Source organism: uncultured Lamprocystis sp. (genome assembly GCF_903933125.1).
Taxonomy (GTDB): Bacteria; Pseudomonadota; Gammaproteobacteria; order Chromatiales; family Chromatiaceae; genus Thiodictyon.
In genome coordinates this window covers 1-41,911 of the sequence record NZ_CAIZIZ010000383.1, presented here as the reverse complement: position 1 = coordinate 41,911, position 41,911 = coordinate 1, and the positions used below count along the sequence as shown (strand labels likewise).

The 41,911-nt window shown below is 63.7% G+C and carries 41 protein-coding genes; 24 read left to right on the top strand and 17 right to left on the bottom strand.

Features of this window, described 5'->3' with window-relative positions; genetic code table 11:
* The first annotated feature begins 123 nt into the window (after nt 1-123).
* The 7 genes from QZY03_RS20375 to QZY03_RS20345 all read left to right on the top strand — a co-directional run bounded on the left by QZY03_RS20375 (nt 124) and on the right by QZY03_RS20345 (nt 6,008).
* Nucleotides 124-1,581, top strand: coding sequence for a right-handed parallel beta-helix repeat-containing protein (locus QZY03_RS20375; protein ID WP_295584033.1), 1,458 nt, complete (start codon nt 124-126; stop codon nt 1,579-1,581).
* A gap of 240 nt (nt 1,582-1,821) precedes the next feature.
* Complete coding sequence (locus QZY03_RS20370) at nt 1,822-2,397, top strand: hypothetical protein (RefSeq protein WP_295584031.1); 576 nt, start codon at nt 1,822-1,824, stop codon at nt 2,395-2,397.
* Nucleotides 2,394-2,999: a cob(I)yrinic acid a,c-diamide adenosyltransferase gene (gene cobO, locus QZY03_RS20365; RefSeq protein ID WP_295584029.1), complete on the top strand. Its 606-nt coding sequence runs from the start codon at nt 2,394-2,396 to the stop codon at nt 2,997-2,999. Before QZY03_RS20370 ends, cobO begins: the two co-directional genes overlap by 4 nt.
* Entirely contained in the window at nt 2,996-3,541 is a 546-nt protein-coding gene (gene cobU / locus QZY03_RS20360) for a bifunctional adenosylcobinamide kinase/adenosylcobinamide-phosphate guanylyltransferase (protein WP_295584027.1), read from the top strand. The genes cobO and cobU overlap by 4 nt, the downstream gene beginning before the upstream one ends.
* A 42-nt stretch (nt 3,542-3,583) precedes the next feature.
* On the top strand, nt 3,584-4,636 hold the full coding sequence (gene cobT, locus QZY03_RS20355; RefSeq protein WP_295584025.1) for a nicotinate-nucleotide--dimethylbenzimidazole phosphoribosyltransferase: 1,053 nt from the start codon (nt 3,584-3,586) through the stop codon (nt 4,634-4,636).
* Nucleotides 4,633-5,229, top strand: a complete 597-nt coding sequence (locus QZY03_RS20350; RefSeq protein WP_295584023.1) for a histidine phosphatase family protein — start codon at nt 4,633-4,635, stop codon at nt 5,227-5,229. The genes cobT and QZY03_RS20350 overlap by 4 nt, the downstream gene beginning before the upstream one ends.
* Entirely contained in the window at nt 5,226-6,008 is a 783-nt protein-coding gene (locus QZY03_RS20345) for an adenosylcobinamide-GDP ribazoletransferase (RefSeq protein WP_295584021.1), read from the top strand. The genes QZY03_RS20350 and QZY03_RS20345 overlap by 4 nt, the downstream gene beginning before the upstream one ends.
* A gap of 350 nt (nt 6,009-6,358) precedes the next feature.
* Here QZY03_RS20345 and QZY03_RS20340 read toward each other — a convergent pair whose 3' ends face one another.
* Nucleotides 6,359-8,707, bottom strand: coding sequence for an EAL domain-containing protein (locus QZY03_RS20340; protein WP_295584020.1), 2,349 nt, complete (start codon nt 8,705-8,707; stop codon nt 6,359-6,361).
* Nucleotides 8,708-8,892: 185 nt separating this feature from the next.
* Complete coding sequence (locus tag QZY03_RS20335) at nt 8,893-10,206, bottom strand: TRZ/ATZ family hydrolase (protein WP_295584018.1); 1,314 nt, start codon at nt 10,204-10,206, stop codon at nt 8,893-8,895.
* A gap of 71 nt (nt 10,207-10,277) precedes the next feature.
* Here QZY03_RS20335 and mtnA point away from each other — a divergent pair, with 71 nt between their 5' ends.
* Nucleotides 10,278-11,333: an S-methyl-5-thioribose-1-phosphate isomerase gene (mtnA, locus tag QZY03_RS20330; protein WP_295584017.1), complete on the top strand. Its 1,056-nt coding sequence runs from the start codon at nt 10,278-10,280 to the stop codon at nt 11,331-11,333.
* 3 nt (nt 11,334-11,336) lie between these two features.
* On the opposite strand, the gene QZY03_RS20325 is transcribed toward mtnA, so the two are convergent.
* The 6 genes from QZY03_RS20325 to QZY03_RS20300 form a co-directional block, all read right to left on the bottom strand.
* Nucleotides 11,337-11,744 carry a septal ring lytic transglycosylase RlpA family protein gene (locus QZY03_RS20325; protein WP_295584015.1) on the bottom strand — a complete coding sequence of 136 codons (408 nt, stop codon included), beginning with the start codon at nt 11,742-11,744 and terminating at the stop codon, nt 11,337-11,339.
* Between the two features lie 316 nt (nt 11,745-12,060).
* Nucleotides 12,061-13,305: a glycosyltransferase gene (locus QZY03_RS20320; RefSeq protein WP_295584013.1), complete on the bottom strand. Its 1,245-nt coding sequence runs from the start codon at nt 13,303-13,305 to the stop codon at nt 12,061-12,063.
* On the bottom strand, nt 13,287-14,138 hold the full coding sequence (locus QZY03_RS20315) for a hydrolase 1, exosortase A system-associated (RefSeq protein WP_295584011.1): 852 nt from the start codon (nt 14,136-14,138) through the stop codon (nt 13,287-13,289). Before QZY03_RS20315 ends, QZY03_RS20320 begins: the two co-directional genes overlap by 19 nt.
* Nucleotides 14,125-14,952, bottom strand: coding sequence for a hydrolase 2, exosortase A system-associated (locus QZY03_RS20310; RefSeq protein WP_295584009.1), 828 nt, complete (start codon nt 14,950-14,952; stop codon nt 14,125-14,127). The genes QZY03_RS20315 and QZY03_RS20310 overlap by 14 nt, the downstream gene beginning before the upstream one ends.
* A gap of 9 nt (nt 14,953-14,961) precedes the next feature.
* The gene (locus tag QZY03_RS20305) at nt 14,962-15,213 is read right to left on the bottom strand and encodes an acyl carrier protein (protein ID WP_295584007.1); all 252 of its coding nucleotides are present in this window, start codon (nt 15,211-15,213) and stop codon (nt 14,962-14,964) included.
* Nucleotides 15,214-15,287: 74 nt separating this feature from the next.
* Nucleotides 15,288-16,379 carry a GNAT family N-acetyltransferase gene (locus QZY03_RS20300; protein ID WP_295584005.1) on the bottom strand — a complete coding sequence of 364 codons (1,092 nt, stop codon included), beginning with the start codon at nt 16,377-16,379 and terminating at the stop codon, nt 15,288-15,290.
* 420 nt (nt 16,380-16,799) lie between these two features.
* On the opposite strand from QZY03_RS20300, the gene QZY03_RS20295 reads away from it, so the two are divergent.
* Entirely contained in the window at nt 16,800-18,701 is a 1,902-nt protein-coding gene (locus QZY03_RS20295; protein WP_295584037.1) for a SufS family cysteine desulfurase, read from the top strand.
* A 102-nt stretch (nt 18,702-18,803) separates the two neighbouring features.
* Here the strand turns inward: QZY03_RS20295 and QZY03_RS20290 are convergent, their stop codons facing one another.
* From QZY03_RS20290 to QZY03_RS20255, 8 genes are all read right to left on the bottom strand, one after another.
* Entirely contained in the window at nt 18,804-19,760 is a 957-nt protein-coding gene (locus QZY03_RS20290; protein ID WP_295584003.1) for a glycosyltransferase, read from the bottom strand.
* Between the two features lie 9 nt (nt 19,761-19,769).
* Complete coding sequence (locus QZY03_RS20285; RefSeq protein ID WP_295584035.1) at nt 19,770-21,017, bottom strand: pyridoxal-dependent decarboxylase, exosortase A system-associated; 1,248 nt, start codon at nt 21,015-21,017, stop codon at nt 19,770-19,772.
* A 59-nt stretch (nt 21,018-21,076) separates the two neighbouring features.
* Nucleotides 21,077-22,681 carry an acyl-CoA ligase (AMP-forming), exosortase A system-associated gene (locus QZY03_RS20280; protein WP_295584001.1) on the bottom strand — a complete coding sequence of 535 codons (1,605 nt, stop codon included), beginning with the start codon at nt 22,679-22,681 and terminating at the stop codon, nt 21,077-21,079.
* A 100-nt stretch (nt 22,682-22,781) separates the two neighbouring features.
* A complete protein-coding gene (locus QZY03_RS20275) occupies nt 22,782-23,795 on the bottom strand; it encodes a polysaccharide deacetylase family protein (RefSeq protein ID WP_295583999.1) in 1,014 nt (337 codons plus the stop codon).
* Between the two features lie 82 nt (nt 23,796-23,877).
* Nucleotides 23,878-24,216 (bottom strand): TusE/DsrC/DsvC family sulfur relay protein, encoded by a 339-nt coding sequence (locus QZY03_RS20270; RefSeq protein ID WP_295583977.1) that lies wholly within the window; start codon nt 24,214-24,216, stop codon nt 23,878-23,880.
* Between the two features lie 143 nt (nt 24,217-24,359).
* Nucleotides 24,360-25,046, bottom strand: coding sequence for a type I-MYXAN CRISPR-associated protein Cas6/Cmx6 (gene cas6 / locus QZY03_RS20265; protein WP_295583976.1), 687 nt, complete (start codon nt 25,044-25,046; stop codon nt 24,360-24,362).
* An 86-nt stretch (nt 25,047-25,132) separates the two neighbouring features.
* Nucleotides 25,133-25,852: a hypothetical protein gene (locus tag QZY03_RS20260; RefSeq protein ID WP_295583975.1), complete on the bottom strand. Its 720-nt coding sequence runs from the start codon at nt 25,850-25,852 to the stop codon at nt 25,133-25,135.
* A 19-nt stretch (nt 25,853-25,871) separates the two neighbouring features.
* The gene (locus QZY03_RS20255; RefSeq protein ID WP_295583974.1) at nt 25,872-26,063 is read right to left on the bottom strand and encodes a sulfur relay protein DsrC; all 192 of its coding nucleotides are present in this window, start codon (nt 26,061-26,063) and stop codon (nt 25,872-25,874) included.
* 592 nt (nt 26,064-26,655) lie between these two features.
* Here QZY03_RS20255 and dsrA point away from each other — a divergent pair.
* The 15 genes from dsrA (at nt 26,656) to QZY03_RS20180 (ending at nt 40,993) form a co-directional block, all read left to right on the top strand.
* Nucleotides 26,656-27,909: a dissimilatory-type sulfite reductase subunit alpha gene (gene dsrA / locus QZY03_RS20250; RefSeq protein ID WP_295583973.1), complete on the top strand. Its 1,254-nt coding sequence runs from the start codon at nt 26,656-26,658 to the stop codon at nt 27,907-27,909.
* Between the two features lie 94 nt (nt 27,910-28,003).
* Nucleotides 28,004-29,074, top strand: coding sequence for a dissimilatory-type sulfite reductase subunit beta (gene dsrB / locus QZY03_RS20245; RefSeq protein ID WP_295583972.1), 1,071 nt, complete (start codon nt 28,004-28,006; stop codon nt 29,072-29,074).
* Between the two features lie 130 nt (nt 29,075-29,204).
* The gene (gene tusD / locus QZY03_RS20240) at nt 29,205-29,597 is read left to right on the top strand and encodes a sulfurtransferase complex subunit TusD (protein WP_020504934.1); all 393 of its coding nucleotides are present in this window, start codon (nt 29,205-29,207) and stop codon (nt 29,595-29,597) included.
* Between the two features lie 13 nt (nt 29,598-29,610).
* A complete protein-coding gene (gene tusC, locus QZY03_RS20235) occupies nt 29,611-30,021 on the top strand; it encodes a sulfurtransferase complex subunit TusC (protein WP_295583971.1) in 411 nt (136 codons plus the stop codon).
* 11 nt (nt 30,022-30,032) lie between these two features.
* Nucleotides 30,033-30,341 carry a sulfurtransferase complex subunit TusB gene (gene tusB, locus QZY03_RS20230; RefSeq protein WP_020504932.1) on the top strand — a complete coding sequence of 103 codons (309 nt, stop codon included), beginning with the start codon at nt 30,033-30,035 and terminating at the stop codon, nt 30,339-30,341.
* Between the two features lie 37 nt (nt 30,342-30,378).
* Nucleotides 30,379-30,717: a TusE/DsrC/DsvC family sulfur relay protein gene (locus QZY03_RS20225; RefSeq protein WP_295583970.1), complete on the top strand. Its 339-nt coding sequence runs from the start codon at nt 30,379-30,381 to the stop codon at nt 30,715-30,717.
* A 228-nt stretch (nt 30,718-30,945) separates the two neighbouring features.
* The gene (locus QZY03_RS20220; protein WP_295583969.1) at nt 30,946-31,677 is read left to right on the top strand and encodes a respiratory nitrate reductase subunit gamma; all 732 of its coding nucleotides are present in this window, start codon (nt 30,946-30,948) and stop codon (nt 31,675-31,677) included.
* An 83-nt stretch (nt 31,678-31,760) separates the two neighbouring features.
* Entirely contained in the window at nt 31,761-33,335 is a 1,575-nt protein-coding gene (gene dsrK / locus QZY03_RS20215; protein ID WP_295583968.1) for a sulfate reduction electron transfer complex DsrMKJOP subunit DsrK, read from the top strand.
* Nucleotides 33,336-33,434: 99 nt separating this feature from the next.
* Nucleotides 33,435-35,399, top strand: coding sequence for an NAD(P)-binding protein (locus QZY03_RS20210; protein WP_295583967.1), 1,965 nt, complete (start codon nt 33,435-33,437; stop codon nt 35,397-35,399).
* Nucleotides 35,400-35,431: 32 nt separating this feature from the next.
* The gene (locus QZY03_RS20205) at nt 35,432-35,938 is read left to right on the top strand and encodes a sulfur reduction protein DsrJ (protein WP_295583966.1); all 507 of its coding nucleotides are present in this window, start codon (nt 35,432-35,434) and stop codon (nt 35,936-35,938) included.
* Nucleotides 35,935-36,765: a sulfate reduction electron transfer complex DsrMKJOP subunit DsrO gene (dsrO, locus tag QZY03_RS20200; RefSeq protein WP_295583965.1), complete on the top strand. Its 831-nt coding sequence runs from the start codon at nt 35,935-35,937 to the stop codon at nt 36,763-36,765. The genes QZY03_RS20205 and dsrO overlap by 4 nt, the downstream gene beginning before the upstream one ends.
* A gap of 21 nt (nt 36,766-36,786) precedes the next feature.
* On the top strand, nt 36,787-38,034 hold the full coding sequence (nrfD, locus tag QZY03_RS20195; RefSeq protein WP_295583964.1) for an NrfD/PsrC family molybdoenzyme membrane anchor subunit: 1,248 nt from the start codon (nt 36,787-36,789) through the stop codon (nt 38,032-38,034).
* 55 nt (nt 38,035-38,089) lie between these two features.
* A complete protein-coding gene (locus tag QZY03_RS20190; protein ID WP_295583963.1) occupies nt 38,090-39,475 on the top strand; it encodes a cobyrinate a,c-diamide synthase in 1,386 nt (461 codons plus the stop codon).
* 69 nt (nt 39,476-39,544) lie between these two features.
* Nucleotides 39,545-39,859: an iron-sulfur cluster assembly accessory protein gene (locus tag QZY03_RS20185; RefSeq protein WP_295583962.1), complete on the top strand. Its 315-nt coding sequence runs from the start codon at nt 39,545-39,547 to the stop codon at nt 39,857-39,859.
* Nucleotides 39,860-39,865: 6 nt separating this feature from the next.
* Nucleotides 39,866-40,993 (top strand): sulfur reduction protein DsrS, encoded by a 1,128-nt coding sequence (locus QZY03_RS20180; RefSeq protein WP_295583961.1) that lies wholly within the window; start codon nt 39,866-39,868, stop codon nt 40,991-40,993.
* Nucleotides 40,994-41,130: 137 nt separating this feature from the next.
* On the opposite strand, the gene QZY03_RS20175 is transcribed toward QZY03_RS20180, so the two are convergent.
* Nucleotides 41,131-41,373, bottom strand: coding sequence for a hypothetical protein (locus QZY03_RS20175; protein WP_295583960.1), 243 nt, complete (start codon nt 41,371-41,373; stop codon nt 41,131-41,133).
* Nucleotides 41,374-41,911: the final 538 nt, after the last annotated feature.

Sequence of the window (41,911 nt, the reverse complement as noted above, 5' to 3'; positions counted from 1 at the left end):
TGGTGCGCCGCACCAGTTGGGCGGCGGCGAATTTCGTCAACTCAACCGCAGACCCGGACGCCCTCGTTATTTCCCGCCAGGATTGGCAACGCGTGCTGAATCAACTGGCCTCGACTCCCTGAAATGGCCAAAGTCGAGCTAACGATCGCCAATGTCTCGCGCGCGGGCTGGCCGGTCGCGATCGACAGCAGTGTGATCGCTCGCAACGCCTGGGGTGGCGTAAGCTGTGAGGGTTACCGGGGAGCCTCCGTGCTGGCGACTCAGATCATTGATAACGGGGGTGTTGGCTTAGGATGTAATGGCTCCGTCGCCAGGTCAACCCTGTCCGGGAACATGGACGGAGGCATCGCGTCCTATTCAGTTGCACTTGTAAACAGCACCGTATCCGGTAACAAGGCCGCTCATGGAGGCGGCATCCGCATTGGCAACTCCCACTATGGTAATGGCGGACATCTTGCCGTTGTCAACAGTACGATTTCCGGAAACGCGGCGGATAGCAGCGGTGGTGGAATCTACCAGTACACGGGGACTACAGTTATAGAAAGCAGCACCATCAGCGGTAACACGGCAGTTGACGGCGGTGGATTCTATAAGCGCTTCTACGATGAATGGGGCTGGAATTACGATGCGTTGATCGAGGAAACGCGAATCCATAACACCATTGTTGCGGGAAACACGGCGACGAGTCATCCGGATCTGCGCAGCGGTTCGCCGTCCGCTTGGGAACTCATCTTGCCGGTGGAACTGAGCTATTCGCTGATCGGGGAATCAGGGGACGCCTACATCACCGACGCGGTTCCCGGTTCCAACCGCTTCGGTGAAGACCCGCAACTCGGACTCCTGCAGAATAACGGCGGTCCGACCAAGACTCAGGCCCTGGGGCGCGCCAGTCCGGCGCTCGATACCGGCGATCCCGATTCGCTGCTTCCTCCGCGCTACGACTGCTCGTGGTTAGTGTCACCCGACTCATGTGGCTTGATACCTCCTGACTGGGACCAGCGTGGGGCAGGCTTCGACCGGGTGCGCAATGGCCGCATCGACATGGGTGCCTACGAGTTGCGGAACGGCGAGGTGCTCAAGGGGGGCGCCTGGTTGCGGTCCCTGGGCGACATCAACGGCGACGGTACGCCGGAAATCGCCGTCGTCAATCGCGACGCCGATGGTCGCGATCTGGTCAGCGTGAGAGACGCCGCCTCCGGGTTCTTGGTCAGTACGTTCGACGGCACCTCTTTCGGTCGTCTGGTGGACGTTGCGGTGATGCCCGACCAGGGCGACGGATCGAGCCTGGTGCTGCTGGGTTCCTTTGCCGACGCCAACCTCGACACGGTGTCCTATTCCGTCAACGCGACTTCGCAGGCTGTGCGCTCCGGCGACGGGATTGGGTGGTTCGCGCTCAGTCCCAGCGCTCGCCCGGTCGGCATGAAGGAGTGTACGCCGCTCGACCTGGTGAGCATCGGCGATGTCAACGGCAATGGCGCAGCGGAACTGGTGATGCTGGGTCGGTGCGGCGCCGAGGCGCAACTGCGTGCGTTCGTCGTGGATGCCAAAACCGGTGCGTCCCTGCGGCGGCTGGATTTCTAAGGCGAAACCGCATCGAGGGCACCGGAGCCCTGCTTTTCCGGTGCCTTCCGTGTGGTTCCGTGGCTGAAAGCCCCGGGACTCGAACGTGGTCGCCAGGATGCGGATCGGCGCCCACACGGATCGCTGGGGGTGGACCGGAACCGGCTAGTGACTTTGCGCGCGACGCCCTACAATGGGAGGTGATCCGGGTGAGACCCCGGAAATTGTCCCGCCCGCGTATCCTTTCGGAGTCCGCCCTGAATGACCGACACCACTGAGTCCCGTTCCCGCATTCTGATCCTGCTGGCCCTTGCCGGGCTGATGGCCGCCACCCGCGGTCAGCAATTCGCCCCGCTGGGGCATCATCTGCCTGATGCCTCGCTCGCTGTCTTTTTCCTCGCCGGGTTTTACCTGCGCGCCCGGTGGGTGCCGGTTGCGCTGTTCGCCCTGGCGACCGTCATCGATCTGACGGCGATTGGTTGGGGCGGGGTCAGCGGCTACTGCTTCAGTCCGGCCTACGGCATGCTGGTTCCGGCCTACGGCAGCCTGTGGGCGCTGGGGCGTTGGTACCAGACCCGTCATCGTCCGGAGCCGACGACCCTGCCGCTCTTGGGCGCGGTCTTGTTGGCCGGCGGTGTCGCGGCTGAAGCCTTTGCCAGCGGCGGCTTCTATCTGCTGTCCGGTCGCTTCGAGCCCAGTCTGGTCGGCCTGGGTCATAGCCTGGTCAGCTACCTGCCGGGCACCCTGACCGCACTCGTCGGCTATGTCGGCCTGGCGGCGGTCGCGCACCTGGCGATGAGCCCGCGTCCGGCGTCCGGTCGCGTCGGTTCCCGATGACCGACGACATCGCGCGCGAGCGTCATCGCCGACGCATGCAGCGTCATAAGGAAATTGTCGACGCGCGCGTGGCCGGCGCCACCATCGACCGTGGGGTCCTGGTGGTGAATACGGGTAACGGGAAGGGGAAGAGTTCCTCGGCGTTCGGTGTGGTGGCGCGCGCCCTGGGTCACGGCATGAAGGTTGCCGTGGTGCAGTTCATCAAGGGGAGTTTCGCGACCGGGGAGGAGGCTTTTTTCCGGCGTTTCCCCGAGGTTGAATACCATGTGATGGGCGAGGGATTCACTTGGGAGACCCAGGACCCGGATCTGGATCGCCGCGCCGCCCTGGCGGCCTGGGAACTGGCAGCCGGCTTTCTGGCCGACCCGAGCATTCAGGTGGTGGTGTTGGATGAACTCAACATCGCGCTCAAGCTCGCTCTGATTCCCCTGGATCGGGTCATCGATGCACTGGACGCGCGTCCCGACCATCAGCACGTCGTGGTGACCGGTCGCGGTGCGCCGCCGGGGTTGATCGAAATCGCCGATACCGTGACCGAGATGCGGCCCATCAAGCACGCCTTCGACGCCGGGGTGATGGCGCAGAAAGGCATCGAGCTGTGACTGAGGCTCCGCCGCGGTGCACCCTGATCCTGGGCGGCGTGCGCTCCGGCAAAAGCCGACTGGCCGAGGGTTTGGCCCATGGCAGCGGACTGCCGGTGACCTATCTCGCCACCGCGCGGGCGGGCGACGGGGAGATGGCGCGGCGCATCGAGGCGCATCGCCGCCGCCGCCCGGCCCAGTGGCGCCTGATTGAAGAACCGCTCGAGCTGGCCGAACGCATCAGCGTCGAGGCGGCCGCACAGCGCTGTGTTCTGGTGGAATGTCTGACGCTGTGGGTGACCAATTTGCTCATGGAGGCTGACGGCCCACGGATCGAGCACGCGCTGGAGCGTCTGCCCGAGGTGATCGCCGCGGCGCCCGGCCGCCTGATCCTGGTCGGGAACGAGACCAACATGGGCGTGATCCCCTTGGGGGAATTGTCCCGCCGCTACTGCGATCTGGCCGGGCGCCTGCACCAAGACCTGGCCGCCCGCTGCGATCAGGTTTTGTTCATGGTCGCCGGCCTGCCGCTGGTCGTGAAAGGGCCGGCACTGAGTCGGTAAAGAGTCTGAAATCACTAACCACTAACCACTAACCACTGCCCCATGACCGACCCCTTCGCCTGGCTCACCGAACCTTGCTCGTCCCCTGATGCAACCGCTGCCGCCGCCGCGCGTGAGCGCCAGGATCAACTCACCAAACCCCGCGGCGCCTTGGGTCGGTTGGAGTCCGTGGCGATCCAACTGGCGGCACTGCAGAGCAGCGTGACCCCGCGTGTCGATCCGGTCCAGATTTGTCTGTTCGCCGCCGATCACGGTGTGACGGCGGAAGGGATCTCCGCTTTTCCCCAGTCGGTGACGGTCGAGATGGTGCGCAACATCGCCCGCGGCGGAGCGGCCATCTCGGTTCTGGCCCGCAGCCTGGGGGCCGGGCTGGAGATCATCGATTGCGGCAGCCGTGAAGACCCTGGGGCGATCACCGGGGTTCGCGGCGAGCGCGTGGGTGCTGGTACCGGGAACATCGCGCTGGAACCGGCGATGACGCGAGATCAACTGGCGCAGGCGCTGCTGATCGGGCGCGACGCCGCGCGGCGCGCCGTCGCGGGCGGGGTCCGGCTGGTGATCGGCGGTGAAATGGGCATCGGTAACACGACGACCGCCGCAGCCTTGGGTTGTGCTCTTCTGAGGTTGCCGGCCGCGGATCTGGTCGGTCCGGGGACCGGGCTTGATGGCGCCGGGATACGTCGTAAGGTGCAGGTGGTCGATCGTGCGTTGGCCAGGCACGCGGTTGTTGGGCAGGATCCGCTGGTGGTGCTGGAGCGGCTCGGCGGCTTCGAAATCGCCGCGCTGGCCGGCTGCTACCTGGGCGCCGCCCAAGGGGGCGTGGCCGTGCTGGTGGACGGTTATATCACGACCGCGGCGGCACTCGCGGCCTGTCGAATCAACCCGAGTGTGGGTGCCTGGCTGTTGTTCTCGCACGGGTCTGCCGAGCCTGGCCACCGGCGCTTGCTCGCCGCCCTGGATGCGACGCCCTTGTTGGATCTGGGGATGCGGTTGGGGGAGGGCAGCGGGGCGGCCATGGCGGTGCCGGTCCTGCGCCTGGCGTGCGAGCTGCACGCCGGGATGGCGACCTTTGCGCAGGCCGGGGTCTCGGGTTGAGCATCCCCGCGGATCGCTTCATCGTCCTGTTGCGCCACGGAGAGGTCTTGGGCGGAGCGCGCTTTCGCGGCGGTCATGATGATGCGTTGAGCGATGCGGGTTGGGTGCAATTACGTGCCGCGGTGCGTGGTGAGGTCGACCTCGGGCACATTGTCAGTTCACCGTCACGCCGCTGTGCGGACTTCGCCGCCGCGTTGGCGGTGGAACGGGGGGTATCGATGGAGATCGCCCCGGCCGTTGCCGAGCGTCACTTCGGTGACTGGGAAGGGCTGGCCGCACACCAGATTCCGGCCGTGGAGCTGACGCGGTTCTGGGACGATCCGGTCGGCTATACCCCGCCCGGGGCTGAGCCCTTTGCGGATTTCCGAACCCGCGTGTTGGCTGGTTGGCGCGCGCTCACCGCGGGCGGCCCGACCCATACCCTGGTCCTGACCCATGGCGGCGCGGTGCGGATCATTCTCGCCGAGGTGTTGGGGATGGGTGATTGCTCGGGGATGCTGATCGAGGTTCCGCTGGCGAGCCTGAGCCGCTTGCGCATCCCGGTTTCCCCCGGTCGGCCGAGCGTCATGGCCCATGGGGTGATCGACCGATGAACCGGTTTCCCGGTGTGCGCCCACTCTGGATCGCCGGGCGCTTCCTGACCCGCTTTCCTTTGCCGGACCCGGGGGCAATCGAACCGGCCGAACTGGGTCAAGCGGTTCCCTGGTATCCATGGATTGGGTTGCTGCTGGGCCTGGTCATCAGCGGGGCCGCCCTGGCGTTGGGGCCGGCGGTGCTGAATGGACCGTCTGGGGTCGCCGCGGCCCTGGTCCTGGCGCTGTGGGTGTGGTCGACCGGGGGGCTGCATTTGGATGGCCTGGCGGATACCGCTGATGCCTGGGTCGGCGGTCTCGGCAGCCGTGAGCGCACGCTGGCGATCATGAAGGACCCCACCAGCGGACCGGCGGGGGTCAGTGCCCTGGCACTGGTCCTGATCGCGAAATTCGCGGCTATTGAGGCGCTGATCGGGGCCGGAGATGCGTGGCTGCTGCTGTGGGTACCGCTCATCGCGCGGGCGCAGTTGCCGCTGCTGCTGCTGTCCACGCCTTACGCCCGCCCGCAGGGGATGGCCGCGGACCCGGCGCGTACTGCGCCCCCCGGGGCCTCGCGCCTGGCGATCGTCCTTGCGGCCGGTGTCGTATGGTTCGTACTGGGATGGACGGGGCTCTTGCTGTTGAGCGCGGCTGGCGGGTTGTACTGGCTGGTCCGGCGCTCCCTCATGGCGCGTCTGGGTGGCTTCACCGGGGATACGGCTGGCGCCTTGGTGGAGTTGACCGAGGCTCTGGTGCTGCTTCTGCTGGCGCTTGGATGCGGGGCTGGCTTCAGCCGCTGAAGGGTCGGCCTGCGGTCACGTCGCCCCGGTCACCGGAGGTTGAGCCGACGTGGTACGACGTTTTTCGGGAATCACCTTAGGGGATTTCCAGGGTGTTTTTGGGGCCTCGCTTCCGTCGAACTGCCCCGATTTGCTCCTAGCGTCCTGCTCCGTGCTCCGCGGCGTCCTGCCGCGCCCGGTTTCCTGATGATACGGTTCCCTATCCCTATCCCTATCCCTATCCCTATCCTTAATCCTTTTCCTTGTCCCTTTAATCGTTAGGATATGCGCCTGACGGGTTCCAGCCTACGGCGATCCTTCCCGTCGTTCCCGAAGAAAAATCCCTAATCGTTGTAGGAATATGCCTACACTCACGATTTCTTCTCATTGATGTCGGCGCCGAGGATTCCGGAGACAACCCGCGACCAACCGCCGGATAGGGTGCGGATCAATCCCGGCGTCCGGCGTTCTGAGACTGCTCGATCGGTGTGTCGGGCGTCGGGTTCACACTGGGATGCCTGTTCAATCAACTCGATGTATGCATCGGGCGGGATGGGTGGGCTGAACAGTGCGCCTTGGGCCTCGTCGCAACGATGGGTACGCAGCAATTTCAGTTGCGTCGGCGTGACCACCCCCCCGGCGACGACCTTGATGCGGAATGAATGGGCGAGGGCGATCATCGCCCCCACGAAGCTGGTGACCTCAGGATCCGTTTCCAGGTCGCGAACCAGGGCGGGATCAAGCCGCACACGACTGATCGGTAAAGACTTGATCTGGCGCAGCGGGGTAGGGCCGGCGCCGAAGCGGTCCAGAGCGATCCTGATCCCCAGACCATGGATACGGTTCAGCGCGGCGATGGTCCGGTCGTTACAGTCGCTGATCGCCGCGGTATCGACCAGCACTTCGAACGGATTTCCGCCCGCGCTGACGCTTGCGGCGAGGTGCTGCAGCAGTCGTTCCACATGCACCGGCTGCAGATGAATCGATGACAGGTGGATTGATATCCGCGGTGGTGGCCGGTTCGGAAGTGTCCATAACCGCGTCTGAGTCGCCACCGATTGCAGTGCCCAGTGCTCCAAGGGGACGATCAGGCCGGACTTTTCCGCCGCGGGGATGAACGCTTCCGGAGCGACCTTGTCCAGGTAGTCGCGCTCCCAATAGAGCACGGCCTCGCAACTGCGGATGTGGAAGTTGCGCACGCTCACGCGCGGCTGGTAGTGCAGACCGAGTTCTTGACGTTCCAAGGCGCGGCGCAGTTGGGATTCCATCGGGTTCCCGTTCCAGGTCCAGCCGTCGGTGGATTTACCACAAAAACGATAGGCGATGCCGCCGGCATTCTTGGCCGTATACATCGCCTGATCGGCGCAGCACAGAAGCTCTTCGGCGTTGGTGGCGTCCTTGGGAAATACGGCAATGCCGATGCTGGCCCCGACGTAGAGTTCCCTGCCGTTGTCGTGGAACGGGGTCTGCGACAGTTGGCGTAGCACCTTCTCCGCGATCTGTCCGGCCAAGTGCTCGCTCTTGAGCGCGGGGATCAGGATGGCGAACTCGTCACCGGACAGGCGGGCAACCAGATCGGTCGCGCGGACCGCACTCTTGAGTTGCTCGGCCACGAATCGGAGCAGTCGATCCCCGACCTGGTGACCGAAGGAGTCATTCACGTTCTTGAACCCATCCAGGTCCAGAAAGAGGACTCCCACGAGATACTTCTCATGCTTCCCCTCGACCAGCGCACGGTTCAGTTGGGCAAGCAGGTTTGGGCGATTGGGCAGGTCGTTGAGGTCGTCGTAGTGGGCCAGCCGGATGAGTTCGCGCTTGGCGTTTTCCTGGCTGGTCATGTCCGAGCCGATGCAGACGTAGCGGATCGGCGAGCCCTCATCGTCGCGGATCTCGTTGACACTCACCCATTCGAGGTAAGCATCACCCCCTTTGCGTCGGTTCCAGACCTCACCTTGCCAATGCCCCTGATCGCGTAGCGTCCGGATGACCTGTCTGGCCAAGTGGGCGTTTGCCGTGTCGGTACGGAAGACGGTCGGCACGGTACCCAACACCTCGCTTGCCGCATACCCGGAAATGGTGGTGAAGGCCGGATTCACGGCGATGGTCCGGTGGTCGGCGTCGGTGACGATCACGCCTTGGGAGGTGTGCTCGACGACACTGGCCGCCAGCGCGAGACCGGACTCCAGTTCCCGCAACCCGGACACGTCGAACAACGCAGATCGTAACGGACCCTCCGGGGTGTCGCCCAGGTTCAGGGTCACGAGGCACATCGGCAGTTGGATGTCTGCACCGAGCGCCAGGTCGATCTCGCACGAATCGAAGGCACCTTCGGCCGCGAGTCGCTCAAGGTGCCCCTGGAGCGTGGGCCGACTCGAGGGGACGCAACGATCGAACAGACTCGTGCCCGCGAGTTCAGTCGGGGCTTCGTTCAGCAGTGCGGTGGCAGTGGCGTTGGCGCGCTGGATGACGGCTGCCTGGTCCATGACCAGGAGGCAGGTGGGTGAGCGTTCGAAGAGATCGCGGTAGCGCGAACCCTCCCGGAGATCGTCTGGGTCCTCGTGCGGCCCAGGCGCTGACCAACGTGCCAGCGCGCGTTGTCCGGCGACCGCCATGGCGACGCTGCCGCCGAGTCGGGTTGCGGGACTCAGCGTTTGTGTACTTCCGCTCGATGACCAGGCCCGTGGGCGCAGGTATACGACATTGGAACTGATGATCGGCATGCTTGTCCCTCGATCCGTGATAACAGCAGGATAACGCGTCCGGCTATGTGCGGCCGATCCGTTCGATAACGGATACAATTCTGATTTTCATGCGTAGTTTAAATCTCCTGCGCTTCCGTTTCTGTGATGTGCTTCTCGTTTTCTGATTTCTGTGGCGTGCATCACAAGTCACGCATCCGGCACCTTCAGGAAGGACGAAGTCGTTCGCACCACGCTTGCGCAGCGGAGATCACCTCTTGCGGGTCCAGTGTGGTCGGAGTTCCATCGCGGACAACTTGGCGACCCTGGACCCATACCTGACGGACCTGATGACGCCCGGCCGTATAGACCAACTGCGAGACCGCATTGTAAACAGGCTGCGTATAGGAGTCACGCAGGTCGACTGCCACCAAATCCGCGGACTTGCCGGGCTCGATCGACCCGATCTCGCGTTCCAGACCCAGCGCGCTTGCGCCGTTGATCGTTGCCATGCGCAGCGCGACAGCGGCTGGGACGACCGCGGCCGATCCGGCGACCCCTTTGGCAAGGAGGGCGGCGGTGCGCATTTCGCCAAGCAGGTTAAGATCATTGTTGCTGGCTGCCCCGTCCGTACCCAGCGCGACATTCACGCCGGCGGCCAGCAGTCGCGCCACCGGACAGAACCCGCTGGCGAGCTTCAGGTTGGATTCCGGACAGTGCACGACGTGGGCGCCGGCAGCTGCCAGGCGTGCGATCTCGGCATCCTCCAGTTGTGTCATGTGGACCGCGACCAGTCCGGGTCCGAGCAGGCCCAGTTCGTCCAGGCGGGCGAGTGGACGTTCTCCATGGTCGCGCAGGGATTGAACGACCTCGTCCCGGGTTTCGTGCAGATGCAGGTGAATCGGCACTTCCAGTTCATCGGCCAGAATCCGTACCCGGCCCAAGGCGGCATCGGAAACGGCGTAGGGCGAGTGCGGTGCGAAGGCGACCCGGATCAGCGGGTGGTCACGATAGTAGGCGTGCAGCGCCAGACCCTTGGTGATATAGGCGTCGGCGCTGTCGGCGTAGCTGGTGGGCAAATCCACCACGACCATGCCGATGACCGCGCGTATCCCGGCGTCCGCTGCCGCCTGCGCGGTCACTTCCGGGTAGAAATACATATCGTTAAAGCAGGTGACGCCGCCGCGCAGCATCTCCAGGATCGCCAGTCGGCTGCCGTCACTGACGAAACCCGGATCGACCCAGCGTTTCTCGATCGGCCAGATATGCGCGTGCAGCCAGGCCATGAGCGGCAGATCATCGGCCAGTCCACGCATCAGGGTCATGGCCGCATGGGTATGGGCATTGACCAGACCCGGAATCAGCGCGTGGCCCGGCAGTTCCAGCACCCGGTCGGCCGTGACGGACGCGCGGGCCTGCGCCGACGGCAGCACCGCGAGGATGCGTCCATCAGCGACCGCGACCGCATGCTCCTGGAGTTCCCGGTCCTGCGGGTCCACTGGGATCAGCCATTGGGGGTGGATCAGGAGGTCGGCGTGCATGGATCTGGTCCTATTGCGACAGGGTGCGAATCGGCGACAATGCTGAGCAACATCCTACCCGAGAGTTCCCCATGGTCACCAATTTGCCCGCTGCCCCCACGCCTGATGATGCCGCCCTCTGGCACGCTGGTCGACTTTATTTGACCGATCAGCGTCTATTGCCCGAGCGCGCCGAGTTTTTGGTCTTGGATGACGCCGGGTCAGTCGCCATCGCCATCCGCGACATGGTGGTGCGCGGGGCGCCGGCCATCGGTGTCGCCGCGGCCTATGGCGTGGTGTTGGCGGGCCGGGACGCCTACCAGTCGGCCGGTGCGGGCTGGAAGGAGGCGATCAGGCCCGACCTCGACCGGTTGCGGGAGGCGCGTCCGACCGCCGTGAATCTGGCCTGGGCCGTGCGCCGCATGGCGCGCCTGATCGCCGGTCTGGATGGTGCAGACCCGGCCCCGGCACTGCTGGCGGAAGCCCTGGCGATCCATGAGGAAGACCGTGCCGCCAATCGCCGGATGGGCGATCTGGGGGCCGAGTTGATCGCCGGGCCGACCGATATCATTACCCATTGTAACGCGGGTGCCATCGCCACCGGCGGTTACGGAACCGCTCTGGGCGTGGTGCGCAGCGCCTATGCCGCGGGCAAGATCGGACGGGTCTATGCGGATGAGACCCGGCCCTGGATGCAGGGTGCGCGTCTCACGGCCTGGGAGTTGATGCATGCCGGCATTCCGGTGACCTTGCAGGCCGATGGCGCAGCCGCCAGCCTGATGGCCGGCGGCGGCATCGGATGGGTGATCGTCGGCTCCGACCGCATCGCCGCCAATGGCGATGTCGCCAACAAGATCGGGACCTACGGGCTGGCGGTGGTGGCCCGCTACCATGGCGTCAAGGTGATGGTCGCCGCGCCGACCTCCACCGTCGACATGGAACTGGCCAGCGGCACCGGGATTCCGATCGAGGAGCGTGATCCGGAGGAACTGCTGTCATGCGGCGGCCGGCGTCTGGCGCCGGCCGGTTGTGCGGCCCGCAATCCGGTGTTCGATGTGACCCCCGCCGCCCTGGTCGACGCCATCGTCACCGAGCGGGGTGTGGTGATGGCGCCGAACGCGGCGAAGATGCGGGCGTTGATGGGGTAAGTCTCAGACGCCGCCCTTCCCCGAACGCCCGAGGATTTCGAGCTTGACGTTGGCGACGCCCTTGTTGACCAGGCCGATCTCGCGGGCGGCGGCACGGGAGAGGTCGATGACGCGGCCACGGGCGTAGGGTCCGCGGTCGTTGATGCGGACCACGACGCTCTTGCCGCTGCGGGCGTCGGTCACCCGGACCTGAGTGCCCAGGGGTAGGGTCTTGTGAGCGGCGCTCAGGGAGTTTTTGTTGTATGCGGCCCCGCTCGCGGTTTTACGGCCATGGAAGCGGTCGTGATAGTAGGACGCTTTACCGGATTGGGTGCTACTGCCGCGGGATGCGGCCAGGGTGTTGATGCTGGTCATGAGTCCGGTCATGAGCGTAGCGGCGATCAGGGCACTGGAAACCAATGTCTTGTTCATAAAGAGCCAACCGTTTGTTTCGGGCCAACCGGCTGTCTGATGCCCAGGATGGGCGGCGCAGTCGGTCGGTCGTTTGCGGATGTTCGGGATGATACGGGAAAACCCTATGTCGGGTAAACCCTAAATTAGCGATTCGTGAAATGCGTCACGCCGGTACCGCGCTGCCAGCATCCCGTGATGCGCCGCGAGCCCTTGTTGGATCAGTGCCTTGAGTGCGATTCATCCGCACCCTGCAGTGACGCGAAAGGTGCGCTGTTCGGTAACGAGAATCGCACCACCGCAACGCTGCGTGCTGTCTGCGTTTCTCCGGGGGTCATCAAGCGGGTGTCCGGGTCGCGGTGTCGATGCGTCTGAAGGTCTGCACCAGGGTCGCGACCCGCTGGTCCCAGGTATTGGCCTGGGCATGAGCGCGGATCGCGGTGCTGTCCCAGTGGCGATAAAGCGCGGCAGCAAGGGCGCCGGCGAGGGCACGCGGGTCGCCGAAGGGGACGACGGTTCCCAGGGCCGCGTCACTGACCACCTCGCGATTACCGCCCACGTCCGTGGTCACGACCGGCAGGCCGCAGGCCATGGCTTCCAGGAAACAGTTGGCCCAGCCCTCGTTGCTGCTGGCCAGGACGAACACATCCGCGGCGGACAGGGGCTCGGCAAGTCGCTCGGGCGGCAGGTATCCAAGGAAATGCACGCGTGCGCCAAGGTCCTGGGTCGCGACGCGCTGATGCAGGGTTGCGGCAAAGTCGCCCTCGGCTCCGGCGCCGCCGACGATCAGATAATGCAGTTGCGGATGGGCCCGGACCAGCTCCGGAAGGACCTCGATCACGCGGTGGAATCCCTTACGCTCCACCAGTCCGCCGACCGAGATCAACACCTGGGCGTCGACCGGGATGCCGAGCCGGGTCCGCATGGCGGCGCGTTCCAGCGGACGGAAGCGTTCCGGGTCCACCCCGTTGCCCACCACCTGGATCTTGTCCGCCGCGGCACCCAACTCCCCGGCCAGACGGGCCAGCGAGCTGGAGACGGTGAACAGGTGGTCGGCGTCCGTGCAAGTCCGGATCAGGCGTTGCCGTTTCGTGGGGTCGCGGCTGTGCGGAACCTCGGTACCGCGCAGCGTGACCGTGACCGGTTTGCCGAGCCAGCGGCCGAGCCGGGTCGCGGCATAGCCGTCCGGATAGCCGAAATGGGCGTCGATGACATCGAAGGTCTCCCGCCGCCGGTAGAGCAGCGGCAAGGCGCCGAGGGCCATCATGAGCCCGTCGGCCCCACGCCCCAGGATGGGGAGCGACGGGAAGCGCGGGAATCGAACAGTGAATCCGGCTTGGATTTCCGTGCCTGGGGCCGGGGGGCGATAGTGGGGGTGGTAACGGCGCGCGAGTGGGTCGAAGGGCGAGGTCGGGCGCGGCGAGACGACCCAGAGCGGCAGAATCCGGCCGACCCGGAACATCCGTTCGCGCACGAAGAGCCCGCTGCCCGGCTGGGCCGCATGGGGGAACAGTGTGCTGAAGACCAGCAGTCGGGGCCGGGTCAGCGGGTGGGCATCGGGGTTCACCAGGACCGCAGCCACGCGAGTGTCCAGTGCTCGACCTGTCCGCGCCAGCGATCCGCCGCGAAGGTGTGGTCGGCTTCAGGCAGGTCGCGCCGCTCGACGGCCGTGCCCGCGCACCAACTGGACCAGGCGCGCTCGGTCGTCAGCAGCCCCGTGAATTCACGCGCGATCAGATCGTTGCCGCTCAGGATCAGCAGCACCCGGCCGTCGAACCGGCGCAGGCTGCCCAGCATCCGATCCGGCAAGGGTGCGGTAGCGCCCGCGATCTCGGCCGGCCGCGGCTCTCTGGCGGATCTCCGGAACCGGTGCAAGCCGCGGAGCGCATCGCGCAGATCGACGCTTCCGGAGCACAGCTTGGACCAGAAATCGCCGGTTAACACGCGGCGCGGGTAATAGTAGCTGAGGAAGGCGCGCGCCTCGCCCGCCGTGGTGTGGACCCAGGGGTTGAGCAGCACCAGACCGGCGACCCGTGGATCGTGCGGCGCATAAAATGAAACAGCCGTCGCCGCATCGCACAGCCCCCAGAGGACCACCTGTTGCAGACCGGGGATTTCGCCGAAAAGCCGTTCGACAGCGGCGGCGATATCGTCCTGGATGGTCTCGAAGGTGCGGGCATCCCCGTCGCTGTCGCCCATGCCGCGCGTGTCGAAGCGCAGGGTCGGAATGCCGACGGCGGCGAGCCGCCGGGCGAGCAGCACGAACTGACGGTGGCTGCCGACCCGGTACTGGGGGCCGCCGACCACCACCAGGACCGCGCGTCGCGCATCGGCCGCGCCGTGATGAAGGATGCCAAGAAGTTGCACGCCGGCACAGTCGAAGAGGAGCGGCGACTCTGGTTCAGCCAAGGGCATCGCGAACCTGCTCCAGGCGGCTGACAGTCGACGCAATGAGTCTGTTGGATTCGACGATCTCCGGGGTCGCCCAGAAGGTGTCCCCGACGATTGGGTGCAAGCCGATTTGCAGACCCGCCGCGGACCAGGAATCGGCGCAGCGATGAACCGCGGGCGGGATCGCCTGATCAGTGGCGACGAGTTGAAACCAGTCGACGGTGCCCACCCGGGCCGCGTCCGGTGGTTCGAGCGAGGTCCCCTCGCAGGCCGCGATGAGTGTCGCGGATAAGCGATAGCCGGCGATCTCGATCCAGCCGTCCAGGGCCATGCGCTCGCGCAGGGCGGCGGCCGTGGTCCGGCTGCCGTGCAGGAGCCCGGCAGCGAGGCGCAGGCGCAGCAACTGTTGGACCAGGTGGGCGCCGCTGATGCTGGGTTGCCAGAGGATCAGGTGCGGCACTCTGATCGGCATGGCGGCGAGCCAGTCCCGCGTGAGCAATGCGCCGCCGCGCAGGGCGAGGAGGTCGACCCGCATCGCGCCTTGCCTGAGCAGCCAGGCATGGACGCCGTTCAGGTCCGCGATCCAGGTGTCCCAGGAGGCGTCGCCGATGGCACCCTCACTGTCTCCGGTGCCGTAGAGGTCCGGCAGCAGACAGCCGATCCCGCGCGCGGCCAGGGCCCGGCCCAGCAGATGCAGGGTGCGACGTGACTGATTGAGTTCTTCCAGCAGCGGCGGTACCACCAGCATCCAGTGCTGCGGCCCCGGTTGCTCCGGCGGCTGCATGCCGACGCAGAACAACCGCCCGCGGGGACCCTCCAGGAAGCGCGCGCGCAGCACCCGCCGCGGTCAGGGTGCGAGCCTGGCGAGCATCCAGGCATGCAGGGAGCCGACTGTCTCAAAGGTTTCGGCGCTGATCTCATCATCGTTCACGCGTACATCGAAGCGCGCTTCGAGTGCGGTGAGCAAGTCGACCACGGCCATCGAGTCGAGTTCCGGGATGCTGCCGAGCAGCGGCGTGGCCGCGGTGAAATCGTCAGCGCGCGCGCCGAGCCGCAGGACGTCCCGCAGCACCCCAATGGTGTCTGAAACAGCAAGCATAGCGGGTGCGGCTCTCGTGTAAATCTGTGCGTCTGGATCCTGGTTGGCAAGCCTGTGGCGAGCCGCGCTGGATTCTACACCAGGTCAGGCGCGGCTGCCGGATCGACGCCCAGCCGCCGCCAGCGCTGGCGCAGGACCCCGGCATATTCATAGGCCGCGATCAGCGCACCGCGCGGATTGCCCAGGTTGCAGGCAATCAGCCCGACCCGCTCGCGGCGCCCGGACATCCAGGTTTGCTTATAGGGATCGTCGCCGCTGAGGTAATCGATTGCGGTGACCCGGTCCTGCTCAAGGCTGTGTTCGATCAAATGGGCCGTCAATACGGTTCCCGCCGACCAGTGCGCATAGTCCTTGGCATAAGCGAGTTTGAAGATATAGGCCCGACGCTGCATGGTGAACCAGAACTGCGCGGCGATCGGTACATCAGCAACCGATGCCAGACCGAGACGCAACCATCCGTTTTCCGCACAGACATAGGCCCAGCGGCGGATGAAATCAGGGTAGGGCTCAGGGGGTTTCCAACTGTGTGCATAGACTTGCTCGTAGGCATCCATGGCCGCCTCGATCTCGTCCCGGGCGGTCACGATGCGAATCCGTGCCAGGCCATCGGCGCGACGGAATTTTCTGACCTTGCGCGACCAGGTATGGCGCACTTGCGACTCGCGTGCGCGCATGTAATCGGCGAATGACAGACCGGCACAGGGCAGGTGCCAATTCCCAAAGCGAAAATACCGTTTGACATACCAGCCCTGAGACGTGAAGGCGCGTACCAGCGCCGCGGTATCGTCATCCTCGGGAGCGAGAGGTGCGAGGTCGATCGCGGCACAGCCGGGTCGGGCGCGCGTCAGATCGGCGGCAATGGCGGTCAGTGAGGCCGCGCGGTCGACGGCGGCGCCGATCAGCGGGGTATATAAGGATGCGTAGTAATTGGTTAACGCAAGACGTCGATGGGGTGATCCGCGTTCACTGTAGAGTACCAGGCAGGCCTCACCCTGCGAGGAATCCTCGGCGACATAATAACGCCAGTCGTCCGCGGCAATCTCTTCGATGAAATTGAGTACCCAGGCGCTGCATGCAAACGGATTACCGCGAGCGGCCGCGGCATCGAAGAGCGCACGCCTGTCCTGGACATAGCGCAGCAGTTCCGCTCGCGTCAGTAGGCGCATTGGGAGCCACCCCCGGTCAGGCGCGGCGGTCGCTCGCTCGCGGTCCGGCGGGTCGGTTCTCGCCGGATATGCCGTTGGTGTTGTTGAATCATGGTCTCTGCATTCTCCGCCTGGGGGCTGGAATCTTGGTTGTCATTCCGGTCAGCATCCGCTCATCTTGGGGCGAAAATTTTGTCCACAGATGTCACAGATGTCACAGATGAACACAGATGTTTTTCTTCATCTGTGAAAATCTGTGACATCTGTGGAAAAATCCGGGGAAGCTTTGGCCCGAACGGTGATCATGGCCGGATTCTGTGATCAAGGCCCCCGCGGCGACGGCGTTGCTTCCCGGCGTGCTCCGCCATGACGGGCAGCGCCGACTGATCCATGAAAACTCTCAGGTTGATCTTTGCCTTGCCGATGCTCAGCTTCTGCAACATGACAACCGCACCCGCATATTCATCCAGCGCCGATCCCGTGATCGCCGGTCCCGCGTCGGAATTTTTCGCGTTGCGCGAGCAGTTCCCGCTCCTGAAGACCCTGGCTCATGGTCACCCGCTGGTCTATCTGGACAACGCCGCCAGTACCCAAAAGCCGGCCCAGGTGATTGACGCTATCGCCGGGTATTACGCAAGCCGTAACGCCAACATCAATCGTGGCGCCTACCAGCTCTCGCAGTCGGCGACCGATCTCTACGAGGCGGCGCGCGCCCGTGTGGCCCGCTTCATCGGGGCTGCCGAACCCGCTGAATGCATTTTCACCCGCGGGACCACCGAGTCCATCAACCTGGTCGCGGCGGCCTGGGGCCGCGCCAACCTGCGGGCCGGCGACGAGATTATCCTCTCGGAGCTGGAGCACCACTCCAATATCGTACCCTGGCAACTGGTGGCGCAAGCCACCGGGGCGCGAATCAGGGTCATCCCGATTGAGGACAACGGTGCGCTACGGTTGGACCAGTATCGGGCGTTGTTGTCGTCCCGCACCCGACTGGTTGCGGTGACCGCGGTGTCGAATGCGTTGGGTACCCGCAACCCGGTCCGTGAGATGATCGCCGATGCCCATGCCGCCGGTGCCTTGGTGTTGATCGACGGCGCTCAGTGGGTCGCCCATGGGCGGACCGACGTCCAGGCGCTGGACGCGGATTTCTACGCCTTCTCCGGGCACAAACTCTATGGTCCGACCGGCATCGGTGTGCTCTATGGCAAGCGCCGGTGGCTCGCCGCGATGCCCCCCTATCAGGGTGGTGGGGACATGATCGAGCGTGTGCGCTTTGAGCAGACCACCTACGCTGAGATTCCCAATCGGTTCGAAGCCGGTACTCCGCACATTGCCGGCGCCGTCGGTCTGGCGGCAGCGCTCGACTGGCTGTCGGACGTCGGTTTAGAGCGGGTCGCTGCCCATGAACATCGACTGCTGCGTCAGGCCACGGAGCGGCTGTCCGCGATCCCCGGATTGGAGATCAAGGGCACAGCGCCGAGCAAGACCGGCGTGCTGTCCTGGGTGATCACCGACCCCCCGCTCGCGACACTCGATATCGGGACCCGACTCGACCTACAAGGGATCTGCATCCGCACCGGTCATCATTGCTGTCAGCCGCTCATGGAGCGTCTGGGTGTGGCGGGCACCGCTCGCGCGTCCTTCGGCGTTTACAACACGGCGCAGGAGATCGATCGCCTGGCGGATGCGCTCGCGCAGATCGTCGACCAGGCCAGACGGGCGAGTACCGCAACCCGTCAACCGATCGCGAGAATTAGCCATGGCGCCCGTCCAGTCGACGCCTCGGTACTCAGCTGTGTGTACCCGGCCGCGACGGCCGCCTCGCCCGCGGCGGCGGCGCAGGACATCCTGGATCGTTTCGCTGACTTGCCCGATTGGCCGATGCGTTATCAGCAGATTATCGACCTGGGGCATGCGCTGCCCGCCATGCCCCAGGCACTCAAGACACCGGCTAACTTTGTCCCAGGCTGTCAAAGTCTGGTGTTTCTGTCCCCGCGGATCAGGCCCGGCACGACCGACATCATCGAATTTCTGGCGGACAGCGACGCCGATGTCGTCCGCGGACTGATCGCATTGGTGCAGCAGCTGTTTTCCGGGCAGCACGCGGCGGCGATCCTGGCGTTCGATACTGCGGCCTTCATCGACCGGCTCGGGCTCGCAGGGCATCTGAGTCTGACGCGCCGCACTGGATTGGAGGGGCTGATCCAACGGCTGCGGCGGATCGCGAGCGTTGCCGCCGAGCCGGTCGTTGCGCAGAGTGCTCCCCAGACGGTCCATTCCCGACGGCCTCAACATGGTTCCCGTCTGCCGACGCCCATTGGTAACCAGTCGGAAATACGTTAAATAACGAGTCAAGAGCAAGTTAAACACAATTACGACAACGACAACGACCGAGATGCCAACGGCGTCCCCAATAGACTTGTTTGCCTATTGGTGGACGGTTCCTTACCGGGGCCTCCAGCCAACGAGGGCGGCCGCCAGATATGCCAGAAGTTTGATCTTGCGCGGCCATGTCGCCCAGGCCCTGGTCAAGGCCGCCAGACCTGGACCGCGGCGGCCCGCGCGCAGTTGTCCCAGGGCATAGGCGGCCTGGTAGTCGGCGAGCCGTCCGAGGAACTTCCCCCGCGGCAGGCACTGCCCATCCGGACCGCACAAACCCCAGGTGCGCATCGCCCGCCGCAGCAGCAACGTCCGATAATCGTGCGTGCGCACCACGCGGTTGCCCTGTTGGGGATGTTGGCGGTACAGCGTGTCAGGCCGCGTCAGCTTGACGAAAGTGAAGTCACGCGAGATCCGCAACCACAGATCCCAGTCCTCGCTGTAGGGCAGCGTCTCATCGAAGCCTCCACAGCGCTCGAAGACCTCCCGGCGGAACATGGAGGTGCTGGTCAGCATGCAGCAATCGAGCAGGAATTGATGGTAGATCCACCCGGAGCATGCGGCCTCGATCCCATCACCATAGGCCGCCAGGTCGAAGCAGTCGGGTGTCGGAAAGCGACCGGCGGCATCCGGGGTCCAGGGGATGTACGGGCTGTAAATGACTCCGCAGTCAGGGTGTTCCCGCATGGCCGTCACCTGCCGCTGCAGTTTGTCCGGAAACCAGTAATCGTCGTGGTCCAGCAGGCACAGATAGCGCCCGGCTGCTTCCCGGATGCCGCGATTGCGGGCCGCGCAGACGCCGGCGTTGGCCTGGGGGATCAGGCCCACGCGTGGACCGCAGGCCGTGACAACCGCAGGGGTACCGTCCGTGGACCCGTCGTCCACCACGATCAGTTCCAGGTCGTCGAAGGTTTGATTCAGCACGCTGCCGATCGTCTCGGCGATATAGGCGGCGCTGTTGTACGCGGGAATGATGACTGAAACCAAAGGCTCGCGTGGTACTGCCGCGGCGTGCATGGACATCGTCTTGACTCAGCCGACCAGCGCCTGCCCGGGCGGCGGGTGCGATAAAAAGCTCAGGGGACTGGCCGAGTAGCCGTAGGCGCCGGATTGCAGGATGGCGATCAGATCGCCGGGCGCGCAGCGCGGCAGTTCAATCTGATCAGCCAGGAGATCGAGCGGTGTGCACAGCGGGCCGACGACGGTGACCGTTTCGCGGGTGCCGACCGGCGCCGCGCGGGCGGCGGCGATGACGGGGAAGTTCTTGCGGATGATTTGCCCAAGATTTCCGGAGGCGGCAAGGTGTTGGTGCAAGCCGCCGTCGGTGACCAGATAGGTGCGCCCACGTGACACCTTGCGGTCGATCACCTGACAGACATAGATACCGGCCTCGCCGACCAGATAGCGCCCTAGCTCCATCACCAGTTCGGCGTCACGCAGGCCGGGGCCGAGTGTCGCGATGCAGCCCGCGAGATTGGCGGCGATCGGTGCGAGATCGAGCGGTTGGTCGCCCGGAAAATACGGAATGCCCAGTCCGCCGCCGAGGTTGAGCGAGGTGACCGGCGCCGGCGCCTGCCGCGCCAACCGTTCCGCGAGTGCCAGGGTTCGGGTATGGGCCTCGATGATGGCCTCCGCGCGCAGGTTTTGTGAGCCGGTGAAAATATGGAAGCCGCGGAACCCGACCGGGAGGGTGCCGAGGTGCGCCAGCAGTTCGGGAACCTGCTCCGCATCGACGCCGAATGGTTTCGGTCCGCCGCTCATTTTCATGCCGGACGATTTCAGTTCGAAATCCGGGTTCACGCGCACGGCGACGCTGGGACGAACGCCGATGGCGTGCCCGATCCGGGCGATCCGCTCCAACTCCCCGGCCGATTCCAGATGCAGGGTGATGCCGGCCGCAACCGCCGCACGCAGTTCGAGGTCCGTCTTCCCCGGGCCGGCAAAGCTGATCCGCCCGGCGGGGATGCCGGTGTCCAGGGCGACCTGTAACTCGCCCAGCGAGGCCACGTCGAAGCCATCGGTCAGACCGCGCAGGTGTTGGACCAGGGCCGGCATGGGATTGGCCTTGAGCGCATAGTGCAGGCGCAGGCGCTCCGGCATGGCGGCCCGCCAGTGTGCGGCGCGGCGGCTTAACGCGGTGCGGTCGTAGGCATAAAACGGTGTGCCGCCCATGCGGTCGGCCAGGCGGCTGACCGGGATGCCGCCGATGATGAGTTCGCCCCGCGCGTCGCGAATGCTCGCGCTGACAGCGTGCCCTGGTTGGTCCGCCGCCGTGTCCATCCGGTGATCGATCCCGTTGTCGATCCCGTTGTCGATCCCACTATCAATTAGGTCGTCCGTCATCGGGCAGGCTCCCCGCGAAAGAGATTCTCAAAGCGCGAGGCCAGTAATGTGCGGTCGATCTTGCCGTTTGGATTACGCGGCAGGTCCGACTCGAACAGGACGCGTTGCGGCACCATGAAGCCGGGCAGGGTGTCGCGGCAATGCGCGATGACCCGCGATTCGAGGTCGGGATGGTGCGCGGTGGCCGTGGCGACGACCAGGATCGCCTGGCCTAGGGTTCCGTGCGGGATGCCAATGGCTACCGCCTCGGCCACCAGTCCCGAGCGGTAGACCACCTCTTCGACTTCGGTCGGGCTGACGCGGTACCCGGAAGTCTTGATCTGCTCGTCCCGGCGGCCGATGAAATAGAGGTAACCGTCCGCATCGCGGCGGACCTGATCGCCCGACCAGACGGCCAGTTCCGGATTGGGGAGACCGTCGGGTTGTCCAGGCGCCGGCCGAAAGCGCTCGCGGGTTCGGGCGGGATCGTTCCAGTAGCCCAGCGACACCAGCGCGCCGCGATGCACCAATTCGCCGGGTTCATCCGGTTCGCACTGGCTGCCGTCCTCCCGCACCACCAGAACCTCGGCGTTGGGAATGGCTTTGCCGATGGAGTCCGGACGCGTGTCGATCTGATCCGGCGGCAGATAGGTCGAGCGGAAGGCTTCGGTCAACCCATACATCAGATAGATTCGGGTGTTCGGCAGTTGGCTGCGCAAGGTCTGCAAAGTGGGGGCGGGCAGCGACCCGCCGGAGTTAGTGAGGTAGCGCAGCGAGGTCCGGGCGGCTTGCGGCCAGTCGAGTCCGGCGACCTGGGTCCAGAGCGGCGGCACGGCCGCCAGTCCGGTGATGCCGTAGCGGGTGACGGCCCTGATCACGTCAGTGGGCAGCAGGTAGTCCATCAGGACGACGGCTGCACCGGCGGCAAACGCGGTGGTGAGTTGGCTCAGTCCATAGTCGAAACTCAACGGCAGGACCGCGAGCAGACGATCCTCCGGTCGATTCTCCAGATACCCGGCAACGCTCAGTGCCCCGGCGATCAGGTTGCGGTGCGAGAGCACCACGCCCTTGGGGGCGCCGGTGCTGCCTGAGGTGTAGAGGATCGCGGCCAGGTCGGTGTCGATGCGGCGGTGTCCGGCGGGGCCGCCGCCGGAGTCGTCCAGGATTGCGGCGGCGCCGACACAGCGGGTGCGCAAGGGTTCGGCGATGTCCGTCGGTGAGCCGTCGACCAGCACGACCTGCCGCAGGTCAGGGCACTGCGTCAGCGTGCTGACCAGGCCTTTCGCCCGCTCGACTGAGGTCACGAGGATGCGTGCGTTGCAGTCGTGCAGGATGTGGGCGACCTGAAACGGCTTGATCAGTGGGTTCAGCGGCACGAAGCAGCCGCCCGCCGCGGCGGTCCCGAAGAGCGCCCCCGGGGTGTCGAAGGTCTTGGGTAGGTACACGCCGACCCGGTCGCCGGCGTCGAGTCCCAATCTGAGCAGGCCGGCACGCCATTGCCCGATGAGCCGCCACAGCGCCCGATAGGAGAGGGTCTCGGTGCGGTGGACCAGGGCGTCCCGGTCGGCGGACCGCAATAGGGCCATGTGGACTAATTCGTGCACCAGTGTGATGTTCTGCATGTCGGTGCGGTGTCGGCGGGTGCGGTTAACGATGATAGGGAATGCCGTACCATGATCGTTATCATTTGTATTCGTGTTTAACTTGTTCTTGACTCGTTGCCTAGGCTGTGTGCCGCATGTTCAGCAGTAGCCTGATACCGAAGCGCATGGGTGTTCGCTCCCAGGGGGTGAAGCGGGGCAGGCGCATGGGATCCGTGCCGGCCACGGCGACCCCGTGACCCGTGGTGAACGCCGCCTGATACCCGAGTGCGCGCGCCATGGCGGTATGCGCCGCGGTGAAATCCAGGTCCGGCTTCCCATTGGGATAGGCGAAGAAGCGCAGGCGCGTGCCCAGCAGTCCTTCGAGATCCTCTTTGTTTTCGGCGATCTCCCGATAGGCCGTCTGATCCGGGGTCCGTGCGAGGATCGGATGGGTGACGGTATGACCCCCGATCTCGACCCCCTGGTCGTAAAGTTCCCTAACCTGGGTGCGAGTGACCATGGGTGAGGTTAGGTCCGGTGCATAGCGGGCCGCGAGATCCGCCGCCACTTGTTCGCGATGCTCCGGTGCCTGGTACTTGAATAGACGAAGCAGGTCCCGCACCAGCATGGCGCGTTCCCGCGGTCCACCCAGCGGCCGGATACCGGCACCGTAGGGGGTCAAATCGACGCTAGTGCCGGGGCAGCGCCTGATGGCCTGACAGAGTCGATCGTTCCACATGCACCGGCCATCAAGGTAGCCGCTGGCGATGAACAGGGTGGCGGGAATCTCCAGGCGCTGTAAGACGGGTAGAGCGAACTCGACGTTATCGGCGTAGCCGTCATCGAAGGTGACGCTGACCGCGCGTGGCGGCAGGGTGTTGCGTGTGAGTCGATGCAAACCTTCGGCCAAGGACAGTGGCGAGAAGCGCTTACGGACCAGACGCATGAGTTCGGCGAAGGCCTGGACGTCCGGGTCGCTCGCCAGGAAGGGGTCATTGGTGGGCAGCACGCGATGGAAAATCAGCACCGCGAGGCGCGGCGGTGTGTCGACGCGTAGCAGCCGGTGCAGGGCACTCAGCAGCAGCCGTTGACCAAATCGCGCGAAGTGGGGCGCGGCTGCCTCCTGCGGTCTTTGTGGTCGCGCGGCCGACATCGGCGTGTGCTCGGCTGGCGGGCAAGATGCGGGCCGGCCCCCGACGCGGCCGGCCCGCTCCGATGCACCGCGCGGCACCGGCTCAGTAGCCGCCTTTGCGCATCACTTCGGGGAGTCCGGCAATCTTGGTGCCCTGTTTGGTCGGGGCCAGGGGGAAGAGGAGGTAAAGGTCCTTGCTGGCGGGCTTGGTCCCCCAGCGTTTGCCGATGTCCTTGAGAACAGCACGTTCCATCGGCTGGTTCTGACCGTTGTTGATGTATTCGTCGCGCAGGTAGTTGATGACGTCCCAGTGTTTATCAGTGAGCGTGATCCGCTCGATCTCCGCGAGTTTGCGCGCGACATCCTCGTTCCAGTCGAGGTGGTTGACCAGGTAGCCGTGGTCGGTCGTCTCGATGCTTACGCCATTGACCTCGATGGCCATGTGCTTGTTCCTCGTCGTCTGTCTCGGTGGGTGACCATGGCGCACGCCAGTGAGGGCGCCAATTAAAGCCCCATAATTTTATGATATTCTGATGGGTTCGTCACGATCTCGTTACATGACTTGACGGCAATCGCCCGAGTTCATCAGGGGGCCTTGCCGACCGCGTCGATCCCTTTGTGAGGGATGAAGATGCCACATCCCATGAGACGGTGGAGCCCGAGTCCCTGCTGTTGCAGGCGGAGCGACTCGTCGGGTTTCAGTCCCGCGAGCAACAAGCTGCGGGTCGTGATCGCGCCGTTCGGTGTTTCCAGGGTGTTCGACTTGCCGCAGAGCGCCTTGCGGATCTGAATCCCCAGCAGCGCCAGCGCCTGAGCGGCGCTGTTCATGAATGCCTCCTCATCCGGATCCGCGGTGGACACCAGATAGCGGGCGAACAGCACGCTCTCTGTGCCCAGCGACCGCAGCTTGCCCGCGCCGACGGTCAAAGGCGCGCCGGCGACCTCGATCCGGGTGCCGGGCAGCGCGTCGAGTAACGCGGGCGCGCGCGCCCTGGGCAGCCGCAGAATGAGTTTGGTGCGGCGCGATAACTGGATTTGACTCTCAGTGCCGTGGGCCGGGCGTTCCCAACCATTCTGCGAGCCGGCGACGTGAACCGTGTGGATGCCCAGCCCTGGTTCCTCGCCGATCCAGGGGCACGCGGCGACCAGCGCGCTGCTCAGCGCATAGGCGTGATCGACCGGCAGGGCGCGACATTCGATCGCGAAGAGGCAGTCAACGATGGTATCGGGGACGGCCAGGGTGTCGAGGGTTTCGTCTTGACTCCAATACATACAGATGCTCGTGACGGGGTGATGACAAGCCTCCTCCAAATGAATGTCCCGGGGCCGGGCGCGTCGTTGGGGGCGGGCAGGAGCGCTCAGCCGAAGGGTAGGCGCTCCTGCAATGCTTCGCGATCGAACCACCAGTCCCCCTGCACCAGGCAATCGACGACACTGCGTAAGCGCACCAGGAAGTGCTCCGGCTGGGTCAGGTCAAGCCGTTCCATCCAGGCGTCGAGTTGCGCGGGTGATTCCACCCCGCTATGTCGCCGCGCCACGGCACCGAGCAATTGCGTCGTGAAGAACATCAGGTCGTCGCGATGTTTGCCCTCGGCACGCACGTCCGCCAGGAACAGGGCGGTGGTCGCCGCCACCGCGGCCCCGTCGGCGTCGTCCGGGGTCTCGTCGATGACATGCGCCAGCAACTCAATGGTGAGTTCCGGATCGATGGGGCAGGTGACCGCCAGCCAGATGCCCTGGCCCAAAGCGCAGATCGATGCGGGTTGTTCGGCTTGGAACAACACGTCGCAGGCGTCGGCCGCGGATTCAAAGTCGTCAGCCTCAAGGAAGCGATCGAATGCCGTGCGGGCGAGTGGCCAAGCCGCTTCCCCACGCCCCAATCCGACCAGGGTACGTGCGACCTGCAGCCGGGTGTCGGCGACCGCCTTTGCCGCTCCGTCACGTCGTTCAAGCTCGCGAAGACGCTCCCGGAGCGCGTCAAGATGGGATTCCAGGGCCGCGCGTTCGCTCTGGTCAAGCTGGGGATCGACGGTCGGATTGGTCAAGCTGACCGTCAGCAGGTCGAGAGGGTTGATCATAGGATTAGGCATCACGGACTTAGCGGATCAGACCGCTGAAAGCGGCTTCCAGACGATCTTCCCAATTGTCCGGCGTATCCGGGTAGGGTGGTTTCACGTCCATCCGGAAAAAACGCTCCCCGCCGCGGGCGACGTCCTGAACCAGCGGGATGAGTTCGCCGAAAGACTCCACTTCTTGGTGGGTCACGAGAATGTCGCTGAGCTTGAGCATGGTTCGATGAGACCGCCCTGAATGCCTTTGTCTGGGGCGAACGTGAAGATCGTTCCGCGGAAATGCAAGCGGGCGGCCTGTCCCACACCACCGTCCGCCAGTGGCGGGCAGACGTTGTTTGGCATTGCTGCCTGTCGCCGCGCACGTTGTCAACGGGGCGCGTCGGCCGCGGCGCGGCCGGGACAGGCGGTCCGCACGGCGGGATGCACTATAATATTAGGATGTGCTAATATTAGTAACCGTTGACTGACTGGCCGCCCATCGGTAACATCCAACCGGTCATCGAAAGACGCGCACGCGCCGCGACATGCTGGAGGACATCCGCAGCGGCACCAGGTCGGTCAATATCCCGAAAGGGGTAGATCGGAGCGGTATCGCCCTCCCCACCGAGGGATGGGAGCGCCCCGGACCAGCCTTTAAAGTAGCGCCTGACGCTGGGGATTTCGGCACGCGAAAATACGAATGATCGCCGATCCCACCGTCTTTAGATTCGCAACGATGTAGCGCCCCGTAACGGCCCGCTGCCGCGCTCGGGTGTGCGCATTGCGATCGGATTCTTTTTCGCAAGCTACCAGATCGGAGAGACAGTGCAATGGCGATCGATAAATACAGCACCCCGATGCTCGATCAACTGGAGACCGGCCCCTGGCCAAGTTTCATCTCTGGTATCAAGCGTCTGCGCGACCAGCACCCGGATGAACGCATCAATAAGATGACCAACAGCCTGCTCGGGCAGTTGGAGCACTCCTACGAGACGCGCAAGGGCTACTGGAAGGGCGGGACTGTGTCGGTCTTAGGGTATGGCGGCGGTATCATCCCGCGCTTCTCCGAGGTCGGTAAGGCGTTCCCTGAATCCAAGGAATTTCATACCTTGCGTGTGCAGCCGCCGGCGGGCAACCACTACTCCACCGCCATGCTGCGCCAACTGGCCGACAGTTGGGAAAAATATGGGTCCGGCTTGATCACCTTCCATGGTCAGACCGGCAACATCATGTTCATCGGCACCGACACTGCCAACACCCAGCATTTCTTCGATGAGATCAACGAATACGGATGGGACCTCGGTGGCGCGGGCCCCTGCGTGCGCACGGCGATGTCCTGCGTCGGCGCGGCGCGTTGCGAGATGTCCTGCACCAATGAGATCAAGGCCCATCGGATGCTGGTGAACAACTTCGTTGACGACGTGCACCGTCCGGCGCTCCCTTACAAGTTCAAGTTCAAGGTCTCCGGCTGCGCCAACGATTGTCAGAACGCCATCGAGCGCGCCGACTTCGCCGTGCTTGGCACCTGGCGCGACGACATGAAGGTCGACCAGGCCGAGGTGAAGAACTACATTGCCGACAAGGGCCGTCAGTACTATGTGGACAACGTCATCACCCGTTGTCCGACGCAGGCGTTGTCGCTCAACGATGACGATACCCTGAACGTCAACAACCGCGACTGCGTGCGCTGCATGCACTGTCTGAACGTCATGCCCAAGGCGCTGCACCCCGGCGACGATAAGGGTGTCACCATTCTGATCGGCGGTAAGCGCACCCTCAAGATCGGTGACCTGATGGGCACGGTGCTGGTGCCGTTCAAGAAGCTTGATACCGAGGAAGACTACGAATCCCTGGTGGAGCTCGCCGAGACCATCATCGATTTCTGGGCCGAGAACGGGCTGGAACACGAGCGCTGCGGTGAAATGATCGAGCGCATCGGGTTGGCCAACTTCCTCGACGGCATTGGTGTCGACCCGGACCCGAACATGCTGAGCCATCCCCGTCAGAGTTCCTACATCCGCCTGGACGGTTGGGACGAGGCCGCGGAAAACTGGTTCGAACGTCAGGCCGAGGCCGGGCGCTGAGTTTCTCGATCAACGCTGTGATGCCGGGCTTACGCTCGCTCCGGCACCCGATTTCAAATACGACACACTCTGATAATTGACTGGAGGGAAGGCGATGGCAGACACGCGTGAGCCGATCGAATCCGGCTGCCCAGACCCTTGGCAGTACCTGCACCCCGTGATGCGCAAGAATTTCGGGCAGTGGAAGTATCACGAACATCCGCGGGCGGGCGTGCTGCGTCACGTGGCCTACAGCGGCGATGAGATTTGGACCGTCAAGGCGGGTACCCAGCGGATCCTGGACGTTTTCACGCTGCGCAAGCTGTGCGATATCGGTGATCAGTTCGCCGACGGATTCGTGCATTTCACCCTGCGCTCGAATATCGAATTTCTGGTCAAGGATCAGACCAAGGTCGACCCGCTGATCGCGGCGCTGGAAGGGGCGGGTTTTGTGGTCGGCGGCACCCAGAACTCGGTGGCCATGATCTCTCACACCCAGGGCTGGCTCCACTGCGATATTCCCGGCACTGATGCCTCGGGCGTGGTGAAATCCATGATGGACGAGCTGATCGACGAATTTCGCAATGCGAATATGCCGAATCGGGTGCATATCACGACGTCTTGCTGCCAGATCAATTGCGGCGGCCAGGGCGATATCGCGATCAATATCCAGCATACCAAGCCGCCCAAGATCAACCACGATCTGGTAGCGAACGTCTGTGAGCGTCCGACCGTCGTGGCGCGCTGTCCGGTCGCCGCTATCCGCCCGGCCATGGTCAACGGCAAGCCGTCCCTTGAGGTCGACGAGCGCAAGTGCATCTGTTGCGGTGCCTGCTACCCACCGTGCCCGCCCATGCAGATCAATGACGCCGAGCACTCCAAGCTGGCGATCTGGGTTGGCGGCAATCACTCCAACGCCCGCGGCAAGCCGACCTTCCAGAAGCTGGTCGCCGCCGGTATCCCCAACAACCCGCCGCGCTGGCCTGAGGCGACCGCTATCGTCAAGCGCATCCTCAAGGCGTACAAGGAAGGCGCCCGGGATTGGGAGCGCATCAACGAGTGGATCGAGCGGATCGGCTGGCCACGCTTCTTTGAAGAGGTCGAGCTGCCGTTCACCAAGTATCACATCGATACCTGGCGCGGTGCGCGTGCGAGCTTCAACAGTTCGTCTTACATCCGCTTCTAAGGTCGGGGGCGCGGGGGCCCCGGAGCCGTGTGTCACCGACCTGCCGGTCCTGTCCGGACGGCAGTCGCGGTGGACCTGATCCGGGGCGGCCGTGTGCGATCCTCTTTCGGCACTGCTATTCGAGGGCGATATGAAGTTTGCACTTCAGATCAACGAGGGACCCTACCAACATCAGGCGGCGGATACCGCCTACCTGTTCGCCAAGGCGGCGTTGGAGAAGGGGCATGAGATTTTCCGCGTTTTTTTCTACCACGACGGCGTGAACAACGCGACGCGGCTGACCACGCCGCCCCAGGACGACCGCCACATCGTCAACCGGTGGGCTGAGCTTGCCGAGCGCTACAACCTCGATATGGTGGTGTGCGTGGCCGCGGCGCAGCGCCGCGGGATCGTCGACGAGGGCGAGGCGACACGCAACGGCAAGGACGCCACCAATATCCACCCCCGGTTCCGGATCTCCGGTCTGGGGCAGTTGGTCGAGGCGGCGATCCAGTCCGATCGCCTCGTTGTATTCGGCGACTAACAGGGGCTCAGTCATGTCCGAAATCGTGAAGAAATTCCTGTACCTGAACCGCAAAGCCCCGTATGGCACCATCTACGCCTGGGAGGCCCTGGAGGTGATCCTGATCGGCGCGGCCTTCGATCAGGAAGTGAGCGTCCTCTTCCTGGATGACGGCGTTTACCAACTCACCAAGGGTCAGGACACCAGCGGCATCGGGATGAAGAATTTCTCGCCGACTTTCCGTACCTTGGGTGACTACGAGGTCAAGAATGTCTACGTTGATCGCGATTCGCTCGCGGCCCGCGGTTTGACGCAGGACGATCTGGTACAGATCGCCTGGGAAGATTTCGACACCGAGGAAGAGGTGGAGAACATCGTCGAGGTGATCGATTCGGCCCGTGTCCGCGAGCTGATGGATGCGTCCGACGTGGTCTTCAGCTTCTAAAGGGGAATGCCATGAGTATCCTGCACACTGTCAACAAGTCCCCGTTCGAGCGGACCTCACTGGATTCCTGCTTGAAGTTTGCCCAGCCGGGCGCCGCCGTGTTGCTGATCGAGGACGGCGTCTATGCGGCCCTGACCGGCACGAGCGCCGAGGATCAGGTCAAAGATGCCCTCAACAGGGTTAAGATCTATGTCCTCGGCCCGGACCTGAAGGCGCGGGGCTTTGCCGAGGGGCGCCTGATCAACGGGATCAGCGTCGTGGACTACGCGGGTTTTGTGGATCTTGCCGCGGAGAACGCCAAGGTTCAGGCCTGGCTGTAGTTTTATTCCAACTTAAAAAACTGTCTGGAGAATCGCAATGGCCGACACAATTGACGTCAATGGCAAACAGATCGCCGTCGACGAAGAGGGTTATCTCGCCAACCTGAACGACTGGGAGCCCGGCGTTGCCGAGGTCATGTCGAAGCAGGACAACATTGAACTCACCGACGAGCACTGGGATATCATCAAGTTCCTGCGTGAGTATTACGAAGAGTATCAGATCGCACCGGCGGTGCGCGTCCTGACCAAGGCGGTCGGCAAGAAGATGGGCAAGGACAAGGGCAACAGCAAGTACCTCTACAGCCTGTTCCCCTACGGGCCGGCCAAGCAGGCCTGCCGTTTTGCCGGGCTCCCGAAGCCGACCGGCTGCGTCTGAACCGAGTGACTGCGGGTGGCGCTCTCCGCCTCGCGAGGGCGGTTTGATGTCGCTCGTCCGACGATAAAATAACGAGGACTTGCGAGCGTTTCTACAGTCTGCGTCGAGACCCCCGGGGCTCGCCAGGCAGCAGCGCGGCGCCGGTCAAGCTGATCGCTGATCGCTCCGTTCGGGGTCAGCGGTCGGCGCCCCCGGTTTTCGACCGGATTCACTTAAGGTAGCGGAAACATGTCGTTTCTGACGGGTTTATACGCCTTCGCATTCTATTTTGCGGCGCTGGTTCTGGTTGCCGGACTGACCTGGAAGGTGGTGCAGTACGCCCGTACGCCGGCGCCACTGAAGATACCGACGACACCGGCGCCGATCACCAACAGCGGTGTCGTGTTGCGGATGACGCGTGAGGTGGTGCTGTTCGAGAGCCTGTTCCGCGGCAACAAGTGGACCTGGATCTTCAGTTGGATCTTTCACTTTGGATTGTTTCTCGTAACCCTGCGTCACCTTCGTTATTTCATGGATCCAGTCCCGACACCGATCGCGTTCATTCAGCCGTTCGGGATCTACGCCGGGTTTGCCATGGTGCTGGGCCTGGCTGGACTCTGGGCACGGCGCTTCCTGGTCGACCGGGTGCGCTACATCTCTTCTCCCTCGGATCACCTGATACTCGGGCTGCTGGTCCTCATCGGTTGTAGCGGCATCCTGATGAGTTTCGTGGTTCATACGGATATCGTGTCCGTTAAAGCCTTCTTTCTCGGTCTGTACAGCTTCGATCTGCAGCCCTTGCCGGCCGATCCGTTGCTCCTGCTCCACTTGTTCCTGGTGGCAGGTCTGATGATCATTTTTCCCTTCAGCAAGTTGCTGCATGCGCCCGGGCTCTTCTTCAGCCCGACCCGCAATCAGGTCGACAACCCGCGGGAGCGTCGGCACCTGGCCCCTTGGGCGGCGCGGCTCGAACAGCGGTGATGGCCGATGCGGATTGCGTTTCGTGATCACGTGAAATGATCAGGGTCTCCGGGTACGCAGGCGTCCGAACATGAGGTTGAACCATGGCTAAGGCCACTTTTGTAGTCCCTGCGCTGCGGCAGTACCCGCAGGTACCGGCGGTGACGCCTGGTACCATGGCTCACAGCGCGCCCTTTGTAGCCAAACCGGAATTCCAGGCCCCGCTGGGCTTTCCCGGTGAGTTGGCGGACGACTGGCAGGCGCAGGCGATCGCGAAGATGGGCGAGTTGCTTGGCAAGTACCGCTCGCTGCGCGTCTACATGGACTCCTGTGTCAAATGTGGCGCCTGCACGGATAAGTGCCACTATTTCCTGGGCACCAAGGACCCGAAGAACATGCCGGTCGGGCGTCAGGACCTGATGCGCGGGGTCTATCGGCGCTATTTCACCCTCGCGGGCCGGATCGCTCCCAAGCTGGTGGGCGCGACTGACTTCACCAAGGAAGTGTTGGACGACTGGTACAGTTACTTTCACCAGTGCTCCCAATGTCGCCGGTGCTCCGTCTTCTGTCCGTACGGCATCGATACTGCTGAGATCTCCATGGCCGCGCGGGAGATCATGGACAGTATCGGGGTTGGCCAGAAGTACTGTAACGAGATCATCGGCAAGGTCTATACGATCGGCAACAACCTGGGTCTTCCGGGTCCGGCCCTGCGGGACACGCTGGAGGGGTTGGAAGAGGACGTCTACGACGAAACCGGCGTCAAGGTGCGCTATCCCATCGATCAGGTGGGTGCGGACATCCTGCTGGTTACGCCCTCCGCGGACTTCTTTGCCGAACCGCATGTGGATGGTCTGATCGGCTACGGCAAGGTCTTTCACGAGGCCGGTGTCTCCTGGACGCTCAGTTCCTATGCTTCGGAAGCGGCTAACTTCGGCATGTTCATCGGCTCCTATGAGAACATGCGGCGGATCTCGCTGCGGATTCGCGAAGAGGCCATCCGGCTCAAGGTCAAGCGCATCATCTTCGGCGAATGCGGTCATGCCTGGCGCGTCGCCTACAGCTTTCTGAACACTCTGGCCGGTCCCTGGGACTTCCTGGATTCCCGGTATCCGGTGCCGCAGCATATCTGCGAGTTTACCTACGACCTGATCCAGCAGGGCAAGTTGACCTTCGACAAGACCCAGAACGATGACAAGATCCTCACGTACCACGACTCCTGCAATGTGGCCCGGGGCTCGCGGATGGGTGATCAGCCCGGCGGTCAGTTCGATATCCCGCGTGCCATCATCAAGGCGGTCTGCAACCAGTTTTACGACATGGATGAGGATACGATCCGTAAGCGAACCTTCTGTTGCGGCGGCGGGGGTGGACTGCTGACCGACGACCTGATGGAGTTGCGGGTCAAGGGTGCGCAACCGCGCGTCGAGGCGCTGAACAATGTCATGCAGGAGAAGGGCGTGACGCACATGGCAGCGATCTGCGCCATCTGCAAGAGCCAGTTCACCAAGGTCCTGCCCTATTACGGGATGGAGATGGACCAGATCGTCAGCCTCCATCAGTTGGTCTCGAACGCCATCGTGCTGACGCCTCGTGAAGATGACGAGGACGACGAGGACGATGACGATTCGCAAGCCCTTGACGACGATGACAGTGAGTCCGTAGACGAGGCGGCATGAGCCTGACCCGATAATTCCCACTGGCGCGACGCGACAGCGTCGCCCCGGTCTTCGAACTGAATCGAACCCACTGGTTCAACTGGTAAGGAGAGTGATCCGATGGCAACTCCCGGCAATGAGCAGAAGAACAAGCCCTCCTGGCGCCGTTACGAGGACGGTAATAGCACCTGGGACGCTTGGACCGACAAGATTTTTGTGCAGGATACCTCCCACAAGTGTCCGACCTATGTGCACAAGACCCCGCCATGCCAGGGGAGTTGTCCCTCGGGTGAGGATATCCGCGGTTGGCTCGCCATCGCTCGGCAGACCGAAAAGCCGCCGGCCGGAATGACCTGGCAGGAATATGCCTTCCGCCGTTCCACCGATGCCAATCCGTTCCCGTCGATGATGGGTCGGGTTTGCCCGGCGCCCTGTCAGGACGGCTGTAATCGCAATGAACTCGAAGACTTCGTCGGGATCAACGCGGTCGAGCAGTTCATCGGCGATACCGCCATCGCCAACGGTTACCGGTTTGACGCGGCCCCCGCGGACACCGGCAAGCGGGTCGCCATCATCGGCGGCGGGCCGGCCGGTTTAGCCGCGGCCTATCAGTTGCGCCGCAAGGGTCACGCCTGCACGATTTTCGAGGCCAACGAGACGCTTGGCGGAATGTTCAAGTATGGCATTCCCGGTTACCGTGTCCCGCGTGACAAGCTCGATGCGGAGATTCAGCGCATCCTGGACCTGGGTCAGGTGGATGTCCGGTTCAAGACCAAGGTGGGTGTCGACGTCCAGGTCGCCGACCTGGAGCGCGACTTCGATGCCGTCCTCTGGGCGATCGGCTGTCAGAGTGGCCGTGGGCTGCCGGTGCCCGGTTGGCAGGGGACACCGAACTGCGTCTCCGGCGTCGCGTTCCTCAAGGCCTTCAATGAAGGCCGCATGAAGGTCACCGCCGAGCGGGTGGTCTGCGTCGGCGGCGGCGATACCTCGATCGATGTGGTGTCGGTCGCGCGGCGTCTGGGCCACATCAATAAGCCTGGCCACAGCGATCTGCCGGAAACAGTGGTCCATGACGGCTACGTCGCCCATGATGCGGCCATGTCCGCGGCGGCCCAGGGCGCCGCGGTGACGCTCACCTCGCTGTTTACCCGCGACAAGATGACCGCCTCAGAACATGAGGTGCACGATGCGACCCATGAGGGTGTCACCATCCTTGACGGCGTCATGCCGGTAGAGGTCATGCTGGGACCCGACGGTCGTGCCACCGGTCTCAAGATCGCCGACTGCACCCTGAACGACGGTCGACCTACCGCGGTTGACGGCACCGAGCGCGTGCTTCCAGCCGACCTGATCGTGTCCGCCATCGGCCAGGGCGGGGACTTGACGGGCCTTGCGGATCTCGACAACGGCCGCGGTCTCATCAATTCGGATAAGTATTACCAGGTGCCGAACAAGCCGGGTCATTTCGTTGCCGGGGATATCATTCGTCCGCACCTGCTGACCACCGCGATCGGCCAGGCCTGGATCGCCGCCGATTCGATCGACGAATATCTCAAGCAGGTCGACCACCGGCGCCGTCCCAAGGTGGACGTTCACCATTTCGACCTGTTGGCGAAGATGAATGAGGCGAATCTGGCCCCGACCGCCTTCGAGGCGAGCAAGTTGGGCGATCTGCGCGGAACCGCCACCGGGAACTGGGCGATCCATAACTATGAGGATCGCTCCGGCGCCGAGGTCATCGGGCAGGATGAGTTGTTCCTGGGGCACTTCAATTATCACGCTCGCAATCTGCGCAAAGAGGAGGTGCCGAGTTCCGAGGAAGTGCTCGGTCATTTCAAAGAGCGTGTCATCGGTCTGACCGAGGCCGAGACCATCGACGAGGCCAAGCGCTGCATGTCGTGCGGGATGTGCTTCGAATGCGACAACTGTGTGATCTACTGTCCTCAGACGGCGGTCTATCGGGTGGAGAAGTCTGATCGGACGACGGGTCGCTATGTGGCTACCGACTATGCCAAGTGCATTGGTTGCCATATTTGCGCCGACGTTTGCCCGACCGGCTACATCAAGATGGGTCTTGGTGAGTGAGTGGTTGCGAATCGGCACCGAAGGAGGCGTCGATGGCTATAGCCGTCATTAGAGTAAGCCTTGTCGCCGTTGGTTTGGTCTGGGTGCTGGCCGCTCAGACCGTGCTGGCGGGCGACGCACAGCGGTACGTGAAGCCGGGGTCGCAGGCCGCGCACAGTGCGGCCTGCGTGGAGGAAACGAACTTCATGCGCCGCAACCACATGGAATTGATCAAGCATCAGCGTGATTCAACCGTGCATCATGGTATCCGCTCCACCAAACACAGCCTGGCCGGTTGTGTGAACTGTCACGTCAGCGTCAGTCCGGAGGGGCAGGCGCTCGCGATCAATGGTCGTGATCAGTTCTGCGGTGCCTGCCATGCCTTCAGCGCCGTGGACGTCAACTGTTTTGGCTGCCATGCCAATGTACCGCGCGGCGGACTCTTGAGTCCGGCGGCGCTGGCCGCGCATGGCGACGCTACCGCGGGCGCGCGTCCATCGCCAGGGCAGTTCATGTCCGACACGCCAGGGCCGGCGACCGGTCGTGCGGGAGGTCAATGACCATGAAGCATCAAGAAGCACCGCTAGATCCGAGCCTTGGTTCGCCACCGGATCCCACCCTCAATGCCGGCCCGGATCAGTCACGTCGCGCATTTCTTGGGATTGCCGCGGGTGCGACTGCGGCGGTCGTTGCTCCGGCTTTCGTGCTCCAGGCACAGGCCGTCGGCAATCCGCGTGCCGAGCGGGTGAGCGATGCCCATCGGTGGGGTTTGCTGGTCGATACCAACCGCTGTGTCGACGGCTGCCGCGCCTGTGTCGACGCCTGTGATCAAGAAAACGGGCTTGATCTCCAGCGTAAGCAGCCGGATCAATCCGAGGCCGAATGGGATACCCAGAAAGCGGTCTGGCTGCGCAAGGTCAAACTGCAGGATAACCTGACCGGCCGCGTGTCCAACCTGCCGATGATGTGCCAGCATTGCGAACATCCGCCCTGTGTGGACGTCTGTCCGACGGGCGCCTCGTTCAAGCGCGCCGATGGCATCGTGATGGTCGACCGGCACACCTGCATCGGCTGCCGTTACTGCATGATGGCCTGTCCCTATAAGGCGCGCAGTTTCATCCACGAGGTGGTCGAGGACCAACTCACGCGGGTGCCGCGGGGCAAGGGTTGTGTGGAGAGCTGCAATCTGTGCGTGAGCCGGCGGGATCAAGGGCTGGATTCAACCGCCTGTGCTGATGCCTGCACCGCGCTCGGTCATCGCGCGATCCTGTTCGGTGACCTCAAAGACCCGGCAAGCGCAATCAGTCAGGCCCTCAGGACGATGCCCAGCCGGCAGATTCGCGAAGACCTGGACCTCAATACCGGTGTCCGTTATGCGGGCGTTTAGGCCAAACAGGGGAGAGTGACCATGAAGCGCATTGTTTATTCCGAGTGGCGTATGCCATCGGAGCGTTACTGGGGCCTGCTCGGCATCCTGGCGGCGGTCGTCGGTCTGGGCGGTCTGGCCGCGCTGCACATGGAGCACAATGGTCATTGGGTTACGGGGATGAGTAACGCGGTGGTCTGGGGGATGCCCCATATCTTCGCGGTGATGCTGATCCTCTCAGCGTCCGGAGCGCTCAACATTGCCACCATTGGTACGGTGTTCGGCAAGGGCGCGTACAAACCCCTGGGGCGACTGTCCGGGTTGCTCGCGTCGGCCTTGCTGGTGGGCGGACTCCTGATCCTGGTGCTGGACTTGGGACGACCGGATCGTCTGCTGGTGGCGATCACCCACTATAACTTCCGGTCCATCTTCGCCTGGAACATCTATCTATATACCGGCTTCATGGTCATCGTGATCGCCTATCTGTGGAGCATGGCTGATCGGATGGGCGGGCCTTTCGTCAAGCCGATCGGTATTTTCGCGATGGTTTGGCGTCTGGCACTGACGGCCGGCACCGGATCGATCTTCGGCTTCCTGGTGGCACGCCAGGCCTTCGACACCGCTTTTCTGGCGCCGATGTTCGTGGTTATGTCGTTCGCCTACGGGCTGGCCATCATGCTGCTGGTGCTCATGTTCACGTTCGACCAGGAGGGGCGGCCCTTGGGTCATAAGCTCCGCGGTCGACTCATGAATCTGCTTGGAACGTTTGTCGCGGGCGTGCTCTTTCTCACGGTTATCTATTACCTGACGAAGGTCTACGGTGCCAAGAATTATGAGCTGGTGAGCTGGGTCCTGTTCGATGGCGGAATCTACTCCTTCATGTTCTGGTTCGGCTGGATCCTGATGGGCAGCCTGGTGCCCCTGGGGATCATCTATCATCCGGTGCTCAGTCAGGATCGCAACTGGATCGTGGCCGCCTGCGCCCTAGTGATTCTGGGCGGCATGGCGAGCCTGTACGTCATCATCATCGGCAGTCAGGCGTTCCCGTTGCAGATGTTCCCTGGGCATACCATCATCGAGTCCGGTTTCTTCGACGGCGTCAACGGCGAGGCCGCAAGTTACTGGCCGACCATTCCCGAGGTTCTGCTGGGGCTGGGCGGCGTCGGGGTGGCGATGCTGATCACCGCGGTCGGCGTGCGCGTGCTTCAGTTCCTGCCGGAATCGCTGGCGGACGCGGATGTGCTGCCCGACGATCTTGGGCACGCGGCACCGGAACTCGCCGGGACCTGATCAGCGGACAGGGTGGTCGCGTCCTTGGCCACTCGCACAGCCGATTCGTCTCCCCATGGCTCATCTCTATATTTCCGCTGCTCATAAGTCATCGGGTAAGACCACCTTGTCCATCGGCCTGTGCCGGGCCTGGCGCAAGCGTGGTCTGCGGGTCCAGCCATTCAAGAAGGGACCGGATTTCATCGATCCCTTGTGGCTGGGCCGGGCGTCGGGGCACGCCTGCTTCAACCTGGACTTCCATACCATGGAGCGGGATGAGATCAGTGCGGCCTTCGCGGCGGAGCTGCGCGGTGCGGATCTGGGGTTGATCGAAGGCAACGTCGGGCTTTATGACAGCACCGATCTCGCGGGTGCCAACAGCAACGCGGCGCTGGCCAAATACCTGCAAGCGCCGGTGATCCTGGTGATCGACTGCCAGGGCATGGCCCGCGGGATCGCGCCCTTATTGCTCGGCTATCGCGCCTTCGATCCGGAGTTGCACATCGGCGGCGTGGTGCTCAACAAGGTGGCGAGCACCCGCCACGCCGATAACCTGATTCGGGCAGTCGAGCACTTTACGGACATCCCCGTCCTGGGTGTGCTGCCGCGCGATCCCGCCATGACCATCGCCGAACGGCATCTGGGTCTGATGCCGGCCAATGAAGCGGATCAGGCCGAGGCCTGGATCGAGCGCATTGCGTCACTGGTTGCCGAACACATTGATCTGGATCGGTTGCTGGGCTTGGCCGAAACGGCGCCGCTGCCGACCACCGGGGCACCGGTTCCGGCAATTCCGGCGGCGACCGCGGTGCGCATCGGTATCGCGCGAGACGCGGCCTTCGGCTTTTATTATCCGGATGACCTGCGTGCCCTTGCCCGTGGCGGGGCCGAACTGGTTGAATTCAGCCCGGTGACGGATCCCGAGCCGCCGGCGGTGGATGGGTTGTTTTTCGGCGGGGGGTTCCCGGAGTACCGGATGGCGGAACTGGAGGCCAACCGGTCCATGCGCGAGGGGGTCGCGGATTTCATCGCCCGCGGCGGCCCGGTCTATGCCGAGTGCGGTGGGCTCATGTATCTGTGCAACACCCTGCGTTGGGGCGATGAGCGGCGCGTCATGGTCGGTGCGCTGAATGCGGAGGTCGAGATGTGTCCGCGGCCCCAAGGCCGCGGCTACGTGAGCCTGCGGGAGACCCCGGCCTTTCCCTGGCCTGAATCGGCAACGGCGCGGGATGTGCGGCGACGGACAGTCCAGGCCCATGAGTTCCACCATTCGGCGGTGGTGGCACCGCATCCGGACTGGACCTACGCCTATGAGGTGCTGCGCGGCGTCGGCATTGATGGTCGCCACGACGGGATCGTGCAGGGTCACCTGTTGGCAAGTTACGCGCATCTGCGTGACGTGGGGGGGCTGAACTGGACCGAACGCTTTTTGACGCACGTCCGGCGTTGCCTTGGCGCTTGAGCGTGCCGCCCTGGTTCCGTGGGATTACACTGACGACGGTTGAAACAAATACAACGGGAAAGATCCGCGATGTTCAAGCTGACGACGGCGGCGGCGCAACAAGTTCTTACGGCGGCAAAGCAGGGGGGCGCACAGGGCCTGCCATTGCGTCTGGCGGCCGGGCGTCAACCCGACGGGTCGATCGACTACCGGATGGGGTTTGACGAAGCCACCGAGGACGACATTCGTGTGCGCTGTGACGGGGTCGAGGTGGTGATGACACCGGAACAGGTGCCCTTGCTGGATGAGGCTGTCATGGACTATGTCGAGATCGAGCCCGGCCAGTTCCACTTCATTTTTCTCAATCCCAAGGATGCGAACTATCAGCCGCCGACTGAGCGCTGAACCGCATTGGAACTGAGCAGCGAAGACCAGCTCCGCCTCAATGTCCTGCTGGCGAACCAGCCCCAGGCCATCCGCATTGATGAAGGCAAGCTGATCCTCTATGGGCTGGGGCCGCGCGGCGAGGCGACGGTACGGCTCGCGCCAAACAGTCGTCCGGACACCTATGTTCGCATGGTCAGGGAATGGCTCTCCGGCCGCGTGCTCGGCTCGCCCGGCTCCTATCCGGTGTATCTGAGCCGGTGGACCAGGATGGGCCAGATGCGCGCGGAGCGGCTGGAGCAACTCCTGCTCTTAGGGGAGCCGGAGGCCGTGGTCGCGGTCGTCTGCGCACCGGGTCTCACGGATGCACTGGCCAGGAGCGCCTGGTGGGCCATGGAGGACGCGGAGAATGCCCGTCGTATGCTCGGCAACCCGATCATCGCCACCGGCACAATGGGTGAAATCCTCGCCGCTTACCTGCTCGACTACCTGCCCTTTGAAACCGAGGCGGTCCCGATCATGGAGTCCGTACGGCTGATCCTGCAGCCCGGTTTGTTGGATGCGGACGCACGGGCCGAACTGTGGCGAAAGGCCGCGCGTAAACAGACCTATCTGGTCGGGTTCCTACGCGCCGGCCTGGATGCGCTGCCGGAAACCGAACCGGAGCGTACGTTGGACCCCGCCGTTGCTGATTCACTTCGTGCCGTGGCGGCCACCGGCGACCCGTGGGCCGGCCTGATGCTACGGGTCTGTTCAGGCCCCGGTCAGACCTGGCTCAAGACCCTGGCCGCCGTCCTCGCCAAGCCCCCGAATCAGGACGTGGTGACCGCCGCCTTCGCTTGCCTGCGCGGCTATTTCGGCGCACTGCGCGAGGAACCCGATCCGGATGCGCTGTTTGCCGAGCTGGTGGCGGATGCCGAGCGGTTCGTCGCGGCGGCGCAATGCCGCAGCCCGATTGCCGCGTGTTTGCGCCAGTCGCCGACGCTTGCGGCCGAAGTCGCGGCGATGCACGTGCTCTCCGGAGTGGGCCTTGGGGTCATGCGGCCGGTACTTCCGGATCCGACGACCCAGGGCACCCTGATGCAGCGTCGGCTGGCGCCGGTGATCGACCCGCTGATGGAACGGATCATCCTCTTGCGGGGCGGGCGGCAGTGATCATCATTTCTTTAAGGATTGGTGCGCACAACCGGCCCGACGGCAATGCCGTGATCGGCCTGGATCTTCGTTCCGGCGAGCATCGGAAGGAATGCGGTCTTACGGGGGCGGTCCCAAACCGCAAGGCGAGCGCGAAGTCAATACATATAGACAGGATTAACAAGATTTACAAGATGACATTCATTTTCAATCTTGTAAATCTTGTTAATCCTGTCAAGAATTTTCGGAAGCTGGTCAGGGTCGCGGCCGGAACCATGATCAAGGCCCCGTGATCCGTAGGGTCCGCTACGCGGACCAGCAGCCTCGCCGACAGCGAAGTGGCCGGGTTGATGACCAAGGCCGAAAGATGCCATGATCGCCGTTCCGGCCAAAGCGGCCACTCGGATTTATCCACAGATGTCACAGATGTCACAGATGAGGAAAGACATCTGTGTTCATCTGTGGGTCACATTTCCGCCACCGGGCTCGGCGGCAGGTCTGGCCGGAGCGATGAACAAAGCCGCGAAAGACCCGCTGGAGGCAACCGTTAGGATGGTGATTCCCTCTTTATTGTTAACTTCATACCCACTAAAGTGTCTGAGCTTTCAAATAAGCGCTTAATCTCTCGCGCCTTGCTGACAGCATATTGCCTTGTGCTTAACAGATCTATTGCGATAACATAGTGAGTCGTTTCTTCGTTGATTGTTCCCGACAGTTCTTCATCGGCAATATCAGTGAGCGCTTTTTCAGCCTTCTCTGCATTTAGTCTGGATTTCTGTTCTGATCTCTTGTTTTCTTGTCCTGATTTGTCTCTCTAACGTTAGAGGCTGTCTAGGAACCTGGAAATGACATCGAGTCAATTGGCGGCCATCAAATACGGTGTTTGATTATCGCAAAGCTGCCGTAGAAGCAAGCGGCCGGACGCGATGTAAACCTGTG

Coding starts and splice junctions, on each gene's coding strand:
- QZY03_RS20375 (WP_295584033.1), top strand. CDS start 124: ATGGCCAAAGTCGAGCTAACGATCGCCAATGTCTCGCGCGCGGGCTGG.
- QZY03_RS20370 (WP_295584031.1), top strand. CDS start 1,822: ATGACCGACACCACTGAGTCCCGTTCCCGCATTCTGATCCTGCTGGCC.
- cobO (WP_295584029.1), top strand. CDS start 2,394: ATGACCGACGACATCGCGCGCGAGCGTCATCGCCGACGCATGCAGCGT.
- cobT (WP_295584025.1), top strand. CDS start 3,584: ATGACCGACCCCTTCGCCTGGCTCACCGAACCTTGCTCGTCCCCTGAT.
- QZY03_RS20345 (WP_295584021.1), top strand. CDS start 5,226: ATGAACCGGTTTCCCGGTGTGCGCCCACTCTGGATCGCCGGGCGCTTC.
- QZY03_RS20340 (WP_295584020.1), bottom strand. CDS start 8,707: ATGCCGATCATCAGTTCCAATGTCGTATACCTGCGCCCACGGGCCTGG.
- QZY03_RS20335 (WP_295584018.1), bottom strand. CDS start 10,206: ATGCACGCCGACCTCCTGATCCACCCCCAATGGCTGATCCCAGTGGAC.
- mtnA (WP_295584017.1), top strand. CDS start 10,278: ATGGTCACCAATTTGCCCGCTGCCCCCACGCCTGATGATGCCGCCCTC.
- QZY03_RS20325 (WP_295584015.1), bottom strand. CDS start 11,744: ATGAACAAGACATTGGTTTCCAGTGCCCTGATCGCCGCTACGCTCATG.
- QZY03_RS20315 (WP_295584011.1), bottom strand. CDS start 14,138: ATGCCCTTGGCTGAACCAGAGTCGCCGCTCCTCTTCGACTGTGCCGGC.
- QZY03_RS20305 (WP_295584007.1), bottom strand. CDS start 15,213: ATGCTTGCTGTTTCAGACACCATTGGGGTGCTGCGGGACGTCCTGCGG.
- QZY03_RS20300 (WP_295584005.1), bottom strand. CDS start 16,379: ATGCGCCTACTGACGCGAGCGGAACTGCTGCGCTATGTCCAGGACAGG.
- QZY03_RS20295 (WP_295584037.1), top strand. CDS start 16,800: ATGACAACCGCACCCGCATATTCATCCAGCGCCGATCCCGTGATCGCC.
- QZY03_RS20290 (WP_295584003.1), bottom strand. CDS start 19,760: ATGTCCATGCACGCCGCGGCAGTACCACGCGAGCCTTTGGTTTCAGTC.
- QZY03_RS20285 (WP_295584035.1), bottom strand. CDS start 21,017: ATGGACACGGCGGCGGACCAACCAGGGCACGCTGTCAGCGCGAGCATT.
- QZY03_RS20280 (WP_295584001.1), bottom strand. CDS start 22,681: ATGCAGAACATCACACTGGTGCACGAATTAGTCCACATGGCCCTATTG.
- QZY03_RS20275 (WP_295583999.1), bottom strand. CDS start 23,795: ATGTCGGCCGCGCGACCACAAAGACCGCAGGAGGCAGCCGCGCCCCAC.
- QZY03_RS20270 (WP_295583977.1), bottom strand. CDS start 24,216: ATGGCCATCGAGGTCAATGGCGTAAGCATCGAGACGACCGACCACGGC.
- cas6 (WP_295583976.1), bottom strand. CDS start 25,046: ATGTATTGGAGTCAAGACGAAACCCTCGACACCCTGGCCGTCCCCGAT.
- QZY03_RS20260 (WP_295583975.1), bottom strand. CDS start 25,852: ATGATCAACCCTCTCGACCTGCTGACGGTCAGCTTGACCAATCCGACC.
- QZY03_RS20255 (WP_295583974.1), bottom strand. CDS start 26,063: ATGCTCAAGCTCAGCGACATTCTCGTGACCCACCAAGAAGTGGAGTCT.
- dsrA (WP_295583973.1), top strand. CDS start 26,656: ATGGCGATCGATAAATACAGCACCCCGATGCTCGATCAACTGGAGACC.
- dsrB (WP_295583972.1), top strand. CDS start 28,004: ATGGCAGACACGCGTGAGCCGATCGAATCCGGCTGCCCAGACCCTTGG.
- tusD (WP_020504934.1), top strand. CDS start 29,205: ATGAAGTTTGCACTTCAGATCAACGAGGGACCCTACCAACATCAGGCG.
- tusC (WP_295583971.1), top strand. CDS start 29,611: ATGTCCGAAATCGTGAAGAAATTCCTGTACCTGAACCGCAAAGCCCCG.
- tusB (WP_020504932.1), top strand. CDS start 30,033: ATGAGTATCCTGCACACTGTCAACAAGTCCCCGTTCGAGCGGACCTCA.
- QZY03_RS20225 (WP_295583970.1), top strand. CDS start 30,379: ATGGCCGACACAATTGACGTCAATGGCAAACAGATCGCCGTCGACGAA.
- QZY03_RS20220 (WP_295583969.1), top strand. CDS start 30,946: ATGTCGTTTCTGACGGGTTTATACGCCTTCGCATTCTATTTTGCGGCG.
- dsrK (WP_295583968.1), top strand. CDS start 31,761: ATGGCTAAGGCCACTTTTGTAGTCCCTGCGCTGCGGCAGTACCCGCAG.
- QZY03_RS20210 (WP_295583967.1), top strand. CDS start 33,435: ATGGCAACTCCCGGCAATGAGCAGAAGAACAAGCCCTCCTGGCGCCGT.
- QZY03_RS20205 (WP_295583966.1), top strand. CDS start 35,432: ATGGCTATAGCCGTCATTAGAGTAAGCCTTGTCGCCGTTGGTTTGGTC.
- dsrO (WP_295583965.1), top strand. CDS start 35,935: ATGACCATGAAGCATCAAGAAGCACCGCTAGATCCGAGCCTTGGTTCG.
- nrfD (WP_295583964.1), top strand. CDS start 36,787: ATGAAGCGCATTGTTTATTCCGAGTGGCGTATGCCATCGGAGCGTTAC.
- QZY03_RS20190 (WP_295583963.1), top strand. CDS start 38,090: ATGGCTCATCTCTATATTTCCGCTGCTCATAAGTCATCGGGTAAGACC.
- QZY03_RS20185 (WP_295583962.1), top strand. CDS start 39,545: ATGTTCAAGCTGACGACGGCGGCGGCGCAACAAGTTCTTACGGCGGCA.